This is a genomic window from Acidisoma sp. L85, from assembly GCF_009765865.1.
Taxonomy (GTDB): Bacteria; Pseudomonadota; Alphaproteobacteria; order Acetobacterales; family Acetobacteraceae; genus Acidisoma.
This window is the reverse complement of the sequence record NZ_LMUQ01000073.1, coordinates 67116-123685: the sequence shown is the minus strand read 5'-3', so window position 1 is coordinate 123685 and position 56570 is coordinate 67116. Positions and strand designations below refer to the sequence as shown.

General features: G+C 62.3%; 54 protein-coding genes (1 of these 54 only partly in view). 29 read left to right on the top strand and 25 right to left on the bottom strand.

Annotation, left to right across the window (positions count from 1 at the left end; all coding sequences use genetic code 11):
* The 5 genes from GSQ83_RS24140 to GSQ83_RS24120 form a co-directional block, all read right to left on the bottom strand.
* Positions 1-121: the 5' portion of an XRE family transcriptional regulator gene (locus GSQ83_RS24140; RefSeq protein ID WP_158805422.1), read on the bottom strand. Its footprint begins 539 nt before the window's first position; only the first 121 of its 660 coding nucleotides appear in the window; it begins with the start codon at positions 119-121; its stop codon lies off the left edge, out of view.
* A gap of 67 nt (positions 122-188) precedes the next feature.
* Positions 189-794, bottom strand: a complete 606-nt coding sequence (locus tag GSQ83_RS24135; protein WP_216850546.1) for a sarcosine oxidase subunit gamma — start codon at positions 792-794, stop codon at positions 189-191.
* Positions 787-3831, bottom strand: a complete 3045-nt coding sequence (locus GSQ83_RS24130) for a sarcosine oxidase subunit alpha family protein (RefSeq protein WP_158805420.1) — start codon at positions 3829-3831, stop codon at positions 787-789. The genes GSQ83_RS24135 and GSQ83_RS24130 overlap by 8 nt, the downstream gene beginning before the upstream one ends.
* Positions 3831-4112, bottom strand: a complete 282-nt coding sequence (locus tag GSQ83_RS24125; RefSeq protein ID WP_158805419.1) for a sarcosine oxidase subunit delta — start codon at positions 4110-4112, stop codon at positions 3831-3833. Before GSQ83_RS24125 ends, GSQ83_RS24130 begins: the two co-directional genes overlap by 1 nt.
* Before the next feature lie 14 nt (positions 4113-4126).
* Positions 4127-5386 carry a sarcosine oxidase subunit beta family protein gene (locus tag GSQ83_RS24120; protein ID WP_158805418.1) on the bottom strand — a complete coding sequence of 420 codons (1260 nt, stop codon included), beginning with the start codon at positions 5384-5386 and terminating at the stop codon, positions 4127-4129.
* Between the two features lie 427 nt (positions 5387-5813).
* Here GSQ83_RS24120 and GSQ83_RS24115 point away from each other — a divergent pair, with 427 nt between their 5' ends.
* Positions 5814-7424, top strand: a complete 1611-nt coding sequence (locus tag GSQ83_RS24115) for a serine hydrolase (protein WP_158805417.1) — start codon at positions 5814-5816, stop codon at positions 7422-7424.
* Between the two features lie 46 nt (positions 7425-7470).
* Here the strand turns inward: GSQ83_RS24115 and speB are convergent, their stop codons facing one another.
* Both speB and GSQ83_RS24105 read right to left on the bottom strand, forming a co-directional pair.
* Positions 7471-8436 carry an agmatinase gene (speB, locus tag GSQ83_RS24110; RefSeq protein WP_158805416.1) on the bottom strand — a complete coding sequence of 322 codons (966 nt, stop codon included), beginning with the start codon at positions 8434-8436 and terminating at the stop codon, positions 7471-7473.
* Between the two features lie 82 nt (positions 8437-8518).
* Positions 8519-9433: an MBL fold metallo-hydrolase gene (locus GSQ83_RS24105; protein WP_216850545.1), complete on the bottom strand. Its 915-nt coding sequence runs from the start codon at positions 9431-9433 to the stop codon at positions 8519-8521.
* A gap of 109 nt (positions 9434-9542) precedes the next feature.
* On the opposite strand from GSQ83_RS24105, the gene GSQ83_RS24100 reads away from it, so the two are divergent.
* Positions 9543-10496 carry an isoaspartyl peptidase/L-asparaginase family protein gene (locus GSQ83_RS24100; protein ID WP_158805414.1) on the top strand — a complete coding sequence of 318 codons (954 nt, stop codon included), beginning with the start codon at positions 9543-9545 and terminating at the stop codon, positions 10494-10496.
* A 13-nt stretch (positions 10497-10509) separates the two neighbouring features.
* On the opposite strand, the gene GSQ83_RS24095 is transcribed toward GSQ83_RS24100, so the two are convergent.
* The 7 genes from GSQ83_RS24095 to GSQ83_RS24065 form a co-directional block, all read right to left on the bottom strand.
* A complete protein-coding gene (locus tag GSQ83_RS24095; RefSeq protein ID WP_254065877.1) occupies positions 10510-11568 on the bottom strand; it encodes an ABC transporter ATP-binding protein in 1059 nt (352 codons plus the stop codon).
* On the bottom strand, positions 11568-12557 hold the full coding sequence (locus GSQ83_RS24090; RefSeq protein ID WP_158805413.1) for an ABC transporter ATP-binding protein: 990 nt from the start codon (positions 12555-12557) through the stop codon (positions 11568-11570). Before GSQ83_RS24090 ends, GSQ83_RS24095 begins: the two co-directional genes overlap by 1 nt.
* A complete protein-coding gene (locus GSQ83_RS24085; protein WP_158805412.1) occupies positions 12554-13417 on the bottom strand; it encodes an ABC transporter permease in 864 nt (287 codons plus the stop codon). Before GSQ83_RS24085 ends, GSQ83_RS24090 begins: the two co-directional genes overlap by 4 nt.
* Positions 13414-14346, bottom strand: coding sequence for an ABC transporter permease (locus GSQ83_RS24080; RefSeq protein ID WP_158805411.1), 933 nt, complete (start codon positions 14344-14346; stop codon positions 13414-13416). The genes GSQ83_RS24085 and GSQ83_RS24080 overlap by 4 nt, the downstream gene beginning before the upstream one ends.
* A 14-nt stretch (positions 14347-14360) precedes the next feature.
* On the bottom strand, positions 14361-15944 hold the full coding sequence (locus GSQ83_RS24075) for an ABC transporter substrate-binding protein (RefSeq protein WP_158805410.1): 1584 nt from the start codon (positions 15942-15944) through the stop codon (positions 14361-14363).
* Between the two features lie 203 nt (positions 15945-16147).
* On the bottom strand, positions 16148-16903 hold the full coding sequence (locus tag GSQ83_RS24070; RefSeq protein ID WP_158805409.1) for an SDR family NAD(P)-dependent oxidoreductase: 756 nt from the start codon (positions 16901-16903) through the stop codon (positions 16148-16150).
* Between the two features lie 46 nt (positions 16904-16949).
* Positions 16950-17651, bottom strand: a complete 702-nt coding sequence (locus GSQ83_RS24065; protein WP_158805408.1) for a creatininase family protein — start codon at positions 17649-17651, stop codon at positions 16950-16952.
* A 275-nt stretch (positions 17652-17926) separates the two neighbouring features.
* Here GSQ83_RS24065 and GSQ83_RS24060 point away from each other — a divergent pair, with 275 nt between their 5' ends.
* The 5 genes from GSQ83_RS24060 to GSQ83_RS24040 all read left to right on the top strand — a co-directional run bounded on the left by GSQ83_RS24060 (position 17927) and on the right by GSQ83_RS24040 (position 22683).
* Complete coding sequence (locus GSQ83_RS24060; protein ID WP_158805407.1) at positions 17927-19231, top strand: glutamine synthetase family protein; 1305 nt, start codon at positions 17927-17929, stop codon at positions 19229-19231.
* 64 nt (positions 19232-19295) lie between these two features.
* Entirely contained in the window at positions 19296-19964 is a 669-nt protein-coding gene (locus GSQ83_RS24055; RefSeq protein ID WP_158805406.1) for an isochorismatase family cysteine hydrolase, read from the top strand.
* Positions 19965-20029: 65 nt separating this feature from the next.
* Positions 20030-20965 (top strand): LysR family transcriptional regulator, encoded by a 936-nt coding sequence (locus tag GSQ83_RS24050; protein WP_158805405.1) that lies wholly within the window; start codon positions 20030-20032, stop codon positions 20963-20965.
* Positions 20966-21097: 132 nt separating this feature from the next.
* Positions 21098-22027: a ring-cleaving dioxygenase gene (locus tag GSQ83_RS24045; RefSeq protein WP_158805404.1), complete on the top strand. Its 930-nt coding sequence runs from the start codon at positions 21098-21100 to the stop codon at positions 22025-22027.
* A 41-nt stretch (positions 22028-22068) separates the two neighbouring features.
* Positions 22069-22683 carry an alpha/beta hydrolase gene (locus GSQ83_RS24040; protein WP_158805403.1) on the top strand — a complete coding sequence of 205 codons (615 nt, stop codon included), beginning with the start codon at positions 22069-22071 and terminating at the stop codon, positions 22681-22683.
* 69 nt (positions 22684-22752) lie between these two features.
* Here GSQ83_RS24040 and GSQ83_RS24035 read toward each other — a convergent pair whose 3' ends face one another.
* Complete coding sequence (locus GSQ83_RS24035) at positions 22753-24033, bottom strand: cation:proton antiporter (RefSeq protein WP_158805402.1); 1281 nt, start codon at positions 24031-24033, stop codon at positions 22753-22755.
* Between the two features lie 219 nt (positions 24034-24252).
* On the opposite strand from GSQ83_RS24035, the gene GSQ83_RS24030 reads away from it, so the two are divergent.
* Entirely contained in the window at positions 24253-25281 is a 1029-nt protein-coding gene (locus tag GSQ83_RS24030; protein WP_158805401.1) for a purine nucleoside permease, read from the top strand.
* 175 nt (positions 25282-25456) lie between these two features.
* Positions 25457-26428 (top strand): alpha/beta fold hydrolase, encoded by a 972-nt coding sequence (locus tag GSQ83_RS24025; RefSeq protein ID WP_158805400.1) that lies wholly within the window; start codon positions 25457-25459, stop codon positions 26426-26428.
* A 20-nt stretch (positions 26429-26448) separates the two neighbouring features.
* Here GSQ83_RS24025 and GSQ83_RS24020 read toward each other — a convergent pair whose 3' ends face one another.
* From GSQ83_RS24020 to GSQ83_RS24010, 3 genes are all read right to left on the bottom strand, one after another.
* Positions 26449-27210 carry a phosphatase PAP2 family protein gene (locus GSQ83_RS24020; protein WP_158805399.1) on the bottom strand — a complete coding sequence of 254 codons (762 nt, stop codon included), beginning with the start codon at positions 27208-27210 and terminating at the stop codon, positions 26449-26451.
* A gap of 221 nt (positions 27211-27431) precedes the next feature.
* Positions 27432-28175, bottom strand: a complete 744-nt coding sequence (locus GSQ83_RS24015; protein WP_158805398.1) for a pyridoxine 5'-phosphate synthase — start codon at positions 28173-28175, stop codon at positions 27432-27434.
* Positions 28163-28933: a 2OG-Fe dioxygenase family protein gene (locus GSQ83_RS24010; protein ID WP_158805397.1), complete on the bottom strand. Its 771-nt coding sequence runs from the start codon at positions 28931-28933 to the stop codon at positions 28163-28165. The genes GSQ83_RS24015 and GSQ83_RS24010 overlap by 13 nt, the downstream gene beginning before the upstream one ends.
* 190 nt (positions 28934-29123) lie before the next feature.
* Between GSQ83_RS24010 and GSQ83_RS24005 the strand changes: the two genes are divergently transcribed.
* The 3 genes from GSQ83_RS24005 (at position 29124) to GSQ83_RS23995 (ending at position 32593) form a co-directional block, all read left to right on the top strand.
* Entirely contained in the window at positions 29124-29858 is a 735-nt protein-coding gene (locus GSQ83_RS24005) for a cyclase family protein (protein ID WP_158805396.1), read from the top strand.
* A 65-nt stretch (positions 29859-29923) separates the two neighbouring features.
* Positions 29924-30322: a hypothetical protein gene (locus tag GSQ83_RS24000; RefSeq protein WP_216850544.1), complete on the top strand. Its 399-nt coding sequence runs from the start codon at positions 29924-29926 to the stop codon at positions 30320-30322.
* A gap of 9 nt (positions 30323-30331) precedes the next feature.
* Positions 30332-32593 carry a N,N-dimethylformamidase beta subunit family domain-containing protein gene (locus GSQ83_RS23995; RefSeq protein ID WP_158805394.1) on the top strand — a complete coding sequence of 754 codons (2262 nt, stop codon included), beginning with the start codon at positions 30332-30334 and terminating at the stop codon, positions 32591-32593.
* A gap of 44 nt (positions 32594-32637) precedes the next feature.
* Here the strand turns inward: GSQ83_RS23995 and GSQ83_RS23990 are convergent, their stop codons facing one another.
* The 3 genes from GSQ83_RS23990 to GSQ83_RS23980 form a co-directional block, all read right to left on the bottom strand.
* Positions 32638-33678 carry a fatty acid desaturase gene (locus GSQ83_RS23990; RefSeq protein WP_158805393.1) on the bottom strand — a complete coding sequence of 347 codons (1041 nt, stop codon included), beginning with the start codon at positions 33676-33678 and terminating at the stop codon, positions 32638-32640.
* Between the two features lie 106 nt (positions 33679-33784).
* Complete coding sequence (locus GSQ83_RS23985) at positions 33785-33991, bottom strand: cold-shock protein (RefSeq protein WP_158805392.1); 207 nt, start codon at positions 33989-33991, stop codon at positions 33785-33787.
* Positions 33992-34216: 225 nt separating this feature from the next.
* Positions 34217-34957, bottom strand: coding sequence for an SDR family oxidoreductase (locus tag GSQ83_RS23980; RefSeq protein WP_158805391.1), 741 nt, complete (start codon positions 34955-34957; stop codon positions 34217-34219).
* A 120-nt stretch (positions 34958-35077) separates the two neighbouring features.
* Here GSQ83_RS23980 and GSQ83_RS23975 point away from each other — a divergent pair, with 120 nt between their 5' ends.
* A complete protein-coding gene (locus GSQ83_RS23975) occupies positions 35078-36001 on the top strand; it encodes a LysR family transcriptional regulator (protein ID WP_158805390.1) in 924 nt (307 codons plus the stop codon).
* Positions 36002-36018: 17 nt separating this feature from the next.
* Here the strand turns inward: GSQ83_RS23975 and GSQ83_RS23970 are convergent, their stop codons facing one another.
* Together GSQ83_RS23970 and GSQ83_RS23965 are read right to left on the bottom strand one after the other, a co-directional pair.
* Entirely contained in the window at positions 36019-37254 is a 1236-nt protein-coding gene (locus GSQ83_RS23970; RefSeq protein ID WP_174246734.1) for an NAD(P)/FAD-dependent oxidoreductase, read from the bottom strand.
* A gap of 35 nt (positions 37255-37289) precedes the next feature.
* On the bottom strand, positions 37290-38249 hold the full coding sequence (locus tag GSQ83_RS23965) for a sugar phosphate isomerase/epimerase (protein ID WP_158805389.1): 960 nt from the start codon (positions 38247-38249) through the stop codon (positions 37290-37292).
* 522 nt (positions 38250-38771) lie between these two features.
* Between GSQ83_RS23965 and GSQ83_RS23960 the strand changes: the two genes are divergently transcribed.
* Both GSQ83_RS23960 and fabG read left to right on the top strand, forming a co-directional pair.
* Positions 38772-39773 carry a phosphotransferase enzyme family protein gene (locus GSQ83_RS23960; protein WP_158805388.1) on the top strand — a complete coding sequence of 334 codons (1002 nt, stop codon included), beginning with the start codon at positions 38772-38774 and terminating at the stop codon, positions 39771-39773.
* Positions 39774-39799: 26 nt separating this feature from the next.
* Entirely contained in the window at positions 39800-40570 is a 771-nt protein-coding gene (fabG, locus tag GSQ83_RS23955) for a 3-oxoacyl-ACP reductase FabG (protein ID WP_158805387.1), read from the top strand.
* 50 nt (positions 40571-40620) lie between these two features.
* On the opposite strand, the gene GSQ83_RS23950 is transcribed toward fabG, so the two are convergent.
* Positions 40621-42225 (bottom strand): APC family permease, encoded by a 1605-nt coding sequence (locus tag GSQ83_RS23950; protein ID WP_158805386.1) that lies wholly within the window; start codon positions 42223-42225, stop codon positions 40621-40623.
* Positions 42226-42525: 300 nt separating this feature from the next.
* Positions 42526-43242, bottom strand: coding sequence for a phosphonate metabolism transcriptional regulator PhnF (gene phnF / locus GSQ83_RS23945; protein WP_158805385.1), 717 nt, complete (start codon positions 43240-43242; stop codon positions 42526-42528).
* 120 nt (positions 43243-43362) lie between these two features.
* Between phnF and GSQ83_RS23940 the strand changes: the two genes are divergently transcribed.
* From GSQ83_RS23940 to GSQ83_RS23875, 14 genes are all read left to right on the top strand, one after another.
* Entirely contained in the window at positions 43363-44277 is a 915-nt protein-coding gene (locus GSQ83_RS23940) for a phosphate/phosphite/phosphonate ABC transporter substrate-binding protein (protein ID WP_158805384.1), read from the top strand.
* Positions 44274-45062 carry a phosphonate ABC transporter ATP-binding protein gene (locus GSQ83_RS23935; protein ID WP_216850543.1) on the top strand — a complete coding sequence of 263 codons (789 nt, stop codon included), beginning with the start codon at positions 44274-44276 and terminating at the stop codon, positions 45060-45062. Before GSQ83_RS23940 ends, GSQ83_RS23935 begins: the two co-directional genes overlap by 4 nt.
* Entirely contained in the window at positions 45059-45871 is an 813-nt protein-coding gene (phnE, locus tag GSQ83_RS23930) for a phosphonate ABC transporter, permease protein PhnE (RefSeq protein WP_216850542.1), read from the top strand. The genes GSQ83_RS23935 and phnE overlap by 4 nt, the downstream gene beginning before the upstream one ends.
* A gap of 73 nt (positions 45872-45944) precedes the next feature.
* Positions 45945-46400: a phosphonate C-P lyase system protein PhnG gene (phnG, locus tag GSQ83_RS23925; RefSeq protein WP_371418066.1), complete on the top strand. Its 456-nt coding sequence runs from the start codon at positions 45945-45947 to the stop codon at positions 46398-46400.
* Positions 46397-46969, top strand: coding sequence for a phosphonate C-P lyase system protein PhnH (phnH, locus tag GSQ83_RS23920; protein ID WP_216850541.1), 573 nt, complete (start codon positions 46397-46399; stop codon positions 46967-46969). Before phnG ends, phnH begins: the two co-directional genes overlap by 4 nt.
* A gap of 3 nt (positions 46970-46972) precedes the next feature.
* A complete protein-coding gene (locus GSQ83_RS23915) occupies positions 46973-48079 on the top strand; it encodes a carbon-phosphorus lyase complex subunit PhnI (RefSeq protein ID WP_158805383.1) in 1107 nt (368 codons plus the stop codon).
* Positions 48076-48927, top strand: a complete 852-nt coding sequence (locus GSQ83_RS23910) for an alpha-D-ribose 1-methylphosphonate 5-phosphate C-P-lyase PhnJ (RefSeq protein WP_158805382.1) — start codon at positions 48076-48078, stop codon at positions 48925-48927. Before GSQ83_RS23915 ends, GSQ83_RS23910 begins: the two co-directional genes overlap by 4 nt.
* Positions 48924-49697: a phosphonate C-P lyase system protein PhnK gene (gene phnK, locus GSQ83_RS23905; RefSeq protein WP_158805381.1), complete on the top strand. Its 774-nt coding sequence runs from the start codon at positions 48924-48926 to the stop codon at positions 49695-49697. The genes GSQ83_RS23910 and phnK overlap by 4 nt, the downstream gene beginning before the upstream one ends.
* Positions 49694-50404: a phosphonate C-P lyase system protein PhnL gene (phnL, locus tag GSQ83_RS23900; protein WP_158805380.1), complete on the top strand. Its 711-nt coding sequence runs from the start codon at positions 49694-49696 to the stop codon at positions 50402-50404. Before phnK ends, phnL begins: the two co-directional genes overlap by 4 nt.
* On the top strand, positions 50401-51579 hold the full coding sequence (locus GSQ83_RS23895; RefSeq protein ID WP_158805379.1) for an alpha-D-ribose 1-methylphosphonate 5-triphosphate diphosphatase: 1179 nt from the start codon (positions 50401-50403) through the stop codon (positions 51577-51579). The genes phnL and GSQ83_RS23895 overlap by 4 nt, the downstream gene beginning before the upstream one ends.
* Positions 51576-52151 carry a phosphonate metabolism protein/1,5-bisphosphokinase (PRPP-forming) PhnN gene (gene phnN / locus GSQ83_RS23890; protein ID WP_158805378.1) on the top strand — a complete coding sequence of 192 codons (576 nt, stop codon included), beginning with the start codon at positions 51576-51578 and terminating at the stop codon, positions 52149-52151. Before GSQ83_RS23895 ends, phnN begins: the two co-directional genes overlap by 4 nt.
* 453 nt (positions 52152-52604) lie before the next feature.
* A complete protein-coding gene (locus GSQ83_RS23885) occupies positions 52605-53837 on the top strand; it encodes a type III PLP-dependent enzyme (RefSeq protein ID WP_158805377.1) in 1233 nt (410 codons plus the stop codon).
* 78 nt (positions 53838-53915) lie between these two features.
* Positions 53916-55322 carry a homospermidine synthase gene (locus GSQ83_RS23880; protein ID WP_158805376.1) on the top strand — a complete coding sequence of 469 codons (1407 nt, stop codon included), beginning with the start codon at positions 53916-53918 and terminating at the stop codon, positions 55320-55322.
* A 49-nt stretch (positions 55323-55371) separates the two neighbouring features.
* Positions 55372-56517: a ceramide glucosyltransferase gene (locus tag GSQ83_RS23875; protein WP_158805375.1), complete on the top strand. Its 1146-nt coding sequence runs from the start codon at positions 55372-55374 to the stop codon at positions 56515-56517.
* The last annotated feature ends 53 nt before the right edge of the window (positions 56518-56570 follow it).

Genomic DNA, 56570 nt, shown 5'->3' with positions numbered 1-56570 from the left:
GGATTTGCGCCCCGAGCGATTCCTCGAGCGTCATCTCCCGCACCGGCGCGGCCGACGAACCAGTCGGCAGATTGCCGTCCGGCACCGGCTCGTTCAGGGAGGACGATCGGGTCGAAGCCATATTTCCTCAGCGTCGCGCCACGGATCGATAGACCACGCCGCGCGAAGCCTGTCACGCCGGGCTGCCCTCACCCAGGAGGCAACACCGTGATCCCAAACTCTTCGCCGGCGGGAAGCAGCCAGCCGATGAGCGAGCCCGCGTAGCCGCGTGCGACGGCGATCTCATAGCTTGGCGTGTCGTCCAGTTGCCAGATCTGCACACCGATATGGCCGGCCAAGGTGAGCGCGGTGTCCCCCGGAGTGAAGGCGCGCGGATGGAGGTCGATCGCCAAGCCCTTGGCGAGGGTTTCGCGAGTGCGTGAACCGCTTAGGCGCAGAACCGACCGGCCGTCACTCTGGTCGGTCAGCGAGGCGAGGCTACCGAGACGATCCTTGAGGCTCAATTCCAGGTCGCCCGTGCCCTCGGCGATGGCGAGCCATTGGGCACCGCCCGACCAGAGGAAGGCAAGCCGCCCGTCCCCGGCGCGTCGTGGGGTCGTCGGCAGTTCGAGGCCCCAGGACCTCTGCACCGCGACCGCGAGAGCGCCCCCCTGTCCGCGTCTCGCGGCGAGGTTGACAATGTGCAACCCGGTTCGTTCCTGCACGACAAGGCCATCCTGGCCGGGTTGGCCGTAGTGCCCGGGCTGAAGGACAGCCGCCAAAGGCGAGCGGGACAGAAGGCCGATTTCAACCACGGAGGCGGTCTCCCGTTGGATCAACAAGGACTGGGGACACAATCTCAACTTCCAGATCGCCGCCTCGCACAGGGTCATAAGCCCGGACGACTTCGCCAAGACGCTCAGTCCCGCGCTGCAACAGGCCAAGGCCGATCCAATGACCAAGAGCGGGGGAATAGGCCACGGAGGTCACATAGCCCTCGTCATTGGCAGCAAGATTCTCCACGTTCCTGGCGAGAAAATGCGCCCCCGCTCGAAGTCGCGCGGCGCGGTCCCAAGGACGAATGCCGACCAGCACCGGCCGATCGGTGGCCGTGAGCCCAGCGCGCTGCGCCATGGCCTTGCCGATGAAATCCTTCGTCTTTGACATCATGCGGCCGAGGCCAATATCCGCGGCGGTGGTTTGGCCGCTCAGCTCATTGCCGGCCGGATGTCCCTTCTCAACGCGCAACACGCCTAGCGCCTCGATGCCATAGGGTGTGACGCCGAGCGGTTTTCCGATCTCCATCAGGCGGCGCATCAGGGCATCACCATAACGAGCCGGCACCGCGAGTTCGTAGGCCAGTTCACCGGAGAATGAGATGCGGAAGAGACGCGCCTTGAGACCGCCGCAGATCGTCAGCTCGGCACAGCTCATGTAAGGGAAAGCGGCATTGGAGATGTCGAAGCCCGCATCCACGACACCTTCGATCACCGCACGCGACCGCGGCCCCGCCACCGCGATTTGCGCCCATTGCTCGGTGACCGAAATCATCTGCACGTCCAATTCAGGCCATAACCACTGGCTGCAGAAATCGAGGTGCCGTGAAACGCTCACGGCATTAGCCGTCGTCGTGGTCATGAGGAACCGGTCGCCGGCCAGGCGAGCGGTCGTGCCGTCATCCATCACGAACCCATCTTCACGCAGCATTACGCCATAGCGCACGCGACCAATCGGCAAGGACGCGAAGTTGTTGGCGTAAACGCGGTCCAGCAGCACCGCGGCATCCGGACCTTGAATGTCGATCTTCCCCAGCGTGCTCACGTCGCAGAGCCCTACTGCCTCACGTACGGCGCGGGCCTCGCGCGTTGCGGTCACCAGCCAATCCGCCTCTCCGGGACGCGGGAAATATTGCGCGCGCAGCCACGGTCCGGTCTCCACGAAGACAGCGCCTTGCTCCGTCGCCCAATCATGCGTTGGCGTGAGGCGTGTCGGCCTGAACTCGTGGCCTCGGTGCCGACCTGCCAGTACGCCGACGGAGACTGGAGTATAAGGTGGCCGGAAGGTGGTGGTGCCGGTTTGGGCGATGGTCCGCTCGTTAAACTCCGCCATCAGAGCCAGGCCGTTGACGTTTGAGGTCTTGCCCTGATCGGTCGCCATGCCGAGCGTGGTGTAGCGCTTGAGGTGCTCAACCGCCCGGAAGCCCTCGCGCTGCGCCAGGGCGACATCGCTCGCGGCCACATCGTTCTGGAAATCGACGAAGGCCTTGCCCTTTCCGCCCCGCACCCGCCACAGCGGCTGCAACTCTGCGCTTTCGCCATCCGTCTCGGGAATGGCTGGAAGGCTCGTCTGGAAACCAGCCAGCCGCGCCGCCTCCGCCCCGGCCTGCGCGCCGGAGGCGAGGCAGTCGGCAAGCAGCGGGTCACCCGTCGCTGCGCCAGCCACCGCCATGCCGGGCGGCAGGTGCGACGGCGGCAGGAAGGCGGCCTTGGCTTCGCTCCAGACCGGCTTTCCGCCGTGGTGCGAGGTGAGATGCACCGTCGGGCTCCAGCCGCCCGACATGGCGAGCAGATCGCAATCGAAGTTGTGGCGCGTCCCCGCCGCATCGGTAACCACCGCACCCCGTAACGCCAGTCGGCCGCGTGTTTCGGTGATCCGAGCTCCAGCAAGTAGTTTTGCGCCCGCTGCTTCGGCTATGCGGCTTATCTCGGGCGTTACCTCGGCTCTCGCATCCACCAGCGCCGCCACCGCGACACCTGCGGCGGCGAGATCGGCGACTGTGCGCGCAGCATCGTCATTATTGGCGAAGACGACGGCCCGCCGGCCCGGCGCCACGCCGAAGCGGTTGACGTAGGTGCGAACGGCGCCCGCCAGCATCACGCCGGGACGGTCGTTGTCTCCGAAGACCAGCGGTCTCTCAAGGGAACCGGCACACAGCACATGCCGCTTGGCGATAATGCGCCAAAGGCGCTGGCGCGGCTGGAACATCGGCGGAACAGGCAGATGGTCGCCGACGCGTTCCACCGCGCCGTAGGCGCCGTCGAATACGCCGAAGACGCTGGTTCGTCGCAGAATGCGGCACTCCGGGGCGGCTCGCAGTTCCGCCTCGGCCTCGCGCAGCCACTCGAGAGCGGAGCGGTTGCCGATCATGCGACGCTCAGAGAGGAGACGGCCGCCGAGCAGGAAATCCTCCTCGCACAATACCACGCGCGCCCCTGCCCGCACCGCGGCCAGCGCCGCCATCAAACCAGCGGGACCGGCGCCGATCACCAGCACGTCGCAATGAGTAGTGGTCTTCTCATAGTGATCCGGATCGTGCGAGCCTGAGGCTCGACCCAAGCCAGCCGCGCGGCGGATCAGTGGCTCGTAGACCTTCTCCCAGAAGGATGCCGGCCACATAAAGGTTTTGTAGTAGAAGCCCGCCGCGAGAATCGGCGCCACAAACTGATTCACGCCCATCACGTCGAACCGCAAGGACGGCCAGCGGTTCTGGCTGGTTGCAGTCAAACCCTGGAACAGTTCCGCGACCGTCGCGCGGGTATTGGGCTCTCGCCGCGCGCCATCGCGCAGCTCGACTATCGCATTGGGCTCTTCCGGACCGGCGGAAAGTATGCCGCGTGGCCGGTGATATTTGAACGAACGGCCGACGAGCCGGACGCCGCTGGCCAGCAAAGCGGAGGCCAAAGTATCGCCGGAGTGGCCACTATAGCGCTGTCCGTCGAAGGTGAAATCCAGCAGGTTTTTCCTGTCGACTCCGGCTGCCTCGGCAAGCCGGAACGGCTGTGCCGGTCTCGTGGAGACAGCGGCGGCAGGCGCCGCGATTTCGCGCGGAAATGTTTCTGAGGCAGTCGACATCACGCGGTCACCGGACGGCGGGCCAGCGCGACGTCCTGCGCGAGAGTTACCGCGAATATCTCATGCGTTCTCACATCTCGCTCCACCACCAACCAGGCGTGGCAACCCGCCGCATGATACCAAAGTTCGCTGTGTCGGCCGGCCGGATTGTCCCGCAAATGGACATAGGCATTCCAGGTTTCGGCCGAGCTATCCGGGTGTGGGCGCCGCACGGTGGCGTCGCCATGATAGACAAACTCCTCAGCGCCACGCTCGCCGCAGAGGGGGCAGATGATCCGCATGATTGCTCCGCTCCTCAGTGAAGGTTCGGCTGAGCGCCGGCGCCTCGTTCGTCGATGGGATACCCCTGTGCGAAGCGATCTAAGCGAAGAGCCTTGGCGACTTCGTGTGGCTCATCCCGCGCGATAAGATGCGCAAAGCACCAGCCCGATGCTGGCGTTGCCTTGAAGCCGCCATAGCACCAGCCCGCATTGAGATAGAGGCCATCTACGGGAGTGCGATCGATGATGGGGCTACCATCCATCGACATATCCATAATGCCACCCCATTGTCGCAGCACGCGCAGCCGGCCCATGCCGGGCATCAGAGCCATGCCGCTCTCGCAAACATCTTCGACGACCGGAAGATTGCCGCGCTGCGCGTAGGAATTATAGCCGTCGATATCGCCACCGAAGACCAGGCCGCCTTTGTCCGACTGGCTGACGTAGAAGTGCCCGGCCCCGTAAGTCACCACACCGTCGAAAAAGGGTTTTAGTCCTTCTGATACGAAGGCCTGCAAAACATGGCTCTCGATCGGCAATCGCAACCCGGCCATAGCAGCGACGCGGGAGGAATTGCCCGCGCAGGCCAGGCCGATTTTGCCCGCTCCGATGAAGCCGCGCCCTGTCTCGACTCCGACGGCGCGACCGCCTTCCACCCGGATGCCGGTGACCTCGCAATTCTGGATAAGATCGACACCACGCTGGTCCGCCGCCCTGGCGTAGCCCCAAGCCACCGCATCGTGTCGCACCGAGCCCCCACGCGGTTGCAGCAGGCCACCTACAATAGGGAATCTTGCGCTATCGTAGTCGAAGAAAGGATACATCCGCCTGACCGCGTCACGGTCGAGCAACTCCGCATCCACCCCATGCAGGCGCATCGCATTGCCGCGCCGTGCATAGGCATCGCGCTGAGCATCGGAGTGGCAAAGGTTGAGCACACCTCGCTGGCTAACCATCGCGTTGTAATTGATGTCCTGCTCAAGCCCTTCCCAAAGTTTCAGGGAATGCTCGTAGAACGGAACGTTGCCCGGCAGCAGGTAGTTTGAACGGATGATCGTGGTGTTGCGGCCGACATTGCCGCTGCCGAGATAGCCTTTTTCCACGACCGCGACATTGGTGATGCCGTGCTGGCTGGCGAGATACCAGGCGGTCGCAAGCCCATGGCCCCCACCGCCCACGATGATGACATCGTATTGCGCCTTAGGCTCAGCGTCACGCCAGACAGGCGCCCAGCCACGCTGGCCGCGGAATGCCTGCGCCAGCACCTGAACGATCGAGTAACGTGTCTTAGCCATCAACAGGCTCCTCGGACGGCGTGGCGGCTCGCGGCTTCTAGGCTGCTCGAGGAAACGCGAGCCACTTGCATCTGACACTCCAGCCCACCCTCCGATCAAGCGGAGACGGGTCAATTCAGGGACGACGAGAAAGACGTGTCGCGGGCGTTTCTTATGCGCGCAATCCGGGCCGATAGCTGTCAGCGTGGCGACCGGCTTCACGGGAAGTCGACCTCTCCTCCAGTTTCAACGTCAGCCGCAGTAAGGTTCGACAGCCCTCACGGCGAGACCGGCATCTCAGCTCGAAGTCGAGGGGGAAGTGGCGCGATCGCGGATTCAGAAGCGATAGGCTGACGGCCGTTTTTAAAAAAGAGTCTTGCCGCTCAGGCGCATCCCTCTCTATTCATCAGGGCAAAATGATAGAAATCTTATTGGGGACAGCGGCATCATGATCGTCGCCTTGGGCAAGAATGCAAGCGAGGCAACTCAGAAGCCGCGCCCATCTCGTTCCGCTTCAATTTCCGTCCTCCTCATGGGATTGGTGCTTGGGAGTCCGGCTCTTGTGAACCAGGCATGGGCGGCGGACGACCCGGCGACGCAACCGACGATCGAGGCGCGTGTGCAAGCGATGGTCCCGAATGTCGAGGCCTATGCCACGAACGGTATGAAGTCCTTCGACTGTCCTGGCCTTGCAATCGGCATCGTCGTCGATGACAAGCTCATCTATGCCAAAGGCTTCGGCGTCCGCAGCAAGATCGGTGGAGTCCCAGTCGATTCACAAACTCTTTTTCAGATCGGGTCGGCAACCAAAAGCTTTCTCGCGACAACCCTGGCTTTGATGGTCGATCGTGGCAAGTTGCATTGGGATGATCGTGTGACCGACCTCGACCCGGAGTTCCAGTTGAAGGATGCCTGGGTCACCAGGGAGTTCAGAGTTTTCGATCTTCTCGCCCAGCGTTCGGGCCTCCCGCCCTATGCGAATGATGGCCTGTCTTTTTTGGGTCTGGATGAGACGGCGTTGATCCACTCCCTACGCTATGTCGAACCCGTATCGAGCTTCCGCTCGACCTTCGCCTATACCAATATTACCCATTTGCTAGCGGGCCGCATTGTCGCAAAGGCTGCCGGTGCAGCCGACTGGAATGCCGTGCTCCAGAAAGAGCTCCTCGATCCCTTGACGATGAGCGACACGTCCTACACCGCTGCCGCGATGGAACGCGCGTCCAATCACGCTGCCGGCTATCGCTGGACGCCGCAGGGCACGGTCGAGGTGCCCTTCACCCAGATATTCCCCTATTCCTACGATGGTGCGGGCGACATCAACTCCAATGTCGAGGACATGTCGCGCTGGATCCGGTTTCAACTTGGCCATGGCGCCTTCGCGGGACGTTCCATCGTCTCGCCCGAAAATCTAGCGGTAACCCATACGCCGAAGGTCGCGATAACCGAGAAGATCTCCTACGCGATGGGTTGGATCATCCAACAAACGACGAATGGCACCGTCGTCTGGCACAATGGGGGCACACCGAGCTTTGGAGCGTTTATGGGCTTGGCGCCCGACAGGAACGTCGGGGTCATCGTCCTCAGCAACGAAGGCAATGTGGGTTTCCCGGACGGGCTTGGTGCCTGGATCCTCGACCGCGTGCTCGGCAATCCCGAGACCGACTACCTGGCAGCGACGATCAAACGCGCGACCGCGAGCTATGATAAGGACGCCCAGCAATTCGCGAATCCCTTAACGCCAGCACCTTCGCCGCCACTTGCGCCGCTGGTTGGCTCTTTCGCCAACCCCGGCATCGGCAAGGTAATGGTCAGCGTGGAAGGCGATGGCTTGGTCATGGAGTTAGCGGCGACCGGGGCAAAGCTAAGGCTTGCGCCTTGGAACGGCGATGTCTTTACCGCTAGTCTCATGCCCACAGGACAATTCGCCGCGTTGGTGGCGAATAGCGGTCCTTCGCCCGCCGGCTTTGTCCAGTTCCAAGCGGATAAAACCGCGAAACTCGATGTGCTCCACCTATTGCTGACTGATAGCCAAGCCTACGATTTCCAGCGTGAATAATGCGTGCCCATGCGGTTAGGCTGCAGGTTTGCTTTCCAGGACAGGTTCACGCTCTACCGCTGAAGGCTGGGCCTCCCGCGATGGCGCAGAGCAGCTCGAACATCATCGTCGCTCCGGTTAGAGCGGTGAGGCCGGACGGGTCGAAGGGCGGCGACACCTCGACCACATCCGCGCCAGTGATGTGTAGAGGGTGCAGAAGACGCAACATCCGCTGGGCCTCTCGCGTCGTGAGGCCGCCGATCTCCGGCGTGCCGGTGCCGACCGCGAAGGATGGGTCGAGACAATCGATATCAAAGGTCACGTAGATCGGCCCTTCGCCCAGGATTGCGCAAGCCTCCGCCATGACGGCATCGACGCCGCGCGCCTCGACCTCCTCGACAAAGATGATGCGAATGCCTTGCGAGCGAGCATAATCGAAATCCGTCGGGTGGTAGATCGAACCTCGGATGCCGATCTGCACAATTCGCCGGCCGTCGAGCAAACCCTCTTCGATGGCGCGGCGAAAGGGCGAACCGTGAGTATAGGGGTTGTTCCCGAAATACGTGTCGTTGGTGTCGGAATGGGCATCGAATTGGATGAGTCCTACAGGCACGGTTTTCACTAAGCCGCGCAGGATCGGCAATGTCATCAGATGGTCGCCGCCAGCCGAGATTGGAATCGCACCCTGCGCTGCGATCTCCCTGAAGAAGCCCTCGATGCGTGAGAGGGAATCCAGAAGATCAATTGGGTTGACCGGCGCATCGCCTAAATCGCCGACACGAATGCGGTCATATGGAGAGATGCCCGACTCGTGATGCGTGCGGCGAATGAGGCTCGATTGGTTGCGAATCTCGCGCGGTCCATGCCGGGCGCCGGGCCGGTTGGTGGTGCCTCCATCGAAGGGCACGCCTACCAGCGCCACATCCAGCTCCGCGGCGCTGGAGAAGACGGGCAGGCGCATGAAGGTCGAGAGCCCGGCAAAGCGGGGGGTCAACGCTGCATCGAGTGGCTGAGGGTATTTCGCATCGGTCATAGATGAACCTCGGCACTTTGCCAGCTTCGGGGCCACGTCGCGTCACGCGCCGGAACCGCTTCTTGATCCCTCAAAGCGAGAATCACTCTACGGGCTCCCCGTCATAAAGCCGAAACGATGTGGCCGCGCCGGTAGACTGGGTGATCCAGACGCGTCCGAAGCGTGCTTCAAAGATTGGATAGCCAAATACGTCGGAAGTCTCGCGGCAATCTGCCCGACCATCCAGCACGGCCCGCAGAGCCGCGATCGTGTCATCGATCAAGCTTACCTCCGCCACCGCCCGCGCGACATGGCCGCAGCAGATCACTCGCAGATCGCCGGCCAGCTTGAAGAGCCGAAGCGTCGAGGCCAAAAGACTCGCCGCTGACGACTCATCATAATGGACGTAGAGAGGGCCTTCGGTAAGCGTGTCCCCCGCGAACAGCACCCCCCGCTCGGCGTCGACAAGACAAATTCCGTCGGGGCTATGGCCCGGCGTGTCGATGACGCGCAGCCGGCGGTCGCCGAGGTCAATTTCGTTACCGTCACGCAGAAGTCCGGTGGCCGCGATGCTGCCCGGCCGCCACTCCTCGGAGTTGAACGTCAGGGGAAATTCGCGGGGCTGGGTCTCGGGCGCCATCGCAAAGGCATCAGGATCGACCTGGATTCGCTCCCGCGCCTCGGCGATAAAGCCGTCATAGGTCCGCAAGTATCGGTCCAGCAACTGCCGGGAGGCAGGAAGACGCATTAGTGGGCCACTCGCCACCGAAGCCAGCCGCTCCTTGAAGGCCGGGTTGTTGCCGATGTGGTCAAAATGGTAATGGGTATTCACCACGACGACAGGACGATCCGTGAGACTTGCGACGATAGGCGCGATCGGCGCAATGCCCGTTCCGGTGTCAAGCAGCGCCGCACGCTCGCTGCCGATATAGAGCCAGCTCACCACATGCAGGGGCTCGGCAATCATCCAAAGGTCCGGCGCCACACATCGGACCTCGAACCAGTCCTCAGACATCATCTTCGCCCTTTCCGTGTAGGTAAGCTGCGTCCTGCTAAGGTCAGTTGCCGGCTCCCTGCCCGGTATTGTTCTCTCCGCGACCTCACATTGCTACAGAAGGAATATCGGTATGGGCTCCATCGCGCTCGGCATACACGGTGGCTGTGGTGTAATGCCCAAGCAGGAACTTAGCGAGTCCGACTGGGCCGCCGCACGGTCTGACTTGGCCTTGGCGCTGCGGGCCGGATGGCGCGTGCTGCGCGAAGACGGCCGGGCCGTCGCGGCGGTCGAGGCGGCGGTCGTTTCGATGGAGGAGTCGCCCTATTTCAACGCGGGTCGGGGCGCCGCGCTGACTACTGCCGGAAAAGCCTCGCTCGATGCCGCGATCATGGATGGCGCGACGCTGAGGGCCGGCGCGGTGAGCGCCGTGGAGCGTTGCCGCAACCCCGTGAGGCTCGCGCGCGCGCTCATGGACGAGGGCCGTACCGTCATGATGACGGGACCCGCAGCCGATCGGTTTGCAGAAACGCATGGGCTTGAGATTGTTGATCCCGAATTTTTCATCATCGAGCGTCAGCGGCAGGCTCTCACAGCCATGAAGGCGCGGCGAGCATCCGGAACGGCGGCGACAGCGAGCGAAGCCGAGAAACATGGGACTGTCGGAGCCGTCGCGCTCGACTCCGCAGGCCATTTGGCCGCCGCCACCTCCACCGGAGGCTTCACCGATAAGCCTGTCGGTCGGGTGGGTGACTCGCCGATTATTGGGGCAGGGACCTATGCCCGTGATGGCGCTTGCGCCGTTTCCGGCACTGGCGCCGGCGAGTATTTCATTCGCCACGTGGTCGGGCACGAGCTCGCCAGCCGGATGGCGTATCTCAAGGAGGATCTTGGGACCGCGGCCACAAAGATCATCATGGTGGATCTGTCAGCGCATGGGATCGGCGCGGGGCTCGTGGCCATCGACTACGCGGGCCGGGTGGTGGCGCCCTACAATACCATGGGCATGTACCGTGGCTGGGTCACGACCGCAGGCGAGGCTTACGTCGCAACGCATGAGACGGTGTTTCCGGCCGAGCTCCACTAGCAGGTTGGTCCGTCTAGAGGGCTGCCAGCCCATCCTCCGCAGCGGCGATGTGGCAGGCAGCCAGGCGGCCGTCAAGCAGCGGCTTGAGTTCCGGACGAACGGTCATGCAAAGCGCGATAGCGTCCGGGCAGCGCGTATGAAATGGGCAACCCGGCGGTGGGTTCACCGGGCTGGGAAGTTCGCCCCGGACGGCGTCCGAAGTGCTGCGAAGCCTGGGGTCTAGTTCCGGTGCGGCCTTCAGAAGTGCCTGCGTATAGGGATGACGGGGGCGGGTAAACAACGCCTCGGTTTCGGCCAGTTCAACGACGCGGCCGAGATACATGACGGCGACGCGATGCGACAAATGACGGACCAGACGCAGGTCGTGCGCGATGAATAGCACGGTGAGTTGCAAGCGTTGCTGCAACTCCAGCAACAGGTTTACCATCTGCGCCTGGACTGACACGTCCAGCGCCGAGACCAACTCGTCCGCGACCAGGCAATCAGGTTCCAGAGCCAATGCGCGCGCGATGCCGATGCGTTGGCGCTGACCGCCGCTGAACTCATGGGGCCGGCGGCGTGCGGCACCGCGCGGCAAATGCACGAGATCCATCAGCTCGTTGATACGACCTTCAATCTCGCGAGGCGGGCGCATTCGGTGAACGGACAACGCCTCCGCCAAGGTAGCGCGCACCGTCATGCGTGGATTCAGCGAGCCATAGGGGTCCTGGAACACCATCTGAACGCGGCGGTTGAAGCGGCGCAGATCCGCACCCTTCAGGCTTCCGACATCCAAGCCGGCGTAAGCGATGCGCCCAGAATCAGTACGATAGAGGCGAACCAGGCAACGCGCGAGTGTCGACTTGCCGCAGCCGCTCTCGCCGACAATGCCGAGCGTTTCGCCGCGGTGAATGGTGAGATCGACATCCGACAAGGCATGCACACGCTTGCGCGGCTCGCCACGGATCAGGCTGCGGAGCGATTGCCTGCGTGGAAAGGTTTTAGTAAGCTTCTCGACGACCAGCAGCGGCGCTCCCGGCGACGACGGTGCAGCTTCGGTCGATAGAACGGGCAGAAGGCCAGTGTCCATCATCACGCCGCCCATTCCGCTTGCTGCAAGCGATCACCATGGACGCAGGCGGCCAGCCTACCGCCGCCGATCGAGATCAGGGGCGGCCGCCTCACCTCGCAGGCGGCGGTCGCGAAGTCGCATCGTGGGATAAAGGCGCAGCGGTCGCCGACTGTGCCCGGAGGCGGTGGTGCTCCGCCGATTGGCCGCAGCGCCTGCCGGATCCGCCGCGCATCCGGCACCGACTGCAGCAACCCGAGGGTATAGGCGTGCCTAGGTGCCGCGAAAACCGCCGACACTTCTCCGATTTCCGCGACACGCCCGGCATACATAACCGCCACGCGGTCACAGCTCTGCGCGACCACGCCGAGATCATGGGTCACGAGGATCACCGCCATGCCGAGTGTTTCGCGCAGCCGCAGCAGAAGTTTGAGGATCTGGTCCTGGATCGTGACGTCGAGCGCGGTTGTCGGTTCATCCGCCAGCAGAAGCGAAGGATTGGAGGCAAGCGCGATCGCAATCATCGCGCGTTGCCGCATGCCGCCGGAAAACTGGTGAGGGTAATCGTTCACTCTCTGCGCGGCCGCCGGGATGCCGACCAGATCCAGAAGTTCAACCGTACGGTTGCGTCGGGCCGTACGCCCGAGATCCGTGTGCGCGCGAAGATTTTCCAGAATCTGACGCCCCACGCTCAACACGGGGTTGAGCGCGGTCATTGGCTCCTGGAAGATCATTCCGATCTCCCGGCCGCGGATGGCGCGCATCTCCGGTTCGCGCAGCGGCACGAGGTCACGCCCACGCCACAGGATCTCGCCGGAGACTCGACCTGGCGGCCGGATCAACCGCAGGATCGATCGCAGCGTCATGCTCTTGCCGGAGCCGGATTCCCCGACAAGGCCGAGGATTTCACCCTCCCTGACGTCGAGATCCACACCATCGACCACCGTGAGAGCGCCGTTGTCGGTCGCAAGAGTCGTTTGCAGCCCGCGTAGCAAGAGCAGCGGCGCTCTCATCGGCGCACCGCGAGCAGATCAGCGACGCCATCGCCGAGCAGGCTCAGGCCGGTGCCGCAGACGACGATGGCGGCGCCGGGGAACACCGTCATCCACCAGGCAGTGTCCATGAAGTTCTTGCCGTCGGACACCAGCACGCCCCATTCCGCCGTAGGTGGCTGTGCGCCGAGGCCAAGATAGCCGAGGCTGGAGCCGAGCAGGATGTCGAGCGCCATGTCGGTCATCCAATAGACGATGACCGCCGTCATGGCATTCGGCAGCAGGTGGCGAAAGATGATCCTGGCTGCGCTATAGCCCATCACCTGCCCGGCCGCGGCGAAATCCGCCTGGCGCAAAACCATCACCTGGGACCGCACGAGCCTGGCGTAGAAAACCCAGCCGACGCTGGTGACGGCGATGTACACGTTCACCAAGCCCGGACCCAGCACAGCCACAATGGCGATCACCAACACGATGAACGGAAAGGTGATGACCAGATCGACGATGCGGCCGAAGATCGTATCCGCGATGCCGCCATAGTAGCCGACGAGAGAGCCGACGGCAGTGCCGATCAGCAAAGGCGGGATCGTGCAAAACAATGCGATCTGGATGTCGATCCGCGAGGCCCATATGATGCGGGACAGCACATCTCGGCCAAAATTGTCGGTTCCGAACCAGTGCGCCGCGCCGGGCCCCACCTGCAGATTGTCGTAATCGAAAGCGAGCGGGTCGTAGGGAGCGAGGAGGCCGGGAGCAATGGCAGCCAGCAGGAAGCCGGCGGTGATGATTGCGCCCAGGATGAAGGCGGAGGGCGGTCTTTTCCAAACACGGCGTGGCTCAGTCGCTGGCGCGACGGACAGAGTTGGCACCGTGCTGCTCATGCGTGCAGCCGCGGATCAAGCCAGCTTTCCATGAGATCAGTCGCGAGGAAAACCAGGGAAACCAACACGGCGAGGACCAGTGTTACTCCCTGTACGACAGGGTAGTCGCGGCCAAAGATCGCGTCGACAAGCAACCCACCGATACCCGGCACCGCGAAGACGTTCTCCGTTATGACGGAATTCCCGAGCAACACGCCGATATTCAAGCCGAAGAGCGCGACCGTGGTGATGAGCGAGTTGCGCAGAACGTGACCCGTGAGCACGCGCCAGGGAGTAATCCCTTTCGCGCGCGCGAAATCGACGTAGTCCGCCCGCAGCACACCGATGATCGCACTTCTCAGGTTGCGCATCAGCACCGCCGCCAAACTCAAGGCCAGGGTAAAGGCCGGCAGGATGAGGTGATAAACGGCGCCCCAGAAGCCCTGACCGAGACCGCCAACAGGAAACCAATGCAGGCGCGCGCCGAGGAAACCCAGCAGGAGAAGCCCGATGTAGAAGACAGGCGAAGACAAGCCGATCTGGAACAGCCCGCGCAGCGCCAAATCGGGCAAGCGGTTCTGTCGCAGAGCGGCAACAAAGGCCAAAGGTAGCGCCAGCACAAGCGCGATCACGGCGGCAAAACCTACCAGACACAGAGTAACAGGGAGCCGTTGCAAAATGACCCGCGTCACAGGAATGCGCTCAGTGACCGAGACGCCTAGATCGCCATGAGCCAGGCGCCCGAGGAACAGGAGAAACTGCACCCAGATAGGCTTGTCGAAGCCCATCTGGGCGTTGATGCGGGCTAGCGATTCAGGTGTTGCCCGATTGCCGAGCAAAGCGCTGGCCGGATCGCCCGGCAGGAGCCGAAGCAAGACAAAGACGACGACGCCAATCAGTATGAGCGTCGGGATGATTTGCAACAGCCGTCCAGGGATCCTCGCGAGCATAACGCGACCCCGATTTACTTCTCGATATACGCCGCCTCGAACATATCATTGCCGAGCGGGCTCTGCCGAAAGCCGATGACGTTTTTCCGCGTGGCGGCGGCGAATGGGCTTTCATAAAGGAAGAACATCGGCGCACCGGCGACGTAAATTTGCTGCAGCTCTTTGTATTCCGCGACACGTTTGGCGGGGTCGAGTTCGACCTGGCTCTGCAGGAACAGCTTGTCCGTGCGGGCATCCTGCCAGCCGCTGAACTGATTCCTGATATTGGGGAAATAAGCGAAATAGGAGGTGATCTCGTTCGGATCGGCGATGTCGTTCGTCCAATAGGCGGTGCGGATCTGGTAGTCGCTCTTGTGCTGCCGCGCATCCATGGTGGGCAGGTCCATTTGCTGGATGCTGAGCTTCACGCCCAACTGCCCCCACATCTGCTGCAAAGTGGCGAGTGTCGAGGAATCGTTCGCTTTGCCGGCCTGCGCGAAAGCTGTCAGGCTAAACCCATTCGGGAAGCCCGCCTCCGTTAGCAGAGCCTTCGCCTTCTTCATGTCAAAGCTGTAGGCGGGACCGAGATCCGCATAGAGCGGCGTCGTTGACGGCATAAAGGAATGCATAGGCGTACCCAAGCCATGCGTGACGACTTGAATCACCGCCTTTTTGCTTATGGCGTAATTCAGCGCCTGGCGCACCTTCTCGTTCGAAAGCGGGTTCGGTGTGCCGTCGTTCAACTTCGGGTCGGCATTGAGCTGGAGATAGGTGATTTGCGTGGAGGGGAAGAGGTCCATGGTCAGATTGGTGTCGCCCTGCAACTCATGCGCGCGCTCGTATGGCACAAACTCGGTTGCGTCGATCTGCCCTGCTTTCAACTGCAAGATGCGCGTGGCGTCATCTGGCACGACTGTCAGATTGACCTCGTCGAGATACGGCAACTGTTGTCCGGCCTCATCCTTCTTCCAGTAATAAGGATTCCGCTTCAGCACCATGTGGCTGCCGCGCTGCCAGGATGCCAGAACGAACGGCCCGCTGCCGATCGGGTGCTCGGCAAAGTTCTGGGCCTTTTCGGCATCGGTCCCGCCCTTGGCGGCTTCGAAGAGCTTGTGCGGCATGATCGCGGAATTGAAGGTCGCCAGTGCCGCGGGCAAGCTGGGATCGGGATTCTTCAGCGAGAGGACAATCGTGTCGTCGCCCTCCGCTTTCACACTCGCCACGGAAGCGAGAAGGAAGTTCCAGATGCCGTTCTTCGGATCGACCGCCCTTGTCAGCGACCAGATAATATCATCCGTTGTCACCGGGCTTCCATCGGCGAACTTTACGCCAGGGCGCAGTTTGAGTGTGAGTGTCTTGCCGTCGGCCGAGGGCGTCCAGGATGTCGCCAAACCAGGTATAACTGATTTACCGTCCGCGGAAGGCAGCAGCAGCGTGCTGTAGAGGTTGGTCAGGATCCAGATGTCGACATTTGCATTGTTGAGGACGGGATCCAGCAACTGAGAGTCGGCGTTGCGCGCGAAATTCAGCGTGCCACCAGTGACCGGCGCCGCATAGGCGGCCGATGTTGTGAGGAGAGCGCCCAGGGTCAGGGCGGTTCGCAGCAGCATCGACTTCATGAGTGTCCGTCCCGGATCATTTCGTCCAAGCTAACGGTAGAAGCAGGCCGCAAAGCGAGTCAAACGATATACTGGCCGATCTTTTGTGACGAACCAGTAAGTGCTCGAAGACTGTTTAATTTGGCGGCAGCGAGCTTACAAAACAGGCAAGCCGCCGCAACAAAAGTCACCCTCAACTCTTGGACGCGCCACCGCGTGAGCCGTCATTTACCGCCGTCGACGCTCAGTGTCTGGCCAGTGATCCAGCTCGCGTAATCGCTTGCGAGGAACAGCACGGCGCTGAGGATGTCCTCGACGCTTCCCAGCCGCCGCAAGGCGATCCCTTCGATCAACCGCCGTTGGCCTTCCGGACCGTAGGCCTTCCACTGAAGCTCACTCGCCGGGTTGGAGCGGACGAAGCCGGGGGCGACGCTGTTCACCGTTATTCCGAAGGGTCCGAGTTCGTGGGCCAATTGCCGGGTCAAACCGATCTCGCCGGCCTTGGCTGCGGCGTAGGATTGGATGCCGGTCAGGCTTACCCCTAAACCCGCGCCGCTGGAGATGGTGACTATCCTTCCCCTCCCCGCCGCCTTCATGCTCGGGATGACCGCCTGGGCCGACACGAAGGCGCCCGTCAAGTTGACGGCCAAGATCGACTGCCATTCCTCCGGCGTGACCGCCTCAGCGGCCTTGCCGACCTGGCCGCGCACTCCGCCGGCGCTGTAGACGAGAATATCGACCCTGCCGAAGGCGCGGATGATGGCCTGCGTGGCGGCCACATCGGTTGTGTCCAGAACTTCCGTCACCAGGGATCCGCCATCGGTCGCCGTGAAGCGCCCCGTCTCCAGCAAGCCCTCAGCGTTGATATCGAGCGCCAAGGTCTCGGCGCCGAGGCCCGCGAAAGCCTGAGCAATGCCGCGACCAATGCCATGCCCGGCCCCGGTGACCACCGCGCGACGCCCCTTGAAACCGATGTGCATCAGGCGGTGGCCGACACAGCAGCTAGTCCGGCAAGAACCCCTCCCCTCACTCCCACGGTCCTTCGATGAAGGCGCGGGTCTCCTCGACGGCGACCTGCCAAATCGCCAGCATGTCCTCATCGCTGCGCTGATAGCGGCCGCCGAAATTGCCGTCACCAAGCGTCGCGCGCACTTCGCCGGCGTCCAAAAGCTTCAACCGGTCGAGATCGGTCATTGGCTTGGCTTCCTCCGGCCCACGCATATTAGGCAGCCGCGTCCAGGGGAAATTTTCCATCCAGGACGCATGTGACGCCACCGGGTCGGTCTGTTGCACCTTTTCCAAGGTTCGCGGCGCGTTCCACCAGCTATGGAACCGAACGCGGCAGCCGGGATTGTCCACCATCCATTCAGTTGCCAAGCTCGCGGCCGGTGTATTGCCACCATGGCCGTTGCACAGCAGGATGCGGCGAAAGCCGGCTCGGGCGAGACTGTCGAGAATATCCCGCACCACTCGCAGATAGGTTTCCATCCGCAACGTCACCGTTCCCGGATAAGCCAGAAAATAGGGCGTGATCCCATAGGCAAGAACCGGGAAGACCGGCACGCCCAGAGGTTCGGCGGCTTCGGCCGCGACGCGCTCGCTGAGTATGCTATCGACAGACAGGCTAAGCTGCGCATGTTGTTCCGTACTACCCAAGGGCACGACGCAGCGATTGCCGGCCTGCAGATAGCTCTCGACCTGCATCCAGTTCATCGTGTCGAGTTTCATGATATCTCCATCGCGAGCGGGATCGCTTACAGGCGCCGCTGGTCTTCGATCATCGGTTACGCGATCCGATCGACTGTCGGCAGACAAGCCAGACAAAGCTTCGCCTCCTCCGAGCGCGTTGGCAAGCCCTTGCCCGTGCGGCGCTGAAACGGTTGACTCCTCGCAGAGGGGCTGTGACAGGATGTGGGCCGACGGATGGCGTATCATGTCCATGACGCTCGTTTCAGCCGCAGCCGATGTCTGTGCTCCGGTCATATGGAAGTTTGGAGTACGGAATGAGGCGGGAGAAGCTTATATTTGTCGCGACCTGCGATCTTTCCGGACAGGTGCGAGGAAAAGCATTTCCCGTCGAGGACTTGCAGCAGCGGCTAGCGACGGGGGTCGGCTACACGCATAGCAACATCATGATGTCGGCGTTCGGTCCGATATTCTCGACGTCTTTTGGAACCGCTGGCGATTTGATGCTGGTGCCGGATCCGAGCAGTTTAGTCGATATTGCTTTCTCAGATGAGGATGGCGAGCGCTTCTGCCTCGGCGATCTCCTGACGATGGACCGGACTCCCTGGGAATGCTGCCCGCGCGAGTTCTTGAAGCGAGGGCTGGCAGCGCTGCGGCAAGAAGCCGGGGTCGAACTGATCGCCGCGTTCGAGCATGAGTTCGTCTACACTGGTATCGATGAGGCACTGCCGACAAGTTACGGTATCCGGCGGTTTCGCGGTCAGGGCGTCTTCGGCGAAACGCTGATGGGCGCGATTCGGTCGGCCGGCGTGATACCCGACAGTTTTCTGCCGGAATATGGGCTGCGCCAATTCGAGGTGACAGTTGGGCCAAAGCCTGGATTGCGGGCAGCGGACGAAGCCGTCATCGTTCGCGAGCTTACGCGCGCGGTGGCACACCAGCTCGGCCACGATGCCATCTTTGCCCCCATGATGACACCGACCGGCACAGGCAACGGGACCCATATCCATTTCAGCTTGCTCGATCAGGCGGGCCGCCCGGTCATGCCGGATGCATCCTCAACTCACTGTCTTTCCGACATAGGATCCGCTTTTGTCTCTGGTGTGCTGAGCCACTTGCCCGCCATAACCGCCCTTACCGCTGCTTCGATCGCATCCTACTATCGATTGACTCCAGGTCGCTGGGCGCCCACGCAGATTGACTTTCGCGACGGTGATCGCGGCGCCGCGTTGCGCTTGTGCCCCGTATTCGCACCAAGTTCCGCAGCCGATGCCGCACGCAAGTTCAACGTGGAATATCGCGTGGCGGATGCCACCAGCAGCCCGTATATGGCTCTCGGCGCCGTCGTTCATGCGGGGCTTGAAGGGATACGACGCAAGATGACTCTGCCCCGGCAGGCTCCGCCCCCTGGCCACGGCACAGGCGATAGTGACGCAGAGACATCGGGGCTGCCGACATCGCTCGATGCCGCAATCAGTCTACTTGAAGCCTCTGAGACGGTGCGCGAATGGATGGGACCGAGGCTGCACGCCGCCTATGTGCAGCTCAAGCGCTCCGAACTGGAGGCGCTCGCGGGCCTGAGCGAGCAGGCCGTATGCGACCGATACGTGCAAGTCTATTGAGCCCGCGAAGCCAGCATTTCATCGCCTGTAGTACAGTCCTATTAGCAATGTTGAAGAGGTAGGTATGAGTGCGCCCTCAGAATCAAATGCCCTCAGTCGCGAAGTTCCCATCGATCCGGCACACGCCGCTCTTCTGATTGTCGATGTCCAGAACTACAACGCCCGGAGCGACGGAGGCGAGTATAGCGGGATGACCGCCGCACAACGCGACGTGGTGTATGGCGAGTTTTTCCGTACGGCGAGCGAGATCGCGGTTCCCAATATGCGCCGACTGCAGCTTGCCTGTAGGAAGGCCGGCATCGAAGTTCTCTATACCGTCATCGAAAGCCTGACTAAGGACGGGCGCGATCGCAGCCTCGACTACAAAGTCAGCGGCTTCAATGTTCCGCGCGGATCGTGGGATGGTCGCGTTCTCGACGAAATCGCTCCGGTCGAGGACGAGATGGTGATTCCCAAAACCTCATCCTCGGTCTTCATCTCAACCAATATTGACTATATTTTGCGTAACCTCGGCGTGCGTTCGCTCATGATTGCTGGCATGTTGACCGATCAATGCATCGATTCCGCGATCCGCGATGCTTGCGATCTCGGCTATCTCGTCACCGCGGTCACCGATGCGTGCGCGACCCTGACGCGTGATCGTCACGACTGGACGTTCCGGTTGAATAGCGGATACTGCAGGCAAGTCACGACCGAGGCGATGGTGCGCGAGATTCAGGAGTTGACCGCCTGATCGCGCGAGCGAAGGAGGCGAAGCCTTCCGCTCGATAAGATCCGACCCGGGCGCGGGAGAAAACCGTGGGAACGCTGCCAGACTTCGAAGCCTGGGCAATCTTCTCGAAAGTCGCGGAGCGGCAGTCCTTTGGTCGCGCCGCGACCGAGCTCGGCCTTTCGAAGGCGACAGTCTCAAAAGCGATCGCTCGTCTGGAGGCCCGCATCGCAACACCCTTGTTTCACCGGACGACGCGGCGCCTCTCTCTTACGGAGGCCGGACGCCGAGCGTCTGAGGGCGCGGCGCGAATTCTAGCCGCTGGGCAGTCGGCCGAAGCGGATGCGATTGCGGAATCCGCGACGCCGCGCGGCACCGTGCACTTCGCGGTGCCAATGTCCTTCGGCGTAACCCATGTGGCACCGCTGCTGCCGTCGTTCCTCGAAGCCTATCCGCAAGTTTCTGTCGAATTGCATCTAAGCGACGACCAAGTCGATCTGATCGATGGCGGCTTTGATCTGGCCGTGCGGATCGCGACATTGCCAGACTCGACGCTCAAGGTCAGGCGATTGTGTCAGGTCCGTCGGCATCTGGTTGGCGCGAGGAGCTATTTCGACCGCGCCGGACGCCCCGAGCATCCTCGCGACCTCGAAACGCATGCTTGCCTCGGCTATGCCTACCTGCCGACGCGCGACCGTTGGCGATTCCTCCATGAGTCCGGCGAGGAGTTCGTTGTCACGCCGTCAGGGCCGCTACGGGCCAATAATGCGGATGCTCTGATGCCCGCACTGCTCGCCGGTCTCGGAGTCGCGATCCAACCAGAATTCGTCGTTTGGCGAGATCTGGCGGCCCAGCGGCTGGAGGCCGTGATGCCGGACTGGTCTTTGGCGCCCATCGCGGTGAACGTGGTCAGCCCGCCGGGCGGCCAGCGGCCTGAGCGCGTAACAGCTTTGGTCGGCTTCCTGGTGCGGCACTTATCCACCGTGCCGTGGGCAGTGGTTGATCAGGTGGAGGATGCTGCCTGAGGCAAAGGAGTCGGCATCAACTCAAATTGGAAACAAATAGTTTCGATTGTTTCTATTTTAGGGTCTGTTGAGAGGGCCCATTCTGTCGGTGGCGCGAGGCTTCAACATCCATGCGCTACGGAGATTCTCAACATGACAAGCGTTGGCCTTCACCATGTCACGGCGATCAGCGGCCCGGCTCGCCGCAACCTTGGCTTCTATACGGAAACACTTGGGCTCCGGCTGATCAAGAAGACCGTCAATTTCGACGATCCTGGAACCTACCACCTCTATTACGGCGACGAGGGTGGCCAGCCTGGCACAATCCTGACCTTCTTCCCCTGGAATCATGTGGCGCCGGGCAAGCCCGGTTCAGGTGAAACGCAGGAAACCGCGTTTCGCGTGCCTCGTGCGGCCATCAGCTTCTGGCTGGAGCGGCTGGTTGCGGCAGGCGCGCCGCATGAAGCCCCTGTTGCTCGCTTCGGCGAAACCGTTCTGGCCTTCAAGGATCCGGATGGGCTGTCCCTTGCCCTGGTCGGGGTCGATGGCATCGAGGACGAACCGGCCTTTGCCGCGGGCGGAGTGCCTGCTGCGCATGCCATCCGCGGTTTCCACGGCATAAGCTTGTTGCTGCGCGACATAGAGGCGACGGCTGGCATCCTGCGGGACGTCTTTGGCTTCACCCAGGAAGGTCAGGAGAACGGCCGGACGCGGTTCCGCGTCGCGGAGCGTCTCGGCGGTGTCGTTGATCTTCAGGCTGACGAGAATGCCCCGTCAGGCCGGATGGGCGGTGGCAGCGTGCACCATGTTGCCTTCCGCGCGGCCGATGACGCGGTGCAGGCCGCCATGGTTCGTAAGCTCAGCCAAAGCCACGGAATCCGAACGACCGAGCAGCTCGATCGTTGCTACTTCCGTTCCGTCTATTTCCGCGAACCCGGCGGCGTGCTGTTCGAGATCGCGACCGACATTCCTGGCTTCGCCGTGGATGAGCCACTCGCTTCTCTTGGGGAGGCTTTGAAGTTGCCGAGCTTCCTTGAGCGGGACCGGGCGCGGATCGAGAAGGTGTTGCCGGTACTAGCGTGAAGGCGAAGCGAGGCTGATAGCGCGAAGAAGGAATGACGCGCATGTCACAAACTACTCTGTCCTTCGTGCATCGGTTCCAGCCGGCGGCGGTCACCGGTCTGGCACCGCTGTTGTTGCTGCACGGCACTGGGGGCGATGAGACTGATCTTCTCGGCTTGGGCGAGCGCATCTCGCCCGGCGCAGCCTTGCTGTCGCCGCGCGGTCAGGTCCTGGAAGGCGGTATGCCGCGCTTCTTTCGCCGCCTAGCGGAGGGCGTATTCGACGAGGCGGATGTGCGGCGGCGCGCGGCCGACCTCGCCACCTTCGTCGTCGAGGCGCGTGACGCCTATGGCGTCTCGGCGCCGGTAGGGATCGGCTTCTCGAATGGAGCGAATATCGCCGCTGCCGTGCTGCTCCTTCACCCGGGCGTCCTAGCGGGAGCAGCACTGTTGCGGGCGATGGTGCCGCTTGCCGAGGCCCCGCCGGCAAAGCTTGCGGGAACGCCGGTTCTCATTCTGTCGGGCGCGCGCGACCCCGTCGTGCCGGCGGAAAATGCCGCGCGGCTCGCGGCAATTTACGCTGAGGCCGGCGCAGAAGTCCGACACGAGACGCTGCCAGCGGGCCATGGTTTGACCCAGGACGATATCTCGCGTGTCAAGATCTGGCTGGGACGATAAGGGACAGCCGATGCGTTCTGGCGAGAGCCGGAACGCATCGAATACTTTTTCTGGCTATGCGTTCGCTACTTAGCTGGGCACGCGCTCCAGGACCACGTGACCGATGCGTGGGAGCAGTCGCTGCAGCAGTGGACCCGTCATGACGGTTGTCACGACGGCCATGATCACCAGCATGGTGAAGACTTTCTGCGGCAAAAAGCCAAGGTCATAGCCGATATTGAGCACGATGAGTTCCATCAACGCTCGCGTATTCATCAGCGAACCAAGCAAAGTCGATTGCCAATGGCTCAGTCCGGATATGCGGGCCGCCGCGTAGACCGGCAGAATTTTGCCGAGGATCGAAATCACGAGGACGACCGCCAGCCAGCCGAGGTCAGAGACGGAAGAGAGGCCGAGCACGTTAGTACGCAAGCCGGTAAAGGTGAAGAAGACTGGCAGGAAGAACACCAAAACGAATTGTCCAACTTGCTGCTGCCAGGCCTCCACGAAATCCGTGTGACGGTGGAACATTAGGCCTGCCGCGAAGCCACCGAAGATCGTGAAGATGCCGATTCTATTCGTGAACAAGCCCAGCGCGAACATGACGCAAAGCACGAAGGCCATCAGGTTTGGCGCCAATGCGCCATTCCGCACGGGAAAGACCCGCAGCAGCCAATCCACTAGCGGCCGCAACAGGAACCAGAAGAGGGCAATGCCGGCCACAATGGCGATTGCTTTCCAAAGCAAGAATTCGCCTGATAGCCGCGAAGTCGCGTAAGCCGATATGCAAGCGAGCAGCAGCCAGCCGACCACATCGTTGATCGCCGCGGCCGAAATCGCGATGACGCCGATCGCATCTCGCGTCAGGCCGAACTCCCTCAGAATGCGACCCAGGATCGGGACTGCGGTGATGGCGACGGCGACACCACAGAACAGGCTATAGACAACGGGGTTAATTCCCGGCGCCAATGTCCCAGCAGATAAGAAGCCGAAGCCGAAGCCTAGGAGCAAGGGGGCTGTGACCGAGGCCGCGGCCACCGCGGCCGTTGCGGCGCGATACCGGCCTGAGCGCAGATGCGCGAAGTCGAATGCGGTGCCAATCTGGAACATCAGCAGGATCAGTCCGATCTGACTAATGATGGTGATCGGGGCACCCGCCTTACTGCCGAACAGGGCTATGGCCGTCTGCGGAAAGAAGTGGCCGAACAGCGACGGACCCAAGGCCAGGCCGGCGACGATCTCCCCGATGACGCCAGGCTGACCGAGGCTTCGCGCCAGGTTGTTGAAGAGCCGCGCAACGCCGATCATTACGATCAACTGAAGCAGAACCGAGAATAGCAGGGTCTCGGTCGCGTGCGTGGAAGCCGTCATGAAGCGATCCCAAATTGATTCGACAGTAGACGGAAAGGTCACAGCGAGCAGACCTCACTAGGCGGGCAACGCCGCCGCCCGCAACCATTCGTACTGTGCCAGCCGCCGTCCAGGCCAATGAGGGCCACACGGCCTCCCGATCAGGTTAGGCGGCCCGGCCGCTTGCTTCGCGTACCACCCCTCCTTCATGATCCGCGCCGATGTTTTCGAGGAGTTCATATGCGGCTGAAATTGTGGTTTGGGTGCATCATGACGGCGGTCGCCATCGCGACGGGAGCCGGGCGGAGCGCCGCAGCCGCCCCTATTCCCGTCAAGGTCATGATCATCTCGATGTTCGGACCGGAGGGCGAAGTGTGGCTCAGCCATCGCGACTTAAAGCAAACGATCACGGTTCCGGGCCTATCTCCGGACTATCCAGCGGTGCATTGCGGCCAGGATAGTGTCTGCCAACTCACAACCGGCATGGGGCATGCCAACGTGGCGGCCTCGCTTGCAGCCCTGGTCTATTCAAGGCAGTTCGATCTTCGTCACAGCTATTGGCTGATCGCTGGCATCGCCGGCATCAACCCGAAGGACGGAACGCTCGGATCTGCCGCCTGGGCGCGCTATCTCGTGGATTGGGGACTTCAGTGGGAGTTGGATGCAAGGGAGAAACCCAAGAACTGGCCGTCCGGCTATCTCGGGATCAATACGAAAAACCCCGCGGGGAAGCCGCCGCTCGATTACCGGACGGAGGTGTTTGAGCTTAACGGCGCTTTGCTACAGCGCGCATTCGCTCTCTCGCGTTCCGTGAAGCTCTCTGACAGCGCCGAAGCGCAGAAGGCTCGCGCGGCTTATCCGGCGCCAGGTAACCAGCCACCCTCTGTCATCGCGTGCGATACCCTGTCGGGCGACACCTGGTGGTCCGGCACGCATCTGGGCGATCGAGCCGAGGCATGGACGAAGCTGCTGACGAACGGTCTTGGCCACTACTGCACGACCCAGCAGGAGGACAACGCTGCATTTGAGATTCTCAAACGCGCCACCGCCGCGGACCTCGCCGACGATCAAAGGGTTGCCGTGCTGAGGTCGGGTTCGGATTTCGACCGACCGCCTAGCGGAGGGAGCGACGTTGACAATCTCCTTGACTACCAGAGGCAGGGCGGGTTCGTGCCGGCTGTCCAGAACCTCTATTTGGCCGGGAATCCATTGGTCGAGGCAATCATCGCCGATTGGCCGGCGTGGGAAGGTGGGGTGCCTGCGAAGTAGCCCGATTTTTGCTCCGGCTCGTCAAGAGAAGCCGTCAACTGGCGAGGGACGATCAGCCATGTGACAGTTCCGTGTAACTTCTCTTTGCACGGGGAGAGCACGATGGTAGCCGGTAGGCATCATGAATCTGGTCTCCCGGCAAAATGGATCGGCGCTCAGGCGCCGGCGATCTTGGATGTCTCCCGGCAAGGCTCTTCGCGGACGGGTCAGTGTTTTTGTGCGCGGCCACGCGGCCACCAGACCGCTCAGGCTGACAGACGGCGTGTTCGTAATGCCGGATGGCGCCCTCCTGCCGTATCGTGAATGGCTACCGCCCTGCGAACCGGCCGTCGTGGTGCTCGCCCTGCACGGCATCAATGACAGCGCCGATGCCTGGGAGATTCCGTCGGGCTTATTCGTGGACGCCGGAATAGCGGTGATCGCCCCGGACCAGAGAGGATTCGGAGCGGCGTCTGGTCGCGAGAAGTGGCACGGCACGGAAGTCATGGTGAAGGACGCTCTCGCCATGATGGCCCAGACCCGCGCGCGTTTTCCGCGGGCTCGTCTCTACCTGGCCGGAGAGAGCATGGGAGCGGCCGTGCTCATGGTCCTCGCGGCGGCCCACAAGCAACTAAAGGTCGATGGTTATATTTTCAGCGCTCCCGCTGTCTGGGGCCGGCGCGAAATGGCCGTTGGCTACCGGTTGTCGCTTTGGCTGGCGCATAAGACGGTGCCGTGGATGCGACTGAGTGCAACTGCTCTGGGCTTGCGGCCGAGCAACAATGAGGCGGCGTTGCGGGCCGTGGCCGGTCCTGGGCTCGCCCGACGCTCGGCCCGGATCGATTGCCTGAAGGGCTTGGCCGACTTGATGGACTCGGCCTTGGAGGCAGCTGGCAGGAATAACGCTCGGGCCCTGTTCCTCTATGGCGGCAAGGACCAACTGGTTCCGCAGCGGGCCATGGCGGCCTGCTGGAAAATCGAGCAAAAGACAAATGCTCGAAACCGGGTGTTTGCCTTTTATCCCGGCGGATTTCACTTGCTACAGCGTGACCTCGCTGGAGCGGTGGTGACTCGGGATATCGTCCACTGGCTGCTTGATTCCACAGTGCCTCTGCCCTCAGGCGCCGAGGCGCGAGCCGCCGACTGGCTCGAGAATCTGGCCGCCTGAGTCTGTTGGTCCGACGGCCGCTACTGTCCGCCGGCGTCAATGATTGGAGGAAGGCCGAGGACCTTGCGCGTTTCCGCGCGGGCGATCCTGAAATCCGTCAAGAACCTTGGCTGATGAAGAAAAACGCTATCGATGACGGTGCCAGCGATCCGGCCCGCTTCGACATCGGTCGGAAAATGCGCTCCAGCGACGACACGGTTCTGGCCATAGGTCGCCGCGCGCCGGAAGATCTCTACGGCATGTTCCGGGACCATTTTGGCCAGCAGGATAGCGGTCACATAGGCAAAGGTCGTGTGGCCGCTGGGGTAAGAAGGAGTGGCTTTCGGAGACACGATCGGCATGAGGCTCGAATCCACCATGAAGGGGCGGAGCCGGGCGAAGTGAGCCTTGGTCACGGTCACGACCTTGGCTTCGTCGGAGAATACGCGAAGGAAAAATTGGGTCGTGAAGGGCAGCTTCTCGGTCTTGAAGCTGGGCCCCATGACATCGGTAAAGCGGAAGACTGAACGCTCATGGTCGGCCTCGGCATCGACCACGTCGTCAGCATCGCGATCTTTCTGCGCTTGCATAACGGAATTCAGGTCGGCCTTTTCCTCGGGTGAACCGAGCGCGGGCGGAGGCGCGAGCAGATCGTTGAGATCGACCTGTGACGGCTGGATGTAATAGGTCTTCTCATAGTGAGGGGGGGCGCCGCGCGGGCCGGGAGAGTGTGCGGAGGCGCAGGTCGGGCCTGCAATCGCCAGCACGGCGACGATCGTAAGGCTTGGCCATGTCCGCGGCATTTTTCGTCCTGTGGCGATTGGAGTAGCTCAGCCTTGGGTTGCGCGGCCGATCATTGACCGGCCGGAAACTGCCATCAAGGCACTTCTTGGTAAAGCGACGACTAATGCAGGGCGCCGCTATCGCCACCTCGAACATGTGTCTGAAAATGTCTGGCCGAGCACCGCCAATCCGGGAACGCTATGTCGGGCCCAGGATAAAGCCCCTCGGCCTTCCGCCCTACTCAATGCTTGATTTCCAGCGCTTCGCGATAGGCGGTGATCGCCGCCGTCCATCCCATGAGCAGGGCATCGACTGTGAGTTCGTGCCCTATTGAAGCCTCACTGATCCGCGGCGCCGCAGCGACGAGGGCGGGTAGATTTTCAAGGTTCAGATCATGTCCGATATTAACGACTAGCCCCAGCTTGATCGCCTCTTCAGCCGCAGCCGCGCACGCGGCCAAGCAATCGGCGGGACGACCCTCGCGAAATGCCGCGGAATAATGGCCGGTGTAGATTTCAATCCCATGCGCACCGGCATCGCGCGCGCGCTGCGCTATCGACGGCTCCGCATCTACAAATACGATAGCCCGCGAACCGATGGACCGCAGTGTTTTCGAGGCCTCCTGGACGATTTGCAGCTGCGTCTCATCCAACCGCCAACCTTCCTCGGACGTAAGGACGCCCGGCGCATCGGGGACCAGAGTGCATTGCTCGGGCCGCACGACGCTGACGAGGTCGAGGAACGCTTTGTCCGGATAGCCCTCAATATTCAACTCGAAGCCCGGTCGCCAGCCGCGCATCAACTCGGCAAGAGCAAAGACATCGTCTCGCCGGATATGGCGTTCATCCGGTCGAGGATGAACCGTCAGCCCGTGCGCTCCTGCTGCATGTGCCAGTCTGGCGAAATGGCCAATATCGGGCACACCGGTACGGCGGGCATTCCGCAACAGGGCGATCTTGTTAAGGTTGACGCTCAGGCGTGCCATGAATGTCTCGCTACGCGACTAAAGGTTATGATTAGCACATCCCGAAAGGCGTGACGCAACGGGTCTAGCGGAAGAATAGCCGTTACCCCGTGATAGACGCGGCTGTCATCGAACCAAGCGGAATCCAACGGCCTTTCGAGCGCGAAGCGTCCCACGAGAGAGCGTTGCAAATCCACGATCTCGGTTTCGCCGCCGATCAAGTTCTGACGGCGCAATAACACGACCAATGCCCAGTCCACGCCGTCTCGATGAAGTCCTTCGGGCGTCGGACGGCCGGCATTGTCCGGATGCGCTTCAACCCGAAATTGGTGCATTTCAACGTGCCAGGCTTCGGGTCTCAGGGGCGCGGGGGTGAGTCGAGTAAACAGCGCCTCGCTGGCGCGAAAAATGTCCTGCGTTAACCTGTGCGTTGCGATCGCGTCAGTGACTGGCTCAAACCATCGGTCTTTACCGCCATTGAGTGGATTGAACTCGCGGCTTTGATAGTGCGGCTGATGAGGCTTACGCTCGAAACCCTGAGCTGAGCCATTGAACGCGGCAAATCGCCGGCGGCGGTATCGCCCGCCATCCGCCATATAGCGATCGTCGCCGAGGTCGTTCCAACTCCGAGCAAAATCCTCCCACTCTTCCGGATCGATTGCCCCGAGAGCCTGGTGCATCGTTGCGGCGGGTGCAAAGGCAAATCCTGCGTCATCGAGAGCGGCTTCGACCTCGGCCACGGGAGCACTTTCAGGCCGGGGACGAATTTGGGTATACATGGAACCGGGCACGCCTTCCATCTTGTCAGTCTCGCCCGCCTTCTGCGGTCCGCCCTAGTTTGCAACGCTTCCGCGTATCGTTACCTAGGATTAGGCCACAACCGAGTCATGCTCATGGCGCAGGCGGAAGGCGCACGAGTTCCCGGTTTCGGCCCAAGACGAGGCATTGCACAGATTAGGACACTAATTCATGACCGATTCTCACGTTGCTGCCCTGGGCAGCCTGATCCGACAGATGCGTAGTGTGGATCTGGCGCCGAAGCTTGAACGGGGCGTGCCCAAATTTCCTACCCACCCTCATATGGTGATCGATCCCACGGTCATTCACGCGCGCGACGGCTATTACTGCCAGACTCTTTCTCTCGCCGAGCACACCGGCTGCCATGTCGATGCGCCCGCTCATATCCATGCGGACCGCATGAACGAGACGATCGAGACGATTCCGGTCGATCGGCTCATCACCACCGCGCGTGTCTACGACTTCTCAGATCGCGACTGGAAGCCGGGTGAGTTGCTCACCTGTCAGGACGTGCTCGATTATGAGAGCCGCCATGGCGCACCCGTTGATCAGGACGAGATTGCATTGGTGAATTTCGGTTGGCTCAAGCGCTTCTGGGCCGTCGATGCGCGCGCCCATTTCTATGCGCGCAATCAGCCCGGTATGAACGAGGACGTTGCGAAGCTGTTTCGCGAACGTGGTGTGCGCGCCGTCGGTGCTGATACCATCGCTTGCGAAATGGCTGGCGTCGACAACAAATGGGGCGATGCACCCGGCCACGACCGGCACTGGCTACCGCAGGGAATCCTTATCCTGGAATGCGTGGCGCGGCTGGAGCAGTTGCCACGCAGCTGCTTCCTCTTCGCGGCGCCTCTGCCGATCCAGAATGGATCGGGCTCCCCCTTGCGGCCGGTCGCTTTTTTCTGATCGTAATGCCAGGTGGACTTGAGGGCGATCGCGGCTTTGTGGTGTGATGTGAAGGCATCGGCGCGTTGGAACGGCTGGCCCAACGGCGGCGTATTACGGGCTTCTCCGTTCCGCACAAGCTGGAGGGCGAGATGAGATACAAGATCGATCCTGACTCAGATCGAGTCTTCATCGAAGAGTTTCGCCGCAATCCGGTGGGTAACCATAGCCCCGGCCTCATGCGCGTCCTCAACACGCTGCGTTACGATCCAAGTGGACGGCAGATCGTGCTCTTTTGCCGCAAGCCATTCGCTGAATGGCAGATCGGGGAGATGCCGGCGGACCGGCGGGAACCGCTGGTGTTCGAGGACAGCCCTATTTTCACCAATCGCGACGAGGCGGAATGGGAGATCTTTCGCCGCCGGTGGCGCGCCGCCACGGGCGAAGACATCAACCTGCCGCTCAAATCACCCGAGAACGCGTAGGACTGCCTCATGCTCAAGATCGTAGGCTATCCCGATCGCTACAGCGTCGCGCCCGGAGAGAAGATCGCTTTTCACATCTCGCTCGAGGAAGGCGAAGCCTATGAGGCACGTCTCGTCCGCGTGCTCAATGGCGATAGCAACCCGAATGGCCCTGGCCTCGACCTTCCTCATCTGCCAAGCGAGGTCGATGGGCATTATCCGGGATCGGTGAAGCGAGCGGATGCCGGCTCCTTCATGCTGGTGGAAGGCTTCCCTCCCCTCGCCGCCTATGCTGCCTTCAGCTTTCGCGCGGTGGTATGGCCGACACTCACCGCGCGCTACTCTCAGGTCGTGGCGGCCCATTGGGATGCGGAACGAGGCGCGGGTTTCAAGCTCACCGCCAGCGAAGGTCGGCTCAGCCTCGCGATCGGCGATGGAATGGGCAGCGTGGTCGAGGAAAGTCTCGATGCGAGAATGCTGGATCGCAAATGGTACGTGATTTCTTTTGCAGTAGATTTGGTGGTCGGCCGCTTCCACCTCTCACAGCAAGCGCTGCAAGCAGATGCTGGCGTTTTCGATAGCGGGTATCGTGAAGGCGCCTTGAACGCGGTGCTCGGCGTGACGACGGGCAGTCTAACTTTTGCCGGAGCCTCTATGGCTGACGGCACAGTCGGCGAGCATTTCAACGGCAAAATTGACGGACCGGCTCTGTTCGAGGGTTTCCATGACGCGGTCTCTCTTGCCGCCGCTGATGTCGCCGCTCTCTCCCCGATGCTCGCCGCCACCGCGCTCGGCGCCTGGGACTTCTCGGACGGCATCAGGACAATCCGGGTCACCGATCGGAGCCCACTTCGCCGGACCGGTGTCCTTGTGAACCTGCCGGCACGCGGCATGCGCGGACCCCATTGGACGGGGACCCATCATAGCTGGCAGACGGCCCCGGCCGAATATGGCGCCGTCCATTTCCATGAGGACGACCTCTATGACGCCGGCTGGCCGGCCGACATCACCTGGTCCGTGCCGGAGGATGCGCGCAGCGGCGCCTATGCGCTGCATCTGCGGTGCGGCGAAAACACCCACGACGCAATGCGGGAAACTTACATCCCCTTTTTCATTCGCCCGCCTCGTGCCGCCACGGCCCGCAAGAACAGGCCAAAACTCGCGTTCCTGGCGCCAACGGCCTCCTACATGGCCTATGCCAATCACGGCGAGCACATCACGGTGCGCGGCGTCGAGCGAATGATGGGACGGCTGCTGCATTTTGGGCATCAGGATGTCTATCTCTACGACCATCCGGAGCTTGGCCACTCCCTCTATGACAAGCATGCCGACGGGTCGGGTATCTGCTATTCCAGCCGGGTTCGTCCAAATATCAATTGCGCACCGCGCTATCACTCCTGGCTCGGCGGTGACGGTTCCAGCCTCTATCAATATAATGCCGATACGCATTTGTTCGGCTGGCTTGCCCATCATGGCGTCGATTACGACGTCATCACGGATGAGGATTTGCACCATGAGGGCTACGAACTTCTGAAAGACTACCGCGTGGTAATGACGGGCTCGCATCCCGAATATCATTCGACCCAGATGTGGGACGCGATGAAGGCCTGGCTCGATCGCGGTGGCCGCCTCATGTATATGGGCGGCAATGGCTGGTACTGGCGCATTGCCTTCCATGATGATCTGCCGGGCGTCATCGAGGTACGGCGGGCTGAGGACGGCATCCGGTCATGGGAAGCCGACCCCGGCGAATATTATCATTCCTTCAACGGCGAATATGGCGGCCTTTGGCGGCGGTGCGGGCGCCCGCCGAATATGATGGCCGGCATCGGTTTCGTGGCTCAGGGCTTCAACGTCTCGTCCTACTACCGACGTGCTCCGGACGCGGAAAACCCCCGTGTAAGCTTCATCTTCGATGGCGTTCCAGATGAGATCATCGGCGACTTCGGCCTGATCGGCGGCGGCGCTGCTGGTATCGAGCTCGACTGCATCAATCGACTGCTGGGCTCCCCGCCAAACATCCTGCGTCTTGCTTCCTCCGAGGGGCACGGGGCGCTGATGCTTCTCGTCAACGAGGAATTTACCGCGACCCAGCCGAATCTCGGTGGTGACCAGAACGAACGCGTGCGCGCCGACCTCACCTTCGCCGAAACACCCTCAGGCGGCGCGATCTTCGCAACGGGATCCATTGCCTGGATCGGATCGCTTCCCAGCCACGGCTATGAGAACAACGTCTCCCGCATCACGCTCAACACGCTCCGGCGGTTCTTGGAGGAGCAACCCTTTGGCTGACACCTCGCATTGAGTGAAGGCATCGGCGCGTGGCGCGGGGGAGGCTAATCCGCGGCGGGAGCACTCGATCTCAGGCTCCGGAATGGCAGCATCTTCCGATGCTCCGCGTCCCAAAGCGCCAGCCGCGCGCATTTCAGACTGTCACGCAGCGTCAACCGGGGGACCGAATGGAATTCAGGATTCGCCTCGTGACACTCGCGGAGCCGGTAATTCGGAATGCGGCTGGATAGATGATGGATGTGATGGAAGCCGATATTGCCGGTGATCCAATGCAGCGCCGGCGGAAGGTCATAAAAGGACGCACCCTGCAGGGCGGCGGCCCGAAAATCCCAGTTTGGGCGACGCTCCCAATAGGCGTCTTCGAACTGATGCTGGATATAGAAGAGCCAAACGCCTATCGTGGCGGCCAGCAGTAGGACCGGCAAACATCCGAGCACCGCCGGAATCGGTCCTAAAGTAAGCGCCAAGGTGCCCAGCACAGCGCCGATCGCGGCATTGGTGCCCATGACGCTGAGCCAGTTCCGCCAATGGCGGCGTGGGCCGCCGCTCGGAATACGATGGCGAATGAGAAAGAGCCAGGCCGGCCCGATACCGAACATCACCAGCGGATGACGGTAGAGCCGATAGGCCAAGCGCCCTCGCGCCGACAGGGCCGCGTATTCCACGACGGTCAGGGTCGAAACATCGCCCACGCCGCGCCGATCAAGGTTTCCCGCGCTGGCGTGATGCACAGCATGGCTACCCCGCCAGACCGTGTAAGGCGTCAAGGTCAGCACCCCGAGCATCCAGCCAAGGAGATCGTTTGCCCAGCGCGATGAGAAGAACGAGCCATGCCCACAGTCATGCTGGAACATGAACAACCGCACCAGCAGCACCGCGCCAAGGGGGAACAACAGCAGCCCGAGCAGAATGCCGTGATCGAGCGCTGTTAGGATTCCGGCGACGACGAGAAGGAAGGGCAAAACTGTGGTCAACAACTGAACCAGCGCGCGGCGCGCGTCAGGCTTCAGATATGGCGCCACCATCAGCCGCCATGCAGTGTTATCGGCGGCCGTCACATCCGATACGGCCTCAGGAGCGGACATGCTTGCTGCGGGTCGATCGGCTTATTGGGATGAGTCTCATCATAGAAACAAACTCGAGCGTGAGAATGCGCGCTGGCGCGCATTCTCAGCCCGTGTCTCAGGCGTATTAGCTAGTCACAAGATTGACGGCGGAGCTTTTCCCGCCCTGGCCCTGCTCAATGTCGAAGGACAGCTTCTGCCCATCCGACAAAGTCGCCATTCCCGCACGCTCGAGCGCGGAGATATGAACGAAGATGTCCTTGGAACCATCGTCAGGCTGAATAAAGCCGTAGCCCTTCTGCGCGTTGAACCACTTAACCGTACCCTTAGCCATGTGCCACTCCATGCGATAAATTCCGCCTATGCGCTCTCGCACAGACGGGCCGACCTCGGTGATAGGACTGGGGAACCGGGTTCGACGCTTGCAGCGGACGAATTACGGACCTGATCAACAACAGGCTGACGCCGTTCTAATAGGGCGCGTCGCCTCCGGCCGCAAGGCCGTCCCGCCTCTCTCGACGAGATTGGCTCGCGATAACGCCAGCAACGGGGAGCGCGATTAGATGATGCCACCATTGGCGCGCAGGATTTGACCATTGATCCAGCTACCATCCGGACCCGCGAGGAAGGAAACGGCCGCCGCGATGTCGGTGGGCTCGCCCAGTCGCTCCAGCGGCGCAAGCCTTGCCAGCCGATCGACCAGTTCCTGAGATTTTCCGTGGAGAAACAGGTCGGTGGCGGTCGGGCCGGGAGCGACCGCGTTCACCGTGATGTCCCGGCCGCGGAGTTCCTTGGCCAGGATGCTCGTCATCGCGTCCACGGCCGCCTTGGTGGCGGCATAGACTCCATAGGTCGGCTGAAGCAGGCCGACGACGCTCGAAGAAAAATTGATGATGCGCCCGCCGTTTCGCAACCGTTTGGCGGCCTCGCGCAGGGTGTTGAAGGTTCCCTTTAAATTAACGGCGATCTGTCGATCGAAAGCTGCATCCTCGGTATCCGCGAGGCTCGACAGGGTCATGATACCGGCATTGTTGACCAAAATGTCCGCTCCGCCGAGTGCGGTTTCCGCTGTATCGAACAAACGGCGCACGGCCTGGGGGTCGCTGACGTCGGCAAGCGCTGCCAGAGCCCGGCCGCCTGCCTCTTCGATCTTGCGAACCACCGCCTCGGCGGGCGCGGCCTGGCCGGAATAGTTCACCACCACGGTAAAGCCGTCCCAAGCGAGCCTTTCGGCCACGGCCGCGCCGATACCACGCGACGCCCCGGTCACGATTGCTACTTTATTTGTCTGCTGGGTCATGCCGCTCTCCCTGTTTCTTCGCCCCGTCCGAGGGGTGGAAAGCATTAGCGCGACGCCTTGGCCGGATAATCAGGCGATTTCGAGCTACACCATTCAGCAAGACGAACAATGAGGGGCCGCATGGACCGGTATGAGGCGATGCGGGTCTTCATCCGCATCGTGGAGCGACAGAGCTTCACACGGGCGGCCGAAGACCTCAGCCTGCCGCGGTCAACAGTTACCGAGGCCGTCAAGCAGCTCGAGACGCGCCTTCGCGTAAGGCTTCTGCAACGGACCACCCGCCACGTGAGCCCTACTCTGGACGGCGAAGCCTATTACAAGCGCTGTCTGATCCTGCTCGCCGATCTAGAAGACGCAGAGGCGGGGTTCCGGGATGCCAAGCCACGCGGCCTGCTGCGCGTCGATATCCACGGCACGCTGGCACGCCACTTCGTCGTGCCGGGTCTGCCCGCGTTTATCGCCGAATACCCCGACCTGCAGCTCTATCTGAGCGAAGGGGACCGTCTGGTCGATTTAGTGCGGGAGGGGGTGGATTGCGTGCTGCGCGTTGGAGAGCCGCAGGATACGGACATGGTCGGTCGGCGTATCGCCTTGCTTGAGGAGGTGACACTGGCGAGCCCCGAGTACCTCAGCCGATGCGGCACGCCTGGATCGCCAGACGGTCTCGGCGGGCATGCGATGGTCGGCTTCGTCTCCTCCGTGACAGGCGCCGTAATTCCTCTGGAATTTAGGCTCGACGGCGCGCTCCGCCAGGTTGCGCTCCCCGCTACAGTCTCGGTTGCAGGTGCGGAGACCTATGTCGCCGCCGCGAAGCTTGGCCTCGGACTGATACAAGTTCCGCGCTATCACGTCGTGCGACACCTCGCGCTGGGCGAGTTGGTCGCGGTCCTGGAGGATTTCCGACCACCGCCGAGCCCCGTCACGTTGCTCTACCCCCGCAGCCGCCAGCTCTCCCCGCGTTTGAGGGTCTTCGTGGATTGGTTGACGCGAGAATTTCGACTTCGCGCGGGCGGGCCAACGATGAGCCTGCCGGTTCACCTTTGACGGATTGCACCCAGCCTTTAGGGGAGGAGCGATTTCAGCTTCACGCCCGGATCCGCCAGTTGGGCCGGGTCAGAATGCGCACGGCGCTGGATTAGCATCTCCGCCAACCTGATGTCGCGCGCGACCTTGGAAACCGGGCCGACACCGCTCGCCGCGACAAGCCGGCCATCAGCCTTGAGGTGGAAATAGAGCCGGCCGCCGCCACCCACGTCGCGCAGCACGGTAATCTCGCCCTCATCGGGCATCCCGGCGATCTGCAGCGTCTGGTCATGCTGATCCGACCAGAACCATGGAACCGTGTCGTATTCCTCGGTGCCTCCCAGCATGGAGCCTGCCGCATGCGCACCCTGGTCCTGCGCGTTGCGCCAAGCCTCCAGCCGCATCCGGCGACCATCGTAGATCGGATGGGGAAAGGAACAGCAATCGCCCGCCGCCAGGATATCAGGGTCGGTGGTGACAAGCCGGCCATCAACCCGGACGCCATTCTCCGTCTCAAGTCCAGCTGCTTCGGCAAGAGTGGTCTGCGGAATTGCGCCAACGCCTGCGATTATGGTGTCGCATTCGAGCCGCCGACCATTCGCGAGCGTTACAATCTCGACGCTACCCTCCCGCGTGATGAGCGTCAGGCCGATGCCGGTGATGATCTCGATCCCGGCTCGACCATGGCGCTCGGCGACAACGGCCGCGATTTCGGCTGGCACCGCGCGGCCCAGAATGCGCGGTGCCATCTCAACGACGGTGACCGTGCATCCGCGCTCCAAGGCGCTTGCTGCGATCTCCAGTCCAATGAAGCCGCCGCCGATCACCACAAGGCGGGTGGCAGGCACCAGCCGGGCACGCATCGCAAGCGCATCCGCGAAAGTACGCAGGTAGAGGACATTTTCGGGGCCCGCACCGGGAACAGTGAGCCGTCGCGGGCGGGCACCCGTTGCCAGCAACAGCTTGGCATAGGGAATGCTGCGGCCATCATCCAAGGTGACATCATGGGCAGCGCGATCGATCGCGATGACCGCTGCGCCCGCGATATGCACGATGCCTTTTGCTGCAAGCCGCGCCTCGTCGAGGATGAAGGCGGCCTCTGGCTCCGCCTCCGATGTCATCGCGTGCTTGGAAAGCGGCGGCCGCTCGTAAGGAAGATGAGTCTCCTCTCCGATGAGCGTGACCGGCCCAGTGAACCCTCGCTCGCGCAGCGAGGTCGCGGCGCGCGCCCCCGCCTCCCCCGCTCCCACGATGACCATTCCTGCAACGCTCATCGCCTCGGTCTCCCAAGTTCCGCCGAAACGCGCCTTCAGACGGCCTGTAACATGAAATCGGAGACTTCCGTGGGCGCTACCGCGTTCAGGAGTTGTACGGAACGGCGTGCCCCTTCCATACGGGAAAGAAGCACATCCTCATGCTCGATCGAAAGCCAGCCATCATAGCCGACCATCCGGAGGCGATAGCAGAACTCGCGCCACCAGGATTCGTCGTGCCCGTAGCCGAGAGTGATGTACGTCCAGGACCGCGCCGGAATATCCGTCAAGGAGCCGTTTTCCAACAGGCTGGTCGTCGCCTGTTTCACCTTGTTGAGATAGACATCCTTGGCATGCACGTGGAAGATCGCCTCTCCCAGCGCATCCACGGCGGCATGCGGATCGGCGCCCATCCACATGAGATGACTCGGATCGAGGTTCGCACCCACAACCGGACCGACCTCTACACGCAAGCGCAGCAGCGTCGGCACGTTGTAGACGAGTTGGTTGCCGTGCAATTCAACACATAGCTTGACGCCGTTCTCCTTCGCGACCTTTGCGAGATCGTGCCAGTAAGGAAGTAGCTTCTCCTCCCACTGCCACTTCAAGATCGCGCCGGTCTCGGGCGGCCAGGAGGAGACGATCCAATTCGGTGTGCGGTCCTCAGGCCCGCCAGCCGGGAGCCCGGACATCAGGCAGACCTTGCCGATGCCCAGCTGGCCGGCAAGTCGCACCGTGTCATACAATGTCGCGGTCTGCCGAGCGCCATCAGTGGGATGGAGCTGGTTTCCGTTGGCATTAAGCGCGATCAGTTCTAGCCCGCGGCTCTCGAAGGCGCTCAAAAACGTCTTCCGCGCCCCTGCGTCGCCGCGCAGTTTTGCCAGGTCCAGATGCGGCGCCGAAGACCAGTTGCCTGCATTGACCTCGACGCCGCTCAGGCCGAGCCCTGCGGCCGCATCGAGCATTCCCTCGAAGTCCAGATTGGCGAGGGAATCCGAAACGATTCCGATCTTCATAGTCCTAAAACCTCTTCCATCTCAGAAATCTTGATGCGCCGCATCGTTCAGCGGAACGTTCTCTGTTCGCAATGTGCCGAACGCACCATGCTCTTCGACCCGCTGGTCGTAACCGGAGCTTGAATAGCGACTACTGGAAACTTGGCTGCGACTTGAGCGCATCCATTCAACGGCGCGACCGCCGCAGCGCCGATCCGCGCAGTCGGCTACAGCCGCGCGCTGTGGTGCCCTCATCGGCCTCCCCTTTTGTCGTTTCTAGATCGCGCCTCGGTCGCCGATTGCATCGAACCATAGAACAGTCATCAAGTAAATCAAATTATCTCTTCAAACCACCAGCACTGCATCATCTGCCAGATTTCTCTTCGTTTTCCGATGATGGCGGATTGATTTTGGCTAGACGGTCTTCGAGTTTGATGTGAATTACATCATTTTGTTGCGAGGAACGACGTCGCGCTCCGACTTTACAATGGAGAAGCCCGCCGACCATACTTCGCCCGGTTCCCTGACGGTGACCGGAGGCAGATGACAGTCCAATATGGTCCGGAAGTGCTTGCCGACCTGGACCTCGCAATTCGCGCTGCCTTGCCGTCATGGTCGCTTTCCAGCGACGCAGAAATCGGCCTCCTCAACATCTCAGAGAATGCCACGTACCGTATCGATGACACCGGCACCGGCCGGTCCGTCGTGCTGCGCGTTCATAGGCTGGACTATCACAAGGCGCAGGAAATTCGCTCTGAGATCGATTGGATCGAGGCATTGCGGGCTGAACGCGCCGTGGAGACGCCCGCGCCGCTGCGTGGCGCAGACGGAACCTTCGTGCAGAGTCTGCCATCGTTATTCGGCTTTCCGACACGCAGTGCGGTTGCCTTCGAGTTCGCGCCCGGTCGGGAGCCCGCCGCGGATGCCGATCTTCCCGGTTGGTTCCGCACTCTTGGTGCGCTGACTGCAAGGATGCACAGCCACGCGCGCGGTTGGATTCCGCCTGGGGGGTTTCAACGCAAGATCTGGGACTTCGACAGCATGTTCGGGACGCAAGCCTATTGGGGTCCATGGCGTGCCGGCGTTGGGCTGGATGCGGCGGGAACCACCCTTATGGACCGCGCCGTGATGCTCATCCGCACGCGGCTGGAGCGGTTCGGCCGCTCACCCGAACGCTTCGGTCTCATCCATGCGGATCTGCGGCTCGCAAACCTCATCGTCGATGAACCGCACCTGCGCGTGATCGACTTCGATGATTGCGGCCTATCCTGGCGGCTGTATGACTTCGCGGCTGCCGTCAGCTTCTTTGAGCATGAACCCATCGTGGACGAGCTGCGCGAGGTCTGGGTGGACGGTTACCGTTCCGTCGCGCCGCTTTCGCAAGAGGATGCCGACGAACTGCCGATTTTCATCGCCATACGCCGTTTTCTTCTAGTCGCCTGGATTGCATCACATTCCGAGGTGCCGATCGCGCAGGAACTCGGCGCTGGCTATACGGCAGGCGCTTTGACGATGGCGGAGAAACTGCTGTCACGGTATTCTTGAGTGTCACCGGATAAAGGAAAACCGCCATGTTCGCTCCGCTGAGCGGTCGATCCGTCATCGTTACCGGAGCCGGGCGCGGCATCGGACGCGGCATTGCGTTACGGTTTGGCATCGTCGGCTGCCGCATCCTTCTCGTCTCACGCACCGCGGCTGAGATAGAGCGGGTAGCTGCGGAGATCAGCAGCGTGGGCGGTACTGCAGAAACTCTCGCGGCAGATCTCTCTACCGAAGGCGGCGCCGCTGCGATGGCGGCGGCTGCCATGGAGCACTTTGGCGGCGTCGATATCCTCTGTGCAAATGCCGGCATATTTCCGTCCGCCACTCTCGATGTCATGACGGCCGCGGATTTCGACACTGTCATCAACGCGAATTTGCGGAGCACCTTCCTTTCCGTTTCGGCTTGCCTCCCCGCCTTGAAAGCCAAGGCGAAGGGGCGGATCGTTCTGACATCCTCGATCACCGGACCCGTCACAGGTTATTCCGGCTGGTCGCATTACGGAGCGAGCAAAGCCGGTCAACTCGGCTTTATGCGCACGGCCGCGATTGAGCTTGCGCCGTTCGGCATCACGGTCAACGCGGTGATGCCGGGCAACATCATGACCGAGGGGATGGAAGCCATGGGCGTCGAGTATATAGCGAATATGGCGGCCTCAATCCCGCTCAAGCACCTTGGAACAGTGAAGGATATTGCCAACGCAGCGCTGTTCTTCGCGAGCGACGAGGCCGGCTACGTCACGGGTCAGACCCTGATTGTCGATGGCGGCCAGGTTCTTCCTGAGTCTCTCGCCGGGCTTTAAACGACGAAGGCCGCTGTCGGGCCGCCTTCGCGGCTTTCCAGTTCTCCGCTTTACCGCCTGGCGCTTGCCTCGGCGGCGTGCAGTGGCCCGTCCGCACCTTCGGGAAAGCCCTCATAGATCATGCGGCCGATCTGGTCATAGCGGGATGGGTCCCGGCTCTTGAGATAAAGCGCGCCAAGAATGCCAAGAACAATGACACCTCCATCAATCCACGGGATCCAGGCAGCAAATGAAAAACCACCGCCGAGGAAGCCCATATTGGTAAGGCAGAGATAAAGGACATAGGCCTGCGACAGGAAGGCGAGGATGGGCGCAAGCATCGTCTGCCACCAATGATGGTCATTGGGATGCTGGCGCTTGAAATAGACTACGATCGCGACCGATACGATGGCCTGGGCGAAGAGAATAATGATGGTGCCGAGCAGCGCCATGAGGCCGTAAAGCTCGCCATAGGCTTGTGTCGTCGGATCCTTGGTGCCACCGAAAATCGCGAAAAGCAGGACGATGATGATGCTGGCGCTGGTTTGCACGAGCGACGCAATATGCGGCGTCTTGAACCGCCTGTGTGTGCGGCCGAGGGCCTTGGGCAGGATCCTCTCACGACCCAGCGCGTAGAGATAGCGCGACGCCGTATTGTGGAAGGCCATGCCGCAGGCGAAGGACCCGGTCAGAATGAGATAGCTCATGATCGCAGTCGACCAAGGGCCGATCAGCTTGGTTGAAGTCGTGAAAAAATACTCCGCCGCATTGCCTTGGGCCGCACCGACGGATGCATCGGTGGTGCTGTAACCGGAGATCGCTGCCCAACTCGTGATGGTGTAGAGAATTCCAAGGAACAGGACGGAAATATAGAGCGACAACGGCACAATCCGCTTCGGATTGCGGGATTCCTCAGCATAGTTGGGAGCTGATTCAAACCCGACCCAGGACCAAAATGCGAAAAAGAGCCCAATGCCAGCGGCCCCGGCTGCAAGCTTGGCGGATGGATTGCCCGGATAGCCGAGGAAGGCGTTCAACGGATTAATCGCCGCTCCCGTCACCGTCGCGCCGTGTCCCGATTTCGAGAAGACACCGACATCGAAAATGAGCAGCATCGCGACCTCGGCGATAAGCGCGACGCCCAGGACCGCGGTTGAAATCTTCACGTCTAGGTAGGTCAGCACAAAGATCAGCAGAACCATGGCCAGCGCGAGCCAGGGCCAGGCGACGTCGATACCGAATTGGTGTAGCTTGAGATTGGCGAAATAAGCGAAGCCACCGGCCAGCGAAGGCTCGAATACCGCATAAGCGACGACCGAGGCGAAGCCCATCCCCATGCCTAGCTCGCGCCCAAGCCCAAGGCTGATAAACGAGTAGAATCCCCCCACAGAGGTGACCTTTCTGGCCATCGCCGCATATCCCACCGAGAAGATCAGAAGGATCACGGTCGCGACCAGAAAAGCCGCAGGGGCACCGACGCCGTTGCCATTGCCGACCACGATTGGCGTGTTCAGCAACATGGCGGTGATCGGGGCCGCACCCGTGACCGTAAGGAACAACACGCCGATGAGACCAACCGCCTTCGAATGCAATAGATCGACGTCGCCGCGAGTGGTTACATCAAGGTTGTTTGCGCCCTGTTTTCCGGCTACGGCGCCAGAACTCGAATTTGCCATTTCAGAAACCCCAATCATCGCTGCGCGACTCACGATAGCCTGATGCGACCGGAGCGCGATCCCGCATGCCAGCGTCCCATGTGCCATCGACTGAAGGACGACCCTACGAACGACCTTTCAAGGATCATAGCTTTTTGAGTCTGATTCTCGAGAAAAATGAGGGCTCGTGGACGACGACTGCACAATTCGCGTGCTCGCCTATGGATTCCTGCTTAATGCTTCAGCAACCGAGCCAGTTCCCCATCCCTCGCAGAGCTGCGTTACTGTGGCTCTCGATATTATGTTGCTGTCTCGCACTGATTAATGCGTCACAACGACCTGCAATCTCTGGCCCGACGCTCTCGAAATGCCGTATTCGATGGGCCGCCCTTCGACATCCTCGTTGACCGCTTCCATCACAAGCACAGGCATCGTCGACGGCTGGCGGAGCAGAACCGCGTCCTCGGCGCTGGGTAGTCGCGTCCAAATCCGGGTGCTGCGTCGCCTGTAGTCGAGAACGCCGAAGGCACGCAGTGCCGCTGTTATCGAGAGGCTATCGCGGAAAGCCTTGTCGATTCCTCGAAAACGTTCCGCCGGCACGTGAGCGGAGACGACACTCAGCGGCACGCCATCCACCCGCCGCAGAATCTCGAGCAGGATGACAGGCGCGTCGGCATCAAGTTCAAGCGCCGCCGAAATCTCGGGGCTGGAGGGAAGTTCGCGGGATCCCAGGAGTTCGCCTTCCGGTGAACGGCTCTGCCCGGAGATCACCTCGCTGAAGCGAGTGCGGGATCCGACGGGGTAATCCACCACCGCGACAGGCCGGACGAAGCTGCCTCTGCCATGCTGGACGCTCACCAGGCCGCTTTCCGCCAGTGATCCCATGGCGCGCCTTAGCGTGTGGCGGTTCACACCGAAGCGCTGGGCCAGGACCGCTTCGGGTGGCAGGCGCTCCCCGGGCATCAGCGAACCCGATGCGATCTCAGCCGCAAGTAGTTCGGCGATCTTCTGCCAGATCACGACTCCGGCCGACCTCATGATGCTCCGCCTGTCATGCAACGGCTTTCAGCGGCATTCATCTAGATGTCAAACTCCTCTCCCCTCCTTGCTCCTAGAAGGGCGCGTCCCGCCAAGCCGGAACAGAGAGGGTTTTTCATCATGCGGAAGCGACTTCATCCGGCGGGTTTTGCCAAGGCTGTGTATGGTCTGGCGGCACTCATGGCCATGGGCGGAACCGCACTCGCGGCCCCGAACGACTGCCCTGGCGGAAAGCTGCGCTATGGCGTGGTGCCTTACGATGCCTCCGCGGCCTTCGTGCCGCTGTATCACCAGATCGGCTCCCTGATCAGCGCCAGGCTTGGCTGCCCGGTCGATATCGAAATCGGCACCAGCTATACCGCCACCATCGAGGCGATGCGCGCCGGCAAACTGGACGCCGCCGAATTCGGCCCGCTCGGCTATGTTCTCGCCCACCAGATCGCCGATGCCGAGGTCGTCGCAACCTACGCAAACGCGCAAGGGAAACCCGACAGCTATACGGCCAGCATCGTGACCTGGCCGGATTCCGGGATCACCACGCTGAAGGGCGTTGCGGGGCATAGCTTCGCCTATTCCGATCCGGCCTCCACCTCCGGCCATCTCTTCCCAGCCTATGGTTTGAAATCGGTTGGCATCGACCCCGACCATGGCGTTGTGGCGATCTATGCCGGGAGCCATACCGCGAGCTTCGAGGCGCTCAGGCACCACAAGGTGGAAGCGGGTGAGATCAACAGCTCCGAGATCGGTTCGGCGCAAACCGCCGGAATCTGGGATCCCAAGGACTATGTCACGCTCTGGACCAGCGCGCCGATCCCACAGGACCCGATTGCCGTGCGCGGCAATCTGCCGCCGGCCTACAAGGCGAGACTGACCGCCATCCTGCAAACACTAGACCTCAGCGGCATCCCGGCTGCCGAGGTCAAGCTCACCGGCCTTAGCGGCAAGGGCTACGTCGCTCAAACCGATCAGGCCTTCAACGGCATTCGCAGCTTGGTGAGCGTGCTGCATCTCGACCTCGCCAAGATGGGCTCGTGAGCACACCCCTCATCGAGGTAGCCGATCTCGCCATGCGCTTCCCGGCGCGTGGACGTGATGATGGGCACCTGGCGCTGAACGGCGCCACCATGACGCTCGCGCCCGGCGAGCTGGTGGTGGTCCTCGGCGCCAATGGCTGCGGCAAATCGACGATGCTGCGCTGTATCGCCGGGATGTTGCGGCCGACCGGCGGCGAGGTTCGTGTGGAGGGCCAAGCGATCAGCGGCCTCTCCGGCCGAACACTGACCGAAGCCCGCATGGCCCTCGGGATGATCTTCCAGAGCGCGCATCTGGTGAAGCGGCGGAGCGTCGTCGCCAATGTGCTCGCCGGCACTCTCGGGCGACATCGCAGCCTCGGCATCGCGCTTGGCAAGCTCCCGCATCAAGAGACGCCCCATGCCATGGCCTGCCTCGATGAGGTGGGACTAGCCCATTTCGCGCCCCAGCGCGCCGGCACGCTGTCAGGCGGGCAGGCGCAACGCGTATCGGTTGCGCGTGCCCTGGCGCAACGTCCGCGCGCTCTGCTCGCCGACGAGCCTGTGGCGAGCCTCGATCCGGATGCGGCCGAGGAGTTGATGACCCTGCTGCGCCGGGTTGCGCATCAGGATGGGCTGGGCGTGCTTTGCGTCCTCCACCAGCCTGAACTCGCTCGGCGCTTCGCGGACCGTATTCTCGGCATGCAAGCCGGCCGGATTATCTTCAACCACGAGCCCCGCCATGTCCGGGACAACGAGGTTTCCGCGCTCTATGTCAAACGGGACGCGTCGCAAAGACTAGCCGCTTGAGCGCTATTGCCGAGGATAATGGCAGGAGGCTGTCGCCGCACCGGCAGGATAAGCGAAGAAGCGCGCTGTCTTTCGTCGTCATCTTCGCCGGCATCGCGCTCTTTCTTCAGGCGGCCTTCGTCGTCCATGCTCGTCCGCAGGATCTCATTACCGGCGCCCATGGAATCGCCGATATCCTGAGCCGCGCCTGGCCGCCTGATTTCGCGAGCCTGCCGGATGCCCTTTGGCCGGCGCTGGAAACCGTGGACATTGCGATCTTCGGCACAGCGGTTGCTGTGATCGTCGCAGTGCCACTCGCACTTGTTGCCGCACGTAACACGACTCCGGCGCGGCCCATTTATGTCCTCGCACGGATGGCGATCGCCTTGGCGCGCGTGGTGCCAGATCTTGTCTGGGCGCTCATCTTCGTGACCGCTGTCGGCCTCGGCCCGTTTCCCGGCGCACTCGCCATTGCCATCCACAGCATCGGCATGATGGGACGCCTTTTCGCGGAACTCATCGAGGACATGGACATGGGGCCTGTCGAAGCCCTGACCATGACGGGAGCGAGTCGACTCGCGGTCTTCAGCCACGCGGTGATCCCTTCGGTGCTGCCGTCGCTCGCCGGCATCACGCTCTATCGTCTGGACGAGAATATCCGCGCGTCACTCGTCCTCGGCTTCGTCGGCGCGGGAGGCATCGGTTTCCAGCTGCTGACCGCGATGAACCTGTTCCAGTATCGGACCGTGGCGATGTTGCTGGTGGCGACCTTCGTCATCGTCGTAAGCGCGGAGCGTCTATCCGCGGCCCTGCGCCAGCGGATCGCCTGATGATGCACCGACCGCATTGACACGCGGCGCTTGTTGCGTTGTATAGACATCTAGATGAATTAGGAACGCCACGGTGTTGGGATCCCAGGCTATCGAGGCAAGGCAAGGTTGGCTGGCCGTGCTTGCGAACGCCCCTCTCGCGGGGATCGAAGACTGCATCGCACGGGCCGCGCCCTTGCCGGCCCATACGCGGCTTCGCGGACCAGAGATCGGGCTGATCATGGTTCAAGGCCGCGCAGGCGGCGACGGCGCGCCGTTCAATCTCGGGGAAATGACCGTCACCCGCTGCACCGTGCGCAACGCGCAGGGTCAGATCGGGCACGCCTATCTTGCGGGACGAGATCCGCGCCGCGCGGAACTCGTGGCGGCGCTGGATGCGGCCCTTCAGCATCCGACAGAAAGCGCGGAATGGGCGCGCACAGTCGTCGCCCCTCTGGCAGAGGCCCAAAAAGAGGCGCGCCGAAAAGTCGCGGGCGAAGCAGCCGCGACTCGCGTCGACTTCTTCACACTGGCGACGATGCGCTCATGACCCTGGATGCACCTGGCTTTGCCGATCCCGTCATGGAGGCACAGTCCTGCTTTCGCGCCGTCCTCGATGCAATGGCACACCCAGGAAGTCTTCCGGTGATCGCCTGCGTCCTCGCCGCTCCGCCGCTCGATCAGGCAACGGCTGCGGTCTTGCTCACGCTCGCGGATGCTGCGACGCCGGTCTGGCTTGCGGGAGAGACTGCTAGCGCCTGGGACTGGCTCGCATTCCATTCCGGCGCACCGCGTGCCGCATCCATCGGCGGCGCCGGATTCATCTGTGCCACCGAAATGCCAAACCTCGATTTGCTTGAAGCCGGAAGCGATGCGGCGCCTGAAACCGCGGCAACGCTGATCCTGCAGGTTCCCGCGCTCGAGGGAGGTCCACCACTCATCCTCTACGGTCCCGGACTGGAAGCGCCCACACGGTTCGCCCCGCAGGGGCTGCCCGAGGACTTCGTGAAGCAATGGTCTGCCAATCACCGGCTGTTCCCGCGAGGCATCGACCTCATCCTGTGCTGCGGTGAACAGCTTTGCGGACTGCCTCGCAGCCTCCGCATTGGGGCGGCCTGAGCCGTGGCCTATGTCGCGGTCAAAGGCGGTGAGCGAGCGATCGATGCCGCACATGATTGGCTGGCGCGAGCCCGGCGCGGCGACCGGAGTCTGCCGGAGATCGGCACAGCGCAGATCGCAAGCCAACTCGGCCGCGCGGTGGATCGCGTGATGGCGGAAGGCTCCTGTTACGATCCTGACTTGGCGGCGCTGGCGATCAAGCAGGCCCAGGGCGATCTCATCGAGGCGGCGTTCCTATTGCGCGCTTACCGGACGACGTTGCCGCGTTTCGCCCACTCGGAACCGGTCGAGACTGACGCCATGCTTCTGCGCCGCCGAATTTCCGCGATCTACAAGGACCTGCCCGGCGGTCAAGTGCTGGGACCGACCTACGACTACACTCACCGACTACTGGATTTCGCGCTTGCCGCGGAATCATTGGAAGTGACGCCGCTGCCGCTGGCAGCCGCTTCTTCAGAAGACACGCCTCGCGTGACGGCTTTGCTGGACCAGGAGGGACTAATCGAACCCTCCGGCGTCTCGACGGAGGCGGAACCCGGTGACCTCACCCGGGACGCTCTGGCCTTCCCGGCCGAGCGGGACGTTCGGCTGCAATCCTTGGCGCGCGGCGATGAGGGGTTCCTGCTCGCCCTCGGCTATTCGACGCAGCGAGGCTACGGCAACAACCACCCCTTTGTGGGCGAAATTCGAGTGGGCGAAGTTGCGGTGGAACTCGTACCGCCGGAACTCGGCTTTCCAATCACCATCGGCACGATCACGCTCACCGAATGCGAGATGGTGAACCAATTTTCTGGGTCGAAAACCGAGCCTCCGCAATTCACACGCGGCTACGGCCTGTGTTTCGGCCATAGCGAGCGTCGCGCCATGGGGATGGCACTGGTCGATCGCGCCATGCGCGCCGAAGAACTCGGCGAGAACGCGACGGCGCCTGCGCAGGACATCGAATTCGTGCTGTCCCATTGCGACAACATTGAAGCGACGGGCTTTGTCGAGCACCTGAAACTGCCGCATTACGTCGATTTCCAAAGCGAGCTCGAGACCATCCGGCGAATGCGCGCGACCGCCACCGCCGCCACCGCCGCGACCGTCGCAACGGAGACGGAGGCATGAGCGGCTACAACTTCGCTTACCTCGACGAACAGACCAAGCGGATGATCCGCCGCGCGATCCTGAAGGCCGTCGCTATCCCCGGTCACCAAGTCCCCTTCGGCGGGCGGGAGATGCCATTGCCCTATGGCTGGGGCACCGGCGGCATTCAGGTGACAGCGGCGATTCTCGGTCCGAGCGATGTGCTGAAGGTTATTGACCAGGGTGCCGACGACACCACCAACGCCGTCTCCATCCGCCGTTTCTTCGCGCGCACCGCCGGTATCGAGACGACGACGCATACCGCGGACGCCAGCGTCATCCAGACGCGCCACCGGATCCCCGAAACTCCGCTGCGGGCGGACCAGATCATCGTCTATCAGGTGCCCTTGCCGGAGCCGCTTGCCAAGCTTGAGCAGAGCCGCGCCGAAACGCGTCAGATGCATGCGCTCGCCGAGTATGGCCTCATGCATGTCAAACTCTATGAGGACATCGCGCGCTACGGTCATATCTCGATAAGCTACGACTATCCTGTGATGGTGAACGGCCGCTACCTCATGTCGCCCTCGCCGATCCCCGCCTTCGACACGCCGAAGATGCACCGGATGGCGGCGCTGCAGCTTTTTGGCGCGGGGCGGGAGAAGCGTATCTACGCCATCCCGCCTCATACCGACGTAAAGCCGCTCGACTTCGACGACCATCCCTTCCGCTTGACCCGCGCACCCCAAGCCTGTGGGCTTTGTGGCGCGCGTGACAGCTACCTCGACGAGGTTGTGATGGATGATCGCGGAGGGCGCCTCTTCGTCTGCTCCGACACCGACTATTGCGCTGGCCGCCAGTCGATGCGCCAGGACGAGGATGCCGCGGCGTGAGTGAGCACCTTCTTTCCGCAACCGGACTTCACCTCTCTTTCGGCGCCATCTGGGCGCTGGACGGTGTGGACGCGACGCTATGGCCGGGAGAAATACTCGCGGTCGTCGGTGAGAGTGGTTCTGGCAAGACGACCCTTCTGCATGTCCTGTCCGGGCGATCCGCGCCGGATGCAGGCTTGGTCGCCTATCGTGACACCGAGGGCGTGGCGCATAACGTCCATGCCATGCCCGCGCCGCAGCTGCGCGCATTGCATCGCTCCGACTGGGGTTTCGTGCATCAGAACCCGCGTGACGCGCTGCGCATGGAAGTGTCGGCGGGCGGCAATGTCGGCGAAAGGCTGATGGCCCAGGGCGCGCGCCACTATGGCGTCATCCGCGAGAGCGCCATCGACTGGCTTCGGCAAGTCGAGATTTCGCCGTCGCGCATCGACGACATGCCGCATACCTTCTCCGGCGGAATGCTGCAGCGGCTGCAGATTGCCCGCACCCTTGCGACTCACCCTCGCCTTGTCTTCATGGACGAACCGACCGGCGGCCTCGATGTCTCCGTTCAGGCGCGACTGCTCGACCTTATCCGGACATTGGTGGCGCGTCTTGGCATCGCCGTCGTGCTGGTCACGCACGACATCGCGGTCGCGCGTTTGCTGGCCGACCGGATCCTGGTGATGCGCCACGGCCGGGTCGTGGAGGGCGGTCTTACCGATCAGGTTCTGGACGATCCGCAGCATCCTTACACGCAGCTTCTCGTCAGCTCGGTGCTACAAGCATGAGGCCCGCCCATCCGGAAGTTCTGCGCACGGAAGCACTGGGGAAAAGCTTCACGTTGCATATGCAAGGCGGCGTCACCATACCGGTGCTGCGCGACCTCGGCCTCACGCTTCGCGCGGGCGAATGCGTCGTGCTGAGCGGTCCCTCTGGAACCGGCAAATCCACGCTCATCCGCAGCCTCTACGGCAATTACCGCGCGGACACGGGCAGAATCATGATCCGCCACGGTGGCGATTGGGTCGATCTCGCGCATGCCGATCCGCGAGTCGTCCTGGCGGTGCGGCGTGATACGCTTGGCTATGTCAGCCAATTTCTGCGTGTTGTCCCGCGCGTTTCAACCTTGGAGATCGTGGCTGAAGCGCTGACCTCGCGTGGCACGCCGCCCGACGAGGCGAAACTCCGGGCGCGGTCCATGCTGTTGCGCCTCAATCTCGTGCCACACCTCCACGACCTGCCCCCGGCCACCTTCTCAGGCGGCGAGCAACAACGGGTGAATCTCGCGCGCGGCTTTATCCCGAACCACCCGATCCTTTTGCTCGATGAGCCGACCTCGTCTCTCGATGCGGTCAATCGCGATGCCGTTGTGGAGCTTGTCGCGGAAGCCAAGGCTGCCGGGACCGCGATCCTCGCCATCGTCCACGACATGACCACACGGGACGCCATCGCGGACCGGCTGTTCCACCTCACACCCCTCCGGGAAGCCGCATGAGTCAGAGTCTGCTCGATCTGCCAAGCCAGTCCAACCGGTTCGCCGAAATCATCCTGACCAATGCCCGGCTTGTGCTGGCGGACGGCGTGCTGGACGGAACCGTCGTCATTCGTGATGGTATTATCGCCGAAATCGATGAGGGATTTTCTCGGACTCCCTCGGCGATCGATCTCGTGGGTGACTTTCTGATCCCCGGAATCATCGATCTGCATACCGACAATCTGGAGCGCCAAAGCGAGCCGCGTCCCGGCGCGCGCTGGCCCTCCCGTTCGGCACTACTCGCACATGACGCCCAATGCGCGGCGGCAGCCGTCACCACGGTGTTCGACGCGCTCTGCCTCGGCGATCTTGGCTTGGATGACGGAGACCGGGTTCGCACCTTCCGTGAAGGAGTCGCCAATCTGGAAGCGCTTGCGGGGAGCCGCTTGCTGAAGGCGGGTCACTTCCTCCACTTGCGGTGCGAACTACCAGCAGCGGACATGCCGGATCTACTCGAGAGCGTCGCCGATCATGCGCTGGTTCGCATGGCAAGCCTGATGGACCATACCCCCGGCGTGGGCCAATACGCGGATGTCGAGCGCTACCGCAGCCGTCGTGCAAGGGGCGGGATGGCCGTCACGGAGATCGACACACATATCGCAAGGCTACAGGAACAGCGCGGGAAACTTCGCGCGTCGAACCGGCGCTTCATGCTCAACCGGCTGCACTGCCTGCCGATTGTGCTTGCAAGCCACGATGACGAGACTGTCGAGGAAGTGGCGGAAAACCACGCCGACGGTATCCGCGTCAGCGAATTTCCGGTGCGGCTCGAAGCGGCGCTCGCCGCGCATGGGCTCGGCATGGATGTGATCGCGGGTGCGCCGAACCTTGTGCGCGGCGGCAGCCACTCAGGAAACGTCTCCGCCGCCGAGATGCTCACGGCCGGCGCGGTCGATGCGCTTGCGTCGGACTATGTTCCGCCAAGCTTGCTGGAGGCGGTCTTCAGACTCGCTGCCGGTGACGTGCCGGTACACGAAGCTGTCGCATTGGTGACGGCGAATCCCGCGCGGATCGCGGGCCTTTCCGACCGCGGCCGTATCGCGCCAGGCTTGCGTGCTGACCTGGCCGCGGTCCACACCGAACATGGGCTCGCGGCGCCCATGGCCGTCTGGCGCGGAGGCCGCCGCATATCATGACGGGCCACCTCATGCTCGTTGTCGGGCCTTCGGGTTCCGGCAAGGACACCCTACTCGCCGCCGCCGCGCTTAGCCTTCGCAATGATCCTAGGTTTCGCTTCGTACGCCGAGTCATCACCAGAGCGCCCGGTATCGAAGGCAATGAGGCAATCGGCGAGGCCGCCTTCGCGGCGCGAGAGGCGGCCGGTGACTTCGCGCTCTCCTGGGGGGCGCATGGACTGCGCTACGGCATCCCGGCTGACATCGTTTCCGATCTGCAGGCCGGGCTAGTCGTTGTCGCCAATGTGTCACGAGGGGTCGTGCCGGAGGCCGCAGAGCGCTTTCCCGTGACCGTCCTACTCATCACCGCCCCCGATCCGCTTCGCGCGGAACGCTTGGCGCAGCGAGGCCGAGAAGACACTGCGGCAGTCCTCGACCGGCTCAGCCGGACCGTATCACCGCTGCCCATACACATCGACACGCGAACGATCATCAACGACGGCCCAATCGAGGAGGGCGCGGAAGCTCTGAGAGCCTGCCTCGCTCGCTGCGCTGACGCGTGCCGCAAGGTCCCTGAACGGCAGCGCTCATAAGCTCGATCAACCGCAGCGACATTCAGAGACCTCGAATAGCTATGTTGCCTGGGAATACCTGTTCGAACGGAAGAACATCACAATCTCAAGCGCTTAGCCTTATATCTCTGCGCCGCGCCGAATTCTGGCGCTTCGACTGACGCAACCCGCACGTGCCGCGAGCCCGATAGGGCACAGCAACGACGTAACGCGTCCTTTTTGGTCCGACCGGTCCCAACCCCGACCGGTCTCCTTAAGGGAAACGGATATGTTTTCTGTTCCGCACGCTGCGATGCCCCTTCATCGCACCCTCGTCTGACGGTTCGACCAGCGCGTTAGCGTTGGTCTGATCCTGTCCCTTGGGCTGCCGCCCCCGAAGCCACGCTCGGGAGCGGCGGCCTGGTCCATGCGCGATCTTCGCATGTTCAAGACGTCACACGCGCTTAAGAGCGCGGGTGCTAGGAGGATTGCCTAATGAGCTACATCCGCTCCAGCGAGTCTGTCTTCTCCGGCCAGGTCGCCTCGTCTATCGCTCTGCCGACTGTTGAGCAGTTCGTTTTGGCGGCGCGGCCCGAGGAGCCGATCTATTGCCTGCGCCCTGCCGCGATCACCGAAGCGGCCAGCGAGTTTGTGCGCGGGTTCCATGGTGATGTCCTCTACGCGGTGAAGTGCAATCCGGAGCCTGCGGTGCTGAAGGCCCTCTGGGAAGGCGGCGTGCGCCATTTCGACTGCGCCTCGGCCGGCGAGATCGCGCTGGTTCACCAGATACTTCCGGAGGCTGCCATCCACTTCATGCACCCGGTCAAGTCGCGCCCCGCGATCCGCGCCGCCTATGCACGCTTTGGCGTGCGAGACTTCGTGCTCGATAGCGCGGGCGAACTCGCAAAGATCATGGACGAGACAGGAAACGCCGCTGATCTAGGCCTCGTCGTACGGCTCGCGCTGCCGCCGAGTGGAGCGATTTATGATCTGTCGGGGAAATTCGGCGCTTCCGTCGAAGAGGCTGCCGCGTTGCTGCGTGCCGCCCGTCCCCTCGCCTTCCGCCTCGGCCTGTCCTTCCACGTCGGCTCGCAATGCATGGAGCCGCTTGCCTATCGGCGCGCCCTCGCACTGGTAGCCGACACGATGCGTCGCGCCGGCGTCACGGTGGATATCATCGATGTCGGCGGCGGATTTCCGGTGAGCTACCCGGACCTCGAACCACCTCCGCTGGGCGCCTTCTTCGCCGAGATCGAGGCCGCCTTCGAGGCGCTCGATCTGCCGGCCGCTAAACTGTGGTCTGAGCCAGGCCGCGCCCTGGTCGCGGCAGGCGCCTCTGTGGTGGTGCAAGTCCAACTCCGACGCGGAGACGCCCTCTACGTCAATGATGGCGTCTATGGCTCATTGTCGGATGCGGGAGCACCAGCCTTCCGCTTCCCGGTACGTCGCATTCGCGGCACGCTTACAGGGGGAGAAATCGAGGTGTCGCGGGCTTATACCTTCTTCGGCCCGACCTGCGACAGCGCCGATCACATGAAGGGTCCCTTCACTCTGCCGGCCGACATGGCAGAAGGTGACTGGATCGAGATCGGTCAGCTCGGCGCGTACGGCGCTTGCCTGGGCACAGTCTTCAACGGCTTTGATCGTCCCCAGCTTCTGGAAGTCAGCGACGCGCCAATGCTTGGGAATGCAAGTCATGACCCTGGGCCGCTGCGTCTCGCCGCCTGACGTCTCCGCTGCTAACCAAGTCGCTGCCCAAAAGGCAGCGACACCCCTGTGCAACCATCCTCGTGGGAGTCTCTAAGCATGAAGCATGTGGCGTTCTCTGGTCGGCTGATCATGGTGGGATGCGGCAGTATCGGCCAGGGTGTTCTGCCACTGATCTTGAGGCATATCGATCTCGATCCGGCGCGGATCACGATCGTCAATGCCGATGAGCGCGGACGCGTAGCGGCAGTCGATGCCGGAGTGCGCTATGTCCTCTCTCCTCTTACGCGAACGAACTACCGTGACGTGCTCGCGCCGCTGGTTGGGCGGGGCGACTTTCTGCTGAACCTCTCGGTTGACGTCTCGTCCGTCGCGCTCATCGAATTCTGCCGCGAGGTCGGCGCGCTCTATCTCGACACCTGTGTCGAGCCCTGGGCCGGCGGCTATACGGACACGTCGCTGACAGCCTCCCAGCGCTCCAATTACGGGCTGAGAGAATCGGCGCTGGCGGTGGCAGCGAGGCATTCCGGCGGCCCAACTGCGCTCATCACGCATGGTGCGAATCCCGGTCTCGTTTCCCACTTCGTGAAGCAGGCGCTCTTGAATCTATCCTCGGATACTGGTCTCACCGTCGATGTCCCAAACACACGGAGCGGCTGGGCGGCGCTTGCGCAGAGACTCTCGGTAAAGGTCATTCACATCGCTGAGCGAGACACGCAGGTTGCGAATATCCCGAAGCAGCGCGATGAATTCGTAAATACCTGGTCCGTCGATGGCTTCGTCGGCGAGGGCTGCCAACCGGCGGAACTCGGCTGGGGAACGCATGAAACGGTTTGGCCAGCGGATGCACGGCGCCACGACTTCGGATCCGACGCGGCAATCTATTTGGAGCGTCCCGGTGCCTCCACACGAGTCCGCACCTGGACGCCGCTTGAGGGACCCTTTCACGGCTTTCTCATCACACACAACGAGTCCATTTCCATAGCCGACTATTACACCGTGAAAGAAGGCGGCACGGTCACCTACCGTCCCACCGTGCATTACGCCTATCACCCGGCCGATGATGCTGTGCTGTCCGTGCATGAACTCGCCGGCAAGAACTGGCAGATGCAGGCCCGGACGCGACTCATGATGGATGAGATCATCTCCGGAACGGATGAACTCGGCGTGCTATTGATGGGCCATGAGCGCGGTGCCTATTGGTACGGCTCGCGGCTATCGATTGAAGAGGCGCGCGAGCTTGCCCCAAACAACAACGCGACGAGCCTGCAGGTAACCGCCACCGTCATGGCCGGAATCATTTGGGCCATGGAAAATCCGGAATGCGGCGTCGTTGAGCCGGATGCCATCGACTATGAGCGTATCCTCGCGATAGCACGTCCGTATTTGGGGGAGGTCGTCGGCGTCTACTCGGATTGGACACCTCTCGACGACCGTGGACGCCTGTTCGCGGAACCCGTCGATGCAGCCTCGCCCTGGCTCTTTGGCAACTTCCGGGTCACCTGAAGAGGCGGTCACCACCCTGCCCCTGACACTCTCGAAGGTCACGCAACGCATGACATTCGCGGCAATCGCCACGGGATTTTGCCTTGCCACGACGGCGGCTCACGTCGTCAGCACGGTCGTCGTGGCTGCCAAATGCCGCGTACGGCCGAGACAGAGCAGGCCGGCAGATGATGCGAACCCGGTCACCGTCATTCGGCCGGTCTGCCGCCTGGATAACTTTGTGAAGGAGACGCTGGCCTCCACCTTTCGGCTCGACTATCCGAATTACGAGATAATCTTCTGCCTCGCTCGCGCCGATGATCCGGTCGCGCCGATTGTTCGGCAGTTGATAGAAGCCAATCCGTCTGTTCGGGCTCGGCTGCTGATCGGAGATGACAATCGCAGCCCCAATCCAAAACTAAACAATGTTCTCAAAGGATGGGACGCGGCCGAGCATGAGTGGATCATTCTAGCGGATAGCAATGTCTTGATGCCGCCGGATTATATCCAGCGCATGACGACGCGCTGGCGAGCCAATACCGGCCTCGTCTGCTCCATGCCGATTGGATCTCGGCCGGAGAGCTTTGCGGCGTCGCTCGAATGCGCCTTCCTCAATACGTTCCAGGCTCGGTGGCAGTATTTTGGCGAAAGCCTCGGCCTCGGCTTTGCTCAAGGCAAGAGCATGCTGTTCCGCCGCCATATTGTGGATCGTGCCGGAGGATTGCTCAAAGCGCTGGGCGCCGAACTCGCCGAGGATGCAGCCGTCACCAAGATGGTCCGGGCCGCTGGTTTGCGCGTGCACTTGGTAGCAAACCCATTCGAGCAACCGTTGGGCGTCCGGCGACTTTCCGAGGTATGGTCGCGCCAGAAGCGATGGGCAATCCTCAGGCGCAAGACGTTTCCGGCTGCCTTTCTTCCCGAGTTGATCTCCGGGAGCGTCTTGCCCTGCCTGGCTGGCTGCGTCGCCGCCTATTCCTACGGAATCAACCCGGCATGGTCCGTTGCCGGACTTCTTGTCGTTTGGTTCAGTGCCGAGGCAATGCTGGCTATAATAGCGGGGTGGCGGGTTTCACTCAGCATGGCTGCGGCCGCGGCTCTGCGCGACCTGCTGCTGCCAGGTCTTTGGGCATGCGCCTGGCTGAGCGACGGTTTCGTCTGGCGTGGCAACGCGATGAACGTCGAGGAGAAATGGGTTGAAGAGCCAGACGCCGCGTAGCGCCCCCCCTCAAGGGCGGCCGACTGCCAGCGGGCAGGGCGTCAACCGTATGC

Excerpts from the sequence above, each read along its gene's own strand:
- GSQ83_RS24040 (WP_158805403.1), top strand. The coding sequence starts at position 22,069 with ATGTCACAAACTACTCTGTCCTTCGTGCATCGGTTCCAGCCGGCGGCG.
- GSQ83_RS24075 (WP_158805410.1), bottom strand. The coding sequence starts at position 15,944 with ATGAAGTCGATGCTGCTGCGAACCGCCCTGACCCTGGGCGCTCTCCTC.
- GSQ83_RS23980 (WP_158805391.1), bottom strand. The coding sequence starts at position 34,957 with ATGACCCAGCAGACAAATAAAGTAGCAATCGTGACCGGGGCGTCGCGT.
- GSQ83_RS24055 (WP_158805406.1), top strand. The coding sequence starts at position 19,296 with ATGAGTGCGCCCTCAGAATCAAATGCCCTCAGTCGCGAAGTTCCCATC.
- GSQ83_RS23895 (WP_158805379.1), top strand. The coding sequence starts at position 50,401 with ATGAGTCAGAGTCTGCTCGATCTGCCAAGCCAGTCCAACCGGTTCGCC.
- GSQ83_RS23995 (WP_158805394.1), top strand. The coding sequence starts at position 30,332 with ATGCTCAAGATCGTAGGCTATCCCGATCGCTACAGCGTCGCGCCCGGA.
- GSQ83_RS24010 (WP_158805397.1), bottom strand. The coding sequence starts at position 28,933 with ATGTATACCCAAATTCGTCCCCGGCCTGAAAGTGCTCCCGTGGCCGAG.
- GSQ83_RS24115 (WP_158805417.1), top strand. The coding sequence starts at position 5,814 with ATGATCGTCGCCTTGGGCAAGAATGCAAGCGAGGCAACTCAGAAGCCG.
- GSQ83_RS23940 (WP_158805384.1), top strand. The coding sequence starts at position 43,363 with ATGCGGAAGCGACTTCATCCGGCGGGTTTTGCCAAGGCTGTGTATGGT.
- GSQ83_RS24105 (WP_216850545.1), bottom strand. The coding sequence starts at position 9,433 with ATGATGTCTGAGGACTGGTTCGAGGTCCGATGTGTGGCGCCGGACCTT.
- GSQ83_RS24090 (WP_158805413.1), bottom strand. The coding sequence starts at position 12,557 with ATGAGAGCGCCGCTGCTCTTGCTACGCGGGCTGCAAACGACTCTTGCG.
- GSQ83_RS24095 (WP_254065877.1), bottom strand. The coding sequence starts at position 11,568 with ATGATGGACACTGGCCTTCTGCCCGTTCTATCGACCGAAGCTGCACCG.
- GSQ83_RS23965 (WP_158805389.1), bottom strand. The coding sequence starts at position 38,249 with ATGAAGATCGGAATCGTTTCGGATTCCCTCGCCAATCTGGACTTCGAG.
- GSQ83_RS24025 (WP_158805400.1), top strand. The coding sequence starts at position 25,457 with ATGTCTCCCGGCAAGGCTCTTCGCGGACGGGTCAGTGTTTTTGTGCGC.
- GSQ83_RS24035 (WP_158805402.1), bottom strand. The coding sequence starts at position 24,033 with ATGACGGCTTCCACGCACGCGACCGAGACCCTGCTATTCTCGGTTCTG.
- GSQ83_RS24130 (WP_158805420.1), bottom strand. The coding sequence starts at position 3,831 with ATGTCGACTGCCTCAGAAACATTTCCGCGCGAAATCGCGGCGCCTGCC.
- GSQ83_RS23970 (WP_174246734.1), bottom strand. The coding sequence starts at position 37,254 with ATGAGCGTTGCAGGAATGGTCATCGTGGGAGCGGGGGAGGCGGGGGCG.
- GSQ83_RS23880 (WP_158805376.1), top strand. The coding sequence starts at position 53,916 with ATGAAGCATGTGGCGTTCTCTGGTCGGCTGATCATGGTGGGATGCGGC.
- GSQ83_RS24005 (WP_158805396.1), top strand. The coding sequence starts at position 29,124 with ATGACCGATTCTCACGTTGCTGCCCTGGGCAGCCTGATCCGACAGATG.
- phnL (WP_158805380.1), top strand. The coding sequence starts at position 49,694 with ATGAGGCCCGCCCATCCGGAAGTTCTGCGCACGGAAGCACTGGGGAAA.
- fabG (WP_158805387.1), top strand. The coding sequence starts at position 39,800 with ATGTTCGCTCCGCTGAGCGGTCGATCCGTCATCGTTACCGGAGCCGGG.
- GSQ83_RS23985 (WP_158805392.1), bottom strand. The coding sequence starts at position 33,991 with ATGGCTAAGGGTACGGTTAAGTGGTTCAACGCGCAGAAGGGCTACGGC.
- GSQ83_RS24030 (WP_158805401.1), top strand. The coding sequence starts at position 24,253 with ATGCGGCTGAAATTGTGGTTTGGGTGCATCATGACGGCGGTCGCCATC.
- GSQ83_RS24125 (WP_158805419.1), bottom strand. The coding sequence starts at position 4,112 with ATGCGGATCATCTGCCCCCTCTGCGGCGAGCGTGGCGCTGAGGAGTTT.
- GSQ83_RS23990 (WP_158805393.1), bottom strand. The coding sequence starts at position 33,678 with ATGTCCGCTCCTGAGGCCGTATCGGATGTGACGGCCGCCGATAACACT.
- GSQ83_RS24100 (WP_158805414.1), top strand. The coding sequence starts at position 9,543 with ATGGGCTCCATCGCGCTCGGCATACACGGTGGCTGTGGTGTAATGCCC.
- GSQ83_RS24060 (WP_158805407.1), top strand. The coding sequence starts at position 17,927 with ATGAGGCGGGAGAAGCTTATATTTGTCGCGACCTGCGATCTTTCCGGA.
- GSQ83_RS23960 (WP_158805388.1), top strand. The coding sequence starts at position 38,772 with ATGACAGTCCAATATGGTCCGGAAGTGCTTGCCGACCTGGACCTCGCA.
- phnF (WP_158805385.1), bottom strand. The coding sequence starts at position 43,242 with ATGAGGTCGGCCGGAGTCGTGATCTGGCAGAAGATCGCCGAACTACTT.
- GSQ83_RS24020 (WP_158805399.1), bottom strand. The coding sequence starts at position 27,210 with ATGCCGCGGACATGGCCAAGCCTTACGATCGTCGCCGTGCTGGCGATT.
- phnH (WP_216850541.1), top strand. The coding sequence starts at position 46,397 with ATGACCCTGGATGCACCTGGCTTTGCCGATCCCGTCATGGAGGCACAG.
- GSQ83_RS24120 (WP_158805418.1), bottom strand. The coding sequence starts at position 5,386 with ATGGCTAAGACACGTTACTCGATCGTTCAGGTGCTGGCGCAGGCATTC.
- GSQ83_RS24070 (WP_158805409.1), bottom strand. The coding sequence starts at position 16,903 with ATGCACATCGGTTTCAAGGGGCGTCGCGCGGTGGTCACCGGGGCCGGG.
- GSQ83_RS23885 (WP_158805377.1), top strand. The coding sequence starts at position 52,605 with ATGAGCTACATCCGCTCCAGCGAGTCTGTCTTCTCCGGCCAGGTCGCC.
- GSQ83_RS24065 (WP_158805408.1), bottom strand. The coding sequence starts at position 17,651 with ATGAAACTCGACACGATGAACTGGATGCAGGTCGAGAGCTATCTGCAG.
- speB (WP_158805416.1), bottom strand. The coding sequence starts at position 8,436 with ATGACCGATGCGAAATACCCTCAGCCACTCGATGCAGCGTTGACCCCC.
- GSQ83_RS24015 (WP_158805398.1), bottom strand. The coding sequence starts at position 28,175 with ATGGCACGCCTGAGCGTCAACCTTAACAAGATCGCCCTGTTGCGGAAT.
- GSQ83_RS23910 (WP_158805382.1), top strand. The coding sequence starts at position 48,076 with ATGAGCGGCTACAACTTCGCTTACCTCGACGAACAGACCAAGCGGATG.
- GSQ83_RS23875 (WP_158805375.1), top strand. The coding sequence starts at position 55,372 with ATGACATTCGCGGCAATCGCCACGGGATTTTGCCTTGCCACGACGGCG.
- GSQ83_RS24045 (WP_158805404.1), top strand. The coding sequence starts at position 21,098 with ATGACAAGCGTTGGCCTTCACCATGTCACGGCGATCAGCGGCCCGGCT.
- GSQ83_RS23975 (WP_158805390.1), top strand. The coding sequence starts at position 35,078 with ATGGACCGGTATGAGGCGATGCGGGTCTTCATCCGCATCGTGGAGCGA.
- GSQ83_RS23950 (WP_158805386.1), bottom strand. The coding sequence starts at position 42,225 with ATGGCAAATTCGAGTTCTGGCGCCGTAGCCGGAAAACAGGGCGCAAAC.
- GSQ83_RS24080 (WP_158805411.1), bottom strand. The coding sequence starts at position 14,346 with ATGCTCGCGAGGATCCCTGGACGGCTGTTGCAAATCATCCCGACGCTC.
- phnN (WP_158805378.1), top strand. The coding sequence starts at position 51,576 with ATGACGGGCCACCTCATGCTCGTTGTCGGGCCTTCGGGTTCCGGCAAG.
- GSQ83_RS24085 (WP_158805412.1), bottom strand. The coding sequence starts at position 13,417 with ATGAGCAGCACGGTGCCAACTCTGTCCGTCGCGCCAGCGACTGAGCCA.